Origin of the sequence: Bacillus sp. SRB3LM (assembly GCF_015712745.1) — a bacterium.
Lineage (GTDB): Bacteria > Bacillota > Bacilli > Bacillales > Bacillaceae_G > Bacillus_A > Bacillus_A thuringiensis_K.
Window position 1 is genome coordinate 1 of sequence record NZ_VWVQ01000024.1, and the last position, 56259, is coordinate 56259.

Consider the following 56259-nt stretch of genomic DNA (forward strand, 5'->3'; position numbering starts at 1 on the left):
GCCATAAAAAAATCCCCTCCAGATAAAACAGTATTGAGTCCATCATATCAGATGGACTCTTTTTTTACTGTCTACCTATAGGGGATAATACCAAATTTGCTACTCTTTTTTTAGTATTGTCGCTGTTCCTTCCACGACAATATCATCTGATTGATTATATATGTTTGTTTGCAACGTAATGATTTTTTTATCGTCACGCTTCTTAATAACCTCTGCCACAACGCGAAGTGTATCACCGATTTTGACAGGGGCACGGAATGAAACATTTTGGGATAAATAAATCGTATTTTTGCCTGGGAGTTTCGTTCCAAGGATGGTAGAAATAAAACTCGAGACGAGCATTCCGTGAGCAATACGTTCTTTAAACATTGTCGTTTTTGCAAAAGAATCTAAAATGTGAATAGGATTCACATCTCCAGTCAATTTTGCAAAATTGATAACATCTTCATCTGTAATTGTTTTTGTAAGGGATGCTTGATCACCGACTTGAATCTCATCATAGCGAAGCTCCGGAACAGTTTGTGCTTCTTGAAATGGATTCATTTTGTCCTCCTTCTTTTCCATATCGAAAAATGTTAGCCATCTTGATGTAGTAGGAGGAAGAAAGAGTTTTGTTTGTGCTGCGGTTAGCTCCCACATTTTTCTTACTTGATGGAAGTAAATAGATTTTTTGAGTTTTCCTCGAACTTTTTTGCGAGTTCCAACTGTTTTGACTTGAACTCTTCCAAAAAACCCTCTAACTGTTTTTGAGCCTCTTCACGTTGTAATTGTTGTTGCTCAATAAATTGTTTTGTTGTTTCTTCAAATTGACCGCTTGTTTGTGTAAGAATTGACAAAGAAGTTTTTGTAGGAGAAACGGTAAGCTGATGCATATGAGCAGAAAGTTCCTTCCACTTGTCTTGCCATTCGTTAATTTGATCATTTAAGGAGTTTCCAGTTAATTGTTTCACGTAATCTGTATATTGGTTATTGAACTGAGCAGTGAGTTGTTGCAGTTCTTTTTCTAGTTCATCTACTCCTGATGTTAATTTATGCAAAGCGTCTTGTTGTTGTTTTAATGTTTCTAAAGTAAGTTGCTCTAACTGTTTTCCAGCTGAAGAGAAAAGGGAAAGTGATTGAGACCAGTTTTTCCAAAATGCATCGACTAATTCGTATGGTTTAGTTTCCATTGTTTGACCCCCAAATGTTTTTTTGCATATTGTGAACGCAGATTACTCTGCTGTACCACCAGGTGAAGATGAAGAATCCTTTTCATCCTTTTCTGGAGAAGTAGAAAATGGAAAGAATGCATTGGTGTATAACGTGAAAAACGTTCGCAACATATTTTGATAATGTTCAAAAGAAGTCGCACATGTTGTTAAATATTGCTCTCCATATTCAGTTAAAGAATAAATTCTTTTTGCCGGCCCTCCATCGCTTGTATCCCAAGTAGAAGAAATAAGGTTTTCTTTTTCTAATTTGCGTAGTGTTCTATAAACATTACCTTGGTCAACAGAAGAAAAGCCGATATCCATTAGCATTTGAATAAGTTTGTAACCATGAAGACTCCAGTCTTTTAGACAGAGAAGTAAGAAGGGAACTAAGAAGTTTTTTGGCATGGAGTTTGGTTGTTTCGCTTGGTTGCTCTCCAAACTTTCGCGTTGTTCTGGTTCATTTTGTAGCATGATTGTGCATCACCTCATGAATCAGTTAGATGGAATTTTTTGCTTATAAGTGCAATTTACACCTATCTGTTTTTAAAGTCAACACATTTGTTAGAAAATAGAAAAAATAAAATATAGACTTGAAGTTTTATTCAGAATATTAGAAAATAGTGAATAGGTTGAATTGTTTCAAAAACGAAAAAGGGAGTGTAGGTAAAGTGATTGATCAAAAATTCGATCCACTACAAGCATGGAAAAATGCTTATGAACAAACCGAAACATTTTGGGGAAAAGCGCTCAATGAAACAATTAAAACAGAAGAATATTCTGCTTGGATGGGCAGCGTTCTAGATTTGAATTTGTTTTATCAAAAAGCATTAAATGATACGACAAAAAACTATTTAGAACAAGTAAATGTGCCGACGAAAGAAGATATCGCAAGAGTGGCTACGCTTGTTATTAACTTAGAAAATAAAGTAGATAACATTGAGGAGTTTCTAGAAGAGAAAGTAGATTCTTTAGGACAAGCTCCTACATTAAAGCGTGATGTGACGAAAGTAAAACAAGATATTCGTACGCTTGAAACAAAAGTAGATCAAATTGTAGAATTGCTAGAAAAGCAAAATGCAGTACTAGCTAAACTACAAGTACCTGTAAAAGAAGAGGTAAAGCCTGCGAATAAACCAGAAAATAAAAAATGATAAAAACGCTTGTTTATAACAGGTAAAAGAGAGAGGGAGAATCTCTTTTCACGTATAAACAGCGAAACATAATTATATATGGACTCTATAGTATGAGTACCAAAATGATTCATAACAATCGTTCACAAATTCATTTAAGGGGGAAAAGAAATGGTTCAATTAAATGGAAAAGTAGCAATCGTAACAGGTGGAGCAAAAGGAATTGGAAAAGCAATTACAGTAGCATTAGCACAAGAGGGAGCGAAAGTAGTTATTAACTATAATAGCAGTAAAGAAGCAGCTGAAAATTTAGTAAATGAATTAGGAAAAGACGGGCATGACGTTTATGCAGTGCAAGCGGATGTTTCTAAAGTAGAAGATGCAAACCGACTTGTAGAAGAAGCTGTGAATCATTTTGGTAAAGTTGATATTCTTGTTAATAATGCTGGTATTACAAGAGATCGTACATTCAAAAAGTTAAATCGTGAAGATTGGGAGCGCGTAATTGACGTGAATTTAAGCAGCGTATTTAATACGACAAGCGCGGTTCTTCCATACATAACGGAAGCGGAAGAAGGAAGAATTATTAGCATTTCTTCTATTATTGGTCAAGCAGGTGGATTTGGCCAAACAAACTACTCAGCAGCAAAAGCGGGTATGTTAGGATTTACAAAATCATTAGCGTTAGAACTTGCAAAAACAAATGTCACTGTAAACGCTATTTGCCCAGGATTTATTGATACTGAAATGGTAGCAGAAGTACCAGAAGAAGTACGTCAAAAAATTGTTGCAAAAATCCCGAAAAAACGTTTTGGTCAAGCTGATGAAATTGCAAAAGGTGTAGTATACCTATGCCGTGATGGTGCGTATATCACAGGTCAACAATTAAACATTAACGGCGGATTATATATGTAATGAAGTAAGAAAAAAGTGCATATCCATAGCAGGAATGCACTTCTTTTTTTAAGAAGAAAATCGACCAAAAAGGAGATAAAAAAATGACTACATTCGCAACAGAATGGGAAAAGCAATTAGAGCTATACCCAGAAGAGTACCGAAAAGCGTACCGCCGAGTGAAAAGGGCGAGTGAAATTTTATTACGTGAACCAGAGCCGCAAGTAGGATTAACGCCGAAAGAGGTTATTTGGACGAAGAATAAGACGAAGCTTTATCGCTACATTCCAAAACAAGAAAAAACACAAAGAGTTCCAATTCTATTAATATATGCTCTTATTAATAAACCATATATTATGGATTTAACTCCTGGAAATAGTTTAGTGGAATATCTAGTGGATCGTGGTTTTGATGTGTATATGCTTGATTGGGGCACATTTGGTTTAGAAGATAGTCATTTGAAATTTGATGATTTCGTGTTTGATTATATTGCAAAAGCAGTAAAAAAAGTAATGCGAACTGCAAAATCGGACGAGATTTCTTTACTTGGTTATTGCATGGGTGGAACGCTAACTTCTATTTATGCAGCACTTCATCCGCACATGCCAATTCGTAATTTGATTTTCATGACAAGTCCTTTTGATTTCTCTGAAACAGGATTGTATGGTCCTTTATTAGATGAGAAATATTTCAATTTAGATAAAGCCGTTGATACATTTGGAAATATTCCGCCAGAAATGATTGATTTCGGAAACAAAATGTTAAAGCCAATTACGAACTTTGTTGGTCCATATGTTGCTTTAGTAGATCGTTCAGAGAATGAGCGCTTCGTCGAAAGCTGGAGATTGGTTCAAAAGTGGGTTGGTGATGGTATTCCGTTCCCAGGTGAATCATACAGACAGTGGATTCGTGATTTTTATCAAAATAATAAATTGGTTAAGGGTGAACTCGTTATTCGCGGACAAAAGGTAGACCTTGCAAATATTAAGGCGAATGTCTTAAATATTTCCGGGAAACGTGATCATATCGCTTTGCCATGTCAAGTAGAAGCATTACTAGATCATATTTCTAGCACAGATAAACAATATGTATGTTTACCAACAGGGCATATGTCTATCGTTTACGGTGGAACAGCTGTAAAACAAACATATCCGACGATTGGAAATTGGCTTGAAGAGCGTTCTAATTAAAAATAAAAAAATCCAACTAGCCTATGTTAGTTGGATTTTTTTATGAAAAATAACAAAACATAGAAAGGAGAAATTTATATTTTAGGAGTATAATTATGAAACTTATGACGGGTAAGTTGTTTTGGAATACAGGAGTTTCTGTACCTTGTTATCCACTGTTAGAAAATGATATGATATGTGATGTGCTCGTAGTCGGAAGTGGCGAAGCCGGTGCTCATATAGCGTATTCTTTAGCGAAAATCGGTATGAGTGTAATGCTTATTGAAAAAAGAGAAATAGCATGTGGTAGTACATTTGCAAATGTAGGTTTATTACAGTTTCTTCATGATAAATCGTTAACCTCACTTATCCATACATTTGGTGAAGAAAAAGGGGTACGAGCATATAAACTGTGTTACGAAGCGTTACGAACAATGGAGAAAGTGGTACCTACTCTCGATATTGATCCCTATTTTATGCCAAGAAGTAGTTTATATTATGCAAGTAAAAGTGAGGATGTCTCATTTTTACAAGAGGAGTACAATACGTTGCAGAATTATGGATTTCCTGTTGAGTATTTTACAGAATCTGATATTAAGGAACGTTATCCTTTTATAAAACAAGCGGCATTGTATACACACGGTGATGCTGAGGTGAATCCGTATTTACTAGCGCATAGTCTTTTGCATAAAGCAAACCAAATGGGAGCTAATATATATGAACATACAGAGGCAATACATATAAAAAAACGGCAAAATGATTTAATTTGTTACACGAAAACAGGAAATCAAATTGTAGCAAAGAATATTATTATGGCGACGGGCTATGAAGCGCTTTTTGGGAAGAAAGAAAAAAATACAACAGTAGAGGCATCTTATGCAGTTGTGACAAATGAAATAGATCAGTTTGATGGCTGGCATGAGCGATCGTTAATTTGGGAAACAGCACGTCCCTACTTATATTTTCGGACGTTTCAAAACCGCATTATGGTAGGCGGATTAGATGAAGCGATGCAAATTCAACCGATTGGTGATACGAAACTATTGCGTAAGCGTGATATCCTTATTAACATTGTAAGAGAGATGTTCCCACAGTATAAGAATATACAAGCAGAGTATTATTGGGCAGCAGCATTTGGTAGTAGTCATGATGGTCTACCTATTTTAAAAGAAGATAAGAAGATACATAATTTATTTTACGCATTATTGCACGGAGGTAATGGAACTGTGTATGGAATGGTATTTGCCAAATTATTTGAGCAGTTATTTACAAATAAAGAAAGTAAAGATTTTTCTTTATTTAATCGATAGAAAAAAGGTAGCGAAGTGATGGAATGAGAGATATAAAAAAGTTTTTACAAAAATTACGTCCTGTACAACTCATCGTTTTGTTTTATTTATTAGCGGTAGTTGTATCGGTGATATTGCTTAGTTTACCGTTTGTTACGAAGCCTGGTGTGAAATGGACATTTATAGATTCGCTTTTTACATCGGTTAGTGCGGTAAGTGTTACGGGACTGTCTGTTATTACGATTTCAGATACGTTTACTACAGCAGGAATTATTGTTTTAGCCCTTATTCTACAATTAGGCGGCTTAGGAATTATGGCGCTTGGTACATTTGTTTGGATCATTACGGGAAAAAAGATTGGTTTGCAAAGAAGAAGATTAATTATGGCAGATCATAATCAAGGAAATTTATCGGGTCTTGTAGAATTGATGCGTTCTATTTTAATTGTAATTATTTCGATAGAACTTATTGGAGCAATCCTATTAGGTACAAGATTTTTACTTTACTTTCCGACTTGGCAAGAAGCTTATTTTCACGGTTTCTTTGCAGCTGTTAGTGCGACTACGAACGGCGGATTTGATTTAACAGGACAATCATTAATTCCATATAAAAAAGATTATATTGTTCAAATGATTCATATGTTACTAATTATTTTAGGCGCGATTGGTTTCCCTGTGCTAATGGAAGTAAAGCAATTTCTTAGTAAAAGGCGACAACAATTATTTCGTTTTTCATTATTTACAAAATTGACGACAACAACATTTTTTGCACTCGTTGTTGTTGGTACAATTATGATTTTTTTACTGGAGAGAAATCATTTTTTAGTAGGAAAGTCATGGCATGAAACTGTATTTTATACATTATTCCAATCTGTGACGACGCGAAGTGGTGGACTTGCTACGATGGATATACGTGAATTGTCACAACCGACGCTTTTATTTATGAGTATATTAATGTTTATAGGGGCATCTCCAAGTTCGGTTGGGGGCGGAATACGTACAACAACATTTGCTGTTAGTATATTATCGCTATACAATTTTGCGAGAGGCGGGAGAACGGTTAGAGTCTTCAAACGTCAGCTACATGAAGAGGATGTGCTGAAAGCATCTGTCGTTATGACAATGGGTATTTTATTATGTGCTACAGCATTATTTATTTTATCTATTACGGAAGATGTACCGCTTATGAGTCTAATTGTTGAAGTCTGTTCTGCTTTCGGAACGACAGGACTATCGACGGGTATTACGCCAGATTTAACAACTGTTGGTAAAATTGTACTCATTGTGCTTATGTTTATCGGTCGCGTTGGTATTTTAACATTTATACTAGCTAGTGGCGGAAGAGAACAGCCACCTCGCTATAAATATCCGAAAGAGCGGATTATTATTGGATAGTATGAAACCATTCTACCTATGTTAGGTAGAATGGTTTTTTAGTCGTTAATGCCAAATTGCGGATGCATAAAAGCATCCTTTTTATTATCTACTTCTTTTTTTAGCAACTCTTGATTTTCTTCTGAAATCCACCCAATATCATTTGTAGGATGGATCCACTCTTCTCCAGCCATAATGGCAGGATCTACTTCATCACTCCAATTGTTAAGCGGACTGTTCTCGGAATTATATTTACTGTCTCCAATTACAACATCATATTGATTCAAAAAAGGTTGTTGCATCGTTTTTCCTGTTCCTTTAAAAGATGGAAAATTCATTTGATGCGGGAGCGTTTCATCTAAAATGGGTGACTGAATTTTATCTTGCTTCTTCAAAATACGAGCTCCTTTTTATAATGATTTCTTCATATGTAGTATTTCCATCTAACGCCTCTTATGTACTTGTTAACACTTGCCAGTAATAATTATTTCAGCTTGCTTCAAACTAGAGTAGAAAGTGATTTCTTGAGAGCAGGTGAATGTATTGGTAAAAAGAAAAGTGAAACAAAATGCGGCAATTAACAATAATAAAACTCCGAAAGAAAGCTTACCAGATGCAGAATTTGCATTAGAGTATGAAGGAGAAAATAGCGCGAAGTATGCAAATCGTAATTCAAAAAAAGGGAAATAAAAATGAGGCGTTTTTTACAAACGCCTCATTTTTTTGTGGGATTATAAAGGATTTTTTAATTATTTGTAAATTTAGTGTTTTTTATTAGCAGAAAAATGCGAAAAAACATAGAAGTAGCAACGTATTACACAAAAACAAACAACAAACAAAAGATTAATGTTGGTTTAATACTGCTTTTACACTAGTTGTTTATATTTGAGTTGTACATAAGATTTGTAAAAGGAGAGAGAAACAGTGAAAAAAACAATCTTTAAAGCTGTAGCGACTGGAATGGTATTTTCGTTATTAATGGGGTGTGGTGCAAAGAAGGAAGAAAGTGCTGGAGCGAAAGTGAAAGATGACAAATTATCTGGATCATTAACTGTTTACACAGCGATTGAAGAAGAGCTTGTACCAATTTATCTTGATTCCTTTAAAAAGAAATATCCTGATGTGAAATTGAACATTGTACGTGATTCAACAGGAGTTATTACTGCGAAATTGCTAGCTGAAGGAAAAAATACACAAGCAGATGTTGTATGGGGAACTGCAGCATCAAGTCTATTAGCTTTAGATAAAAAAGATATGTTAAAAGGGTACTCTCCAAAAGGAGCGGACCGCGTTCTTTCGCAATTTAAAGATGACAAACAACCTGAAAAATGGGTAGGAAATACTGCATTTATGACGGGGGTTGCTATAAATAAAGAAGAATTAAAGAAGAAAAATTTACCGATGCCAGAATCATACGAAGACTTAACGAAACCAGAATATAAAGGAACGCTTGTTATGCCACATCCGGCTTCTTCTGGAACAGGATTTTTAACAGTTTCTGCATGGCTACAAATTATGGGTGAAGATAAAGGCTGGGATTACATGAAGAAACTTCATGATAATATGGCAACTTATACGCATTCAGGCTCAAAACCAGCGAAATTAGCAGGTGCAGGTGAATATCCAGTTGGCGTATCGATGGTTTATAGTGCTTTAAAGGAGAAACAAAAAGGTGCACCAGTTGAAGTTGTATTGCCGAAAGAAGGATTAGGTTGGGAAGTAGAAGCGAACGCACTTATTAAAAAAGATAATGCAAAAAATGAAAAATTAGCGCAAGCATTTTTAGATTGGGCAATTACTGATGATGTAATGAAGTTATACTTCGAGAAAAATGGATTTGCAACAATTAAAAATGATTATAAACTTCCAGATGGATTCCCGAAAGATGTGACGGAAAAATTATATAAAAAGAATGACTTTAAGTGGGCAGCAGAAAATCGCGACAAAATTTTAGAAAAATGGGAAAAAGAGTTTGGCCAAAAAGCAGAACCGAAAAAGTAAGTGAGTGGGAGAGAGAAAAAATGAGCGAATATTTATCAATTCAACACATTCAAAAACAGTTTGATGCATTTACAGCGTTAAAGGATATTTCTTTTACTGTGAAAAAAAATGAGTTTGTATGTTTATTAGGCCCAAGTGGCTGTGGGAAAACAACATTGCTTCGAATTTTAGCAGGGCTAGAAGAGGCGACAACAGGTAGTATAGCTGTGAATGGAAAAGATATTACAGCATTACCTCCTGGAAAGAGGAATTTCGGAATGGTGTTTCAATCATATGCATTATTTCCGAATTTAACAGCACTTGAAAACATTGAATACGGCTTAAAGACAAAAAAGTATGGAAAAGCAGAAGTAAAAGAGAAGGCGCTATCGGCGTTAGAACTAGTTGATTTACTGAATGTAAAAGATAAATATCCTGCTCAAATGTCTGGTGGACAACAGCAGCGAGTAGCACTTGGACGTGCGCTCGCTCTGTCTCCGGATATTTTGTTACTCGATGAGCCGTTATCTGCTTTAGATGCAAAAGTGCGAGAAAAGTTGCGTAGAGAAATGCGTGATTTGCAAGAAAAAGTAGGAGTAACAACTATTATGGTCACGCATGATCAAGAAGAGGCATTAACGATGGCTGATAAAATTGTTGTAATGAATCATGCGGAAATTATGCAGATTGGAACACCAGAGGAGATTTATCAAAGACCAGCCAATCCGTTTGTGGCAGATTTTATTGGTTCTATTAATTTCTTTTCGAAAAATAATGAAGAACATGCAATTCGTCCTGAACATGTAACAATTGTACAAAAGGACGGTATTAAAACGGTTGTGGAAAGCATGGAATTCCGAGGATCTGTATATCGGACAGAAGTGCGAGTCGTAGAAGAAAAAACACATCTTTATAACGAGAAAATTGTAGTGGATATATTGGTATCAGAAGTGGAAAAAACCGCTATTAGAAAAGGAAAGTCGATTCAAATCTCTTTCTCAGAAAATCATATGTTGTCATATGGAAAGAAGGTCATTGTATAGATGGAGATGTTAGAAAACTATAAGGTAGAAAGTACGAAAAAAAAGATTAAGAGAAGTATAGGGAAAGAGGAATGGATCCAAAGGTTCGTAATTATCGGTATGATTCTTTCTTTCCTTATCATACTTGTATTACCGCTATTACAACTATTTACACAAGCTTTTTATAATAAAGATGGAGTTTTCATTGGTTTAGCGAATTTCAGTAAATATTTCACAACACCAACTTTAGTTCAGTCTTTACAAAATACAGTATGGATTTCGGGCGCAACAACAATTATTTCAGTTGCAATCGCATTCGTTTACGCATATGCAATTGCCCGTACGAATGTTTTTGGAAAGCGTGTATTTCAGTATGTAGCGTTATTACCATTGTTCGCACCAACGATGATGCACGGTATAGCACTTACATATTTATTTGGTAATCAAGGGCTAGTAACGAAAGGAATGTTTGGTTTATTTGAAGGTATACAAATCCCTTTATATGGCCCAGTAGGAATTGTAATAGCTGAAGTTATGTATACATTTCCGCAAGCCTTTCTTATATTGCTAATTGCCTTCCAAGGATCTGATTATCGTTTATATGAAGCTTCTAATATGTTAGGGGCGAGTAAAACAAAGCAATTTTTCACGGTTACTTTACCTAGTGTAAAGTACGGATTAATTAGTGCAATGTTTGTTGTGTTTACACTTAGTTTTACTGATTTTGGGGCACCAAAAATTGTTGGTGGTCAATATAATGTGCTTGCTACTGACGTATATAAGCAAGTAATTGGACAGCAAAATATGCCGATGGGTGCAACTGTCGGAATGATTTTATTAATCCCAGCTATATTCGCATTTGTAGTTGATCGTATTACGCAAAGAAAGCAGGCAAATTTCTTATCTTCAAAAGCAGTACCATACAGAATAATAGCTAATAAGAAAAGAGATGTCATCTCATTCATATATTGTAGTGTGATTACACTTATGATCATTCTATTATTTGTTGCAGTTGGTATTGCTGCAAGTGTGAAAGTATGGCCATATAATATGAGTTTTACATTTGAGCATTTTAATTTTTCGAGTTTAACAGGAGATGGACTTGAAGCATTTAAAAATAGCGTAATTGTTTCAGCAGTTACAGCAGTTATTGGGGCGATTTTCACATTTGTATTCGCATATGCAATTGAGAAAATAGACCAGCTACAATTTTTCAGAAAAACAGGTTACTTTTTCTCTATCGTTCCTTTAGCGATACCAGGTTTAGTACTCGGATTAGGATATGTCTTTTTCTTTAGTCAACCAACGATTCAAATTCTGGGACTATCAGTAACGAATCCGTTTCATTCTTTATACGGAACAATTGCTGTGTTAGTACTAGTAAATATCATTCATTTTTATTCTGTAACATTTGTCACGGCAACGACTGCCTTAAAGAAATTAGACCGAGAGTTTGAGCTTGTTTCGCAGTCGATGGGTATTCCGTTTTATAAAACATTCTTCCGAGTAACAGTACCAATGTGTTTACCAGCAATTTTAGAAATGGTAATGTACTACTTCGTAAATTCAATGGTAACTGTATCGGCAGTTGTATTCCTATATGCAGCTGATTTTAAACTAGCTGCCGTATCAATCGTAAATATGGATGATGCAGGAAATGTAGCGCCAGCAGCTGCAATGAGTGTACTTATTGTTGTTACAAATATTGTAGTGAGAGTTGTATATGAACGGGGAACGAAAGCACTTCGTAACCGAACTTCACAATGGCAAAAAAGATAAGTAAGAAAGGTGATGGACAGAATGAAAATTGAAGCAGTTATTTTTGATTGGGCAGGTACGACGGTTGATTACGGATGTTTTGCACCACTAGAAGTATTCATGAAGATTTTTCAAAAACGCGGCGTTGAAATTACAGCAGAAGAAGCACGTAAGCCAATGGGATTATTAAAAATAGATCATGTAAGGGCACTAACAGAAATGCCTCGTATTGCTGATGAGTGGAAGCGTGTCTTCGGTCAATTACCAACAGAAGCAGACATTCATGAGATGTATGAAGAGTTTGAAGAAATTCTCTTTTCTATTTTACCAAGTTATGCTACGCCGATTGATGGGGTAAAAGAAGTAATCGCTTCTTTACGTGAGAGAGGCATTAAAATCGGTTCAACAACGGGCTATACGAGAGAAATGATGGAAATTGTAGCAAAGGAAGCAGCGTTACAAGGATATAAACCTGATTTTCTTGTTACGCCAGATGATGTTCCAGCAGGCCGTCCATATCCATGGATGTGCTATAAAAATGCAATGGAACTTGGTGTGTATCCGATGAACCATATGATAAAAGTAGGGGACACAGTATCAGATATGAAAGAAGGTAGAAATGCTGGAATGTGGACAGTTGGTGTAATTCTTGGAAGTAGTGAGCTCGGTTTAACGGAAGAGGAAGTGGAGAGTATGGATTCGATAGAGCTTCGTGAAAAAATTGAAATAGTTCGTAATCGGTTTGTTGAAAATGGGGCTCATTTTACGATTGAAACGATGCAGGAGCTCGAAAACGTAATGGAACATATGGAGAAACAAGAACTTATTATTTCATAAAAGGGGCACGGGATCATGAATGAAAATCACTACTTATTATTAACACCAGGACCATTAACGACAACAAAATCAGTAAAAGAAGTTATGCTATACGATTGGTGTACGTGGGATGATGAATATAATACGATGGTGCAAGAAGTAAGAGCTAAACTTGTATCGTTAGCGACGAAGGAGGAAGAGAAATATACAACAGTGTTAATGCAAGGAAGCGGTACGTTTTCAGTTGAAGCAGTAATTGGTTCTGTTATTCCGGGAAATGGGAAGCTCCTCGTTTGTACAAATGGTGCGTACGGTAAGCGCATTGTTCAAATGGCAGAGATGTTACAGATTGATGTAGTGATCAGTCAAACAGAAGAGTGGGAACCTACTAATATTGTAGAAGTAGAAAAGTTATTGCAAGAAGATAAAGAGATTACACATATTGCAGTTGTTCATTGTGAAACGACGACAGGAATTATAAATCCAATTGTAGATGTATGTAAATTAGGACAACAGTATGGAAAGGTTACAATTGTTGATGCGATGAGTAGTTTCGGCGGGATTGAAATAGACATTGCTGATTTACAAATTGATTTTTTAATTAGTAGTGCGAATAAGTGTATTCAAGGGGTTCCTGGATTCGGATTTGTAATCGCAAAACGTGATGAATTATTGAAGTGTAAAGGGCAAGGACGCTCTTTATCTCTTGATTTATATGATCAATGGGAAACGATGGAAAAACAAAATGGGAAATGGCGTTTTACTTCACCTACACATGTTGTACATGCTTTTTATCAAGCACTACTTGAACTAGAAAAAGAGGGAGGAGTAAGAGCGCGTTACAATCGATATTACAACAATCAAAAACTACTAGTAAATAGAATGGGAGAAATCGGATTTAAGCCACTAGTAGATGAGGAATATCAATCTCCTATTATTACATCTTTCATTTATCCAAAAGAGGGGTTTGAGTTTCAACAGTTATATAACGAATTAAAGCGTTATGGATTTGTTATTTACCCTGGAAAAATTTCGAAAGTAGATACGTTTCGCATTGGAAATATCGGTGATGTACATGAAGAAGATATTAATCGCTTAGTTGATAGTATTGCTAAAGGAGCTGTTATTGGGTGAAAGTATTTTGCTTAGGTGGAGCAGGTAAAATTTGTCGCGAAGCTATTTTGGATTTAGTTCAATTTTCATCTTTTGAGACGATTACTGTAGCTGATTTTAACGAGGTAGAGGGCCGTAAAGTAGTAGAATGGCTCAACGACCCTCGTGTTGATTTTGTAAAAGTAGATGTAACGAATCACGAGGATACGGTTGCAAAAATGATTGGTTATGACATTGTAATGGACGGTACGACGATAAAACTAAACGGATTGTCGACTCGCTGTATTGCAGAAGCAGGCTGTCACGGTGTGAACTTAAATGGATTTGGTGAAGAAAATGAATCGCATGCTATATTTGTTCAAAATGAAAAAACATGTTTACCTGGATTTGGCATGACGCCAGGTGTAACGCAAATGATGGCAATGCATGCAGCAAATCAACTGGATACTGTAGAGTCCGTCCGTGTAAGTCACGGTTCGTATCGTCCGATTGCTTTTTCTGCTTCAATTACAGAGACAACGACATATGAATATGATCCACATTTACCATCGCGTATAGTGTATGAAGATGGTGAATTTAAGCAAGTACTTCCGTTTGCGCGTCCGAGAGAAATAGAATTGCCAGCGCCTTATGGTAAGGCAACGCAGTATATCATTCCGCATTCTGAAACGATTACGTTAGCAAAGGCACTAGAAAATAAAGGTGTCAAACTGATAGAGACGAGAGGAACTTGGCCAAAGCAAAATATGCAACTTGTACGTGCTTTATATGATTACGGCATATTGCGTAATGATCAGATTGAAATAAACGGGAAAGAAATAGGTATTATGGATTGTATTTCGCAGTATTTATTACAATCGAAAGAAGGACAAGAAACAGAGCTTTATGGATATGCACTTCATGTAGAAGTAATAGGTATGAAAAATAATGAGAAGCAAAGACATGTGTTATATCATACACACCCGTTATCTGATGGTTCTGTTGTAGGATGGGAAAAATTAAGAGCGTATACGAGAAACGTCGGTATTCCATTTGGGATTGCTGCAGAGTTAATTGCAAATGGAAATGTAAATAGGGTGGGTGTTGTTACGCCTGAAGAAGCCTTTGAAAATCCACAATTGATTTTTGATGAGCTAGCAAAGCGTGGTATTCATATTCATGAAGAAGTTGCTACTTACAAAGAAAATTATAACTTTGTATAAGTAAGGAAGTTTATGAGGGAGATATAAATGGGGTGAAGCTATGTCTGTAGTAGGAGAAGAAAGAAAGCGAACCATTCTTGAAAAGGTAGAATTTAAAGGAAAAGTAAAGGTTTCAGAATTAGCGAGAGAATTTGCTGTATCAACAGAAACGATTCGTCGATATTTAGAAGAATTAGATCGTGAAAAGAAGCTGAAAAAAGTGTATGGTGGAGCTGTTCAACTTCCAGGCGCTGGAGTAGAGGCACCAATGTTAGAACGAGAGATGCTGCATATAGAAGAGAAGAAGAGAATTGGGTATAAAGCAGCAACGTTTGTGGAAGATGGAGATGTGATTGCAATTGATGACGGAAGTACACCACTTCAAATGGTGCCATATCTTGTACATCGTAAAAATTTAACGATTGTAACAAGTTCATTTCCAGTAGCGACACAATTAATTTCTTCTATTAATAAAAAGATGTTTCACGGTGAAGTTTTATTTATTGGTGGGAAAGTATCTCCAAAGCATTCACGCGTATCAGGATCTATTTCGCAGCAAGTCATCCAGCAATTCCATTTTCATAAAGCATTTGTTTCGATTGATGGATTATTACCTAGTTTTGGAGTTTCTAGTTTTGAATTGGAAAAGGCGAAACTGTCAGAGGCGATGATGAAATTAGCTGAGAAAACATATATTTTATGTGATCATACGAAGGTAGGCGTGAAAGGGAATTATCGTATAGCAGCAATTTCGCGTATTCAACACGTAATTTGTGATAAAAAAATGCCATATAGCTTTGAAGAAGAACTTATGAAGCATAATATTCAGTGGACAGTTTGTTAAATACAGTGAAAGCACATAAACACCCGCCTAATTTTTAGGAAGGAGTTTTATTGTCTGCAAATCGTAAAATAAAAGATTTGCATTTATGCAAAAAGTGGACACATTTTCTCACCTCTTTCATATAATTTACCAATACAAAAAAAGTTGGTCGAAGGAAAGAAGGGAGAACATGTCAGAACGAATATATAATAAACTTGTATTGTACGCGAATATTTTGCAAAAAATCGGTGTCATCAATGAGAAGGAAAAAAGTGAAATTCTTCATACGATAGGTAAAAAATCCCTTTGAATAAAGGGGTTTTTTTATTTTTATCTTTAAAAATATAAATTTAATGTAATATTCTCATTGACAATGATAATGATATTCATTATCATTTATTTGTGAGTAATTGATAAGTATTATCAATTAAGAAAATTATATATGATAGGGGATATTATTTTGAAAAAAAATTATATGAAGGCGCTAGTAGTAGCGACAACATTAGCAATTCCATTTGCTACGTACTCTACTCCAGCATTAGCGGCATTAAAAGTTGAAGCAAATCAATCGGTAGCAGCAGCGAGTGATCGCACGTATGATACTGAGATTAAAATATATAAGGACCAAAAAGACGAGCCATCTATGGTTTCTCAATATATAAAAGATCCTAAAGTAACGATTGCAGCTGGCAAAAAAGTTGTCACTGTAACAATGCAAGATAGCGATTATTTTCAATATCTTAGAATAGAAGATAGAAACCAGCCAGGTGTATTTCATGATGTGAAAGTTTTGTCAGAAGATAAGAGGAAGAATGGAACGAAAGTAGTTCAATTTGAAATTGGCGAGTTTGAGAAGAAGAACAATATGCAAATGCATATACTTATTCCGGCTATTGGATATGATCACAAATATCAAGTTCAATTTGAAATTAAAGATCCAACTGTAGGTAACAAAGAAACAGAGAAACCAGATGATAACTCTAATTCAGGCAATACGGAAACGGATAATCCAGTTGATAATCAAAATATGATAACAGATAACAAATTAAGAGAGCTTGTTAATAAAAAAGTATTTAATAGAAAAGATTTAAATACACCAATTACGAAAGATGAGTTATTACAAGTAAAGGATTTGTTTTTAAATACAAATGAGATACTTGATTATAGTGCATTAAAATATATGCCAAATTTAAAATCTTTAACAGTTGCGAATGCGAAGATAAAAGATCCGTCGTTCTTTGCGAACTTAAAGCAATTAAATCATTTAGCTTTGCGTGGTAATGAATTTGCAGATGTAACGCCACTTGTTAAGATGGATAATTTAGAATCCCTTGATTTAAGTAATAATAAAATTACAAACGTTGCACCACTAACTGAAATGAAAAATGTAAAAAGTTTATATCTATCAGGCAACCAAATAGAAGATGTAACAGCATTAGCGAAAATGGAACAACTAGATTACTTGAATTTAGCAAATAATAAAATTAAGAACGTTGCTCCATTAAGCGCTTTGAAAAATGTAACATACTTAACTTTAGCAGGTAATCAAATTGAAGATATTAAACCGTTATATTCATTACCTTTAAAAGACTTAGTATTAACGCGTAATAATGTTAAAGATTTATCGGGTATTGATGAAATGAAGCAATTAAATAAATTATTTGTCGGGAAAAATCAAATTAAAGATGTGACACCACTTACTAAAATGACTCAGCTTACAGAATTAGATTTACCTAATAATGAATTAAAAGATATTACTCCATTATCAAGTTTAGTAAACTTACAAAAGCTTGATTTAGAAGCGAATTATATTTCAGACTTATCACCAGTTAGCAATTTGAAAAAATTAATATTTCTAAGTTTTGTTGCAAATGAAATCCGTGATGTCCGACCAGTTATAGAACTAAGTAAGACGGCTTATATTAATGTCCAAAATCAAAAAGTATTTTTAGAGGAAACAGAAGTAAATAAAGAAGTAAAAGTACCTGTATATGAAAAAGATGGTGAGGTTTCTACGAAAATCCGTCTGAAGAGCGATAATGGTACGTATAGTAATGGTGTAGTGAAATGGAGTACACCAGGTGAGAAAGTATATGAATTTGGTGTGAAAGATCCATTCGCGGATACAGGAATCTTCTTTACAGGATCTGTTATTCAAAATGTAGTAGAAAGTAAAGATGGTAATACATCTAAAGAAGATGAGAAAACAGAAGTGGTAGAATTTAAAGATGTACCAAAGGGACATTGGTCAGAAGAAGCAATTAATTACTTAGCGAAAGAAAAATTATTTATAGGCTATGGAAATGGTGAATTTGGATTTGGTGATAACATTACTCGTGGACAAGTAGCACTTCTAATACAAAGGTATTTAAAATTAGGAAATAATCTAGAACCAAAAACGGCATTTACAGATACGAAAGGAAATATGTATGAAACGGCTATTGATGCAGTGGTTCAAGCTGGAATTATGACAGGCTATGGAAATGGTATGTTCCGTCCGGATGGAGTATTAACTCGATATGAAATGTCAGTAGTACTACAAAGAGTATTTCAGTTAAAAGAAAATGAAAATAGTACAGAGAATTTTCAAGATATACCAAATGACCATTGGGCGAAAGGGTATGTGAAAGCTTTAGTAGATAATAAAATATCAAAAGGTGACGGGGAAGGGAATTTTTTAGGAGATAATTTCGTAACACGTGAACAATATGCGCAATTTTTATATAATGCAATAAAGAAATAAAAAATGAGGAGAATGCGCTATTCTTTAATTAAAGAATAGCGCATTTTTTATGTACAAAATGAAATAGGAAATAGATAGGAGTATAGACATATGAATAGCCTATTTTAAAGAAGAACGACGAAACTATATTGACAAAAAAGCGTTCTCATGTGATAATTCAATTAAATTTTTAGAATAATCAAAAAATACTCCTTTTACATAGAAAGGATTCGAACCTTATATGAATATTATGCCGGGGGTGACGAAATGTTATTTTTTCTGAAGAAATGGAATGAATTAAAAGATGTGAAATCTGAATTGGCACTTCGTGATTGGTTTTATGGTACCAAAATTAGCTTATCGCTATGTACGTCAAAAGAGCCGTTAACATTTTTAGTAAACGTTGAGGGAAGAGATAAAGGGCTATTTTCGGAAGAAGATTTTATTGTCGTAAATTGCATGTGCGAGTCAGTATTTGAAAATGAAGAAAAACCAGCTGCAGAGTCATTTATGCATGCGGATATTTATAAAAAAAGTAGTGCAGGATGTATTTTACAAGTGCAGACTGTAGATAGTCATTTAATATCAGAGTTATATGGGGAAGAAGGAGAAGTAACGTTCGATAAACGCAGTGTGGAGCGTGTTTTCGGAAAAGAAGGTATAACAGAAATGACAATTCCAATTGTAGAAGATGAAAAAAAATTCGCTGATTTATTAGAAAGCAATGTTCCGAATTTCATTGAAGGTGGAGGGGTAGTTCTTGTTCATAATTATGGCATGATTGTGTGGGGAAAAACGCCAGAAGAAGCGAAAAAATGGTTAGAGGGTATAGAATATTTAATGAACTATCATGTAAAGTTATTAATGATTAAGGGTGCAAGGAGCTCTGTTATATAAAAATGGATGTGACATGGCTACAAGTTAATAATAAATGAAAGCGTTTTAAAAATAATTTCACTCATAAAATATAGGTCTCCTTATTATATATAGATTACATGTTGACATGTAAGGAGGAACATATTTTGCGAGTTAAATATCATTTTCTGCCAAAACAGCAAGTAACATTTTGCAAGATAAATGATTCTGGTGAAGAGGCACTGCAAATGATGAACGAAACGGGATTTCGAGCCATCCCAGTATTAGCAGAAGATGAGAAGAAATTCACGGGGATTATTTATAAAGTAGATTTATTAGAAAAAAAATGCAATAGCGGATTAGAGCATGTAAGTGCAGGAGATATGCTCGCTGATTCTAATGCATTTATTTTTGAAAAGGATTCCTTCTTCAGAGCTTTTTATGTAATTCGTCGGCTTCCGTTTTTAGCCGTGCTAAATGATTATAATGAATTTGTTGGTATGTTAACGCATTCGAATATATTTGATGTTATTGAAGATTCATTTGGTATGCGAACAGGTGGTTATATATTAACAATTGCAACACAAGATTGTAAAGGAACGATTAAAGAGCTTGGTACATTGTTAAAAGCATATAATATTGGTGGCCTATTTACGCTAGATAACGGTGATCAATATATCCGCCGCGTTATTGTAAATATATCAGATGAGTTAGATGAAACAAAATTAAAGCAATTAATCGGAAAAATAGAGAAAAAAGGATTCAGAGTGAGTCACGTAGATTATATTTAAGTTAAAAAGAAAAGTACCTATCTGTTATATATAGATAGGTACTTTTTTGTCCCGCTATTTGTGGGCAGTAAAATCCATGTCTCAAAATTTGGTGAAAGCAAAGAAGTTAGGTGGGCGGGTGTTGCCCGTAAAAGCCCGATTGGTGAGGGCTAATTAAAGTTTCACTTTATGTGAGTAATGAACTTTATTTTGAAACAGGAGGCGGGGATAATGCTAGATCAGATAAGAAAATAAAGTCTGCATGCTCACGAATTTTAGGGATAGAAGTTTCAATAACGCGTGATGTAATTTCACCTGGAGGACCCACATGCCCGATAGCTACCATAATAGGTTTTTCTTGAATTTTTTTGATGAGTAATTGGGCTTGTTTTGAAATATGCCTTGCTGTATACACATCATCAAAAAATAGTTGGTTTTCAATAATAGGAACTCCTAATTCTTTTCCGATTTTTGGGACGACACTATTAGGGTTAGTTTTACTATCTAAGTAAAATAAACCGTGTTTTTTACAAGCAGCAAGTATAAGGCGAACAATTCTTTCATCCGCTGTTACTTTTGAGCCCATATGATTGTTCATTCCAACTGCATGCGGTACTTCTTGAATCGCTTGTTCAAGTCGGTTGTTTATTTCTTCATCACTTAAATCAGTTGTAATTGCTTTCGGCCCAAGCCATTCTTTTTTGCCTTTTATAGGTTCCATTGGCATATGTATAATAACTTCATGGCCTTTCTTATGGGCAGCTATTGCATCTTCTTTTGTGGAAGGAAGAAAAGGCATAACAGCAACAGTGAGTGGAATGGGAAGTGATAACATTTGATTAGTCCCCTTCATATTATTACCGAAATCATCAATGACAATAGCAACTTTATTCGTATGAGCATTTGCTTGAATAGGAAATAAGAAGGACGGTAAAAACAAAACAATGATGAATAATGCAATCGTATATTTTCGCATATAAATATTTCCTTTCTATTGTTATCCCGCTATTTGTGGTAGTAAGACTCCCACCTCAACATTGGGCTGGATAGGTGGGAGATTCACTGCCTACCCGATTGGTGAATGCTAATAATCAGTGGGGGCTGAACAAAAAACACTGATTAAAGTTTCACTTTATCAATCATCATTATGTTTTGCTTTTTTATATAAATTAAACAAAAAATGTCGAAGAAAAGTAGGTGGAAAATTAAGAATCCCCGGTTTACGTAGAATTTATAAAAAAACAAGATGAAAAAAATGTCTATTATTGCGAATGTATTTACAAAGATAGAATAATTTGTAATAATTCTCAAAGTGAGGGTAAAGATTTGTAAATTACAGGGAGAAAATGTTAAAATTTCTGATTCTTCAAATTTGCATATGATTAAGTAGTTAAAAAAGTCAATGGAGAAGTGAAGTTAAGAGCATGGAAGTATAATAAGGGGGATATGGATGTTTACTGTAAAAAGGAAGTACACATTAGAAAAGCTTTCACGTGATATTCATATGAAACGTGAAGAAATGATTCAACTAGGATTAACAAGTGGGTTAAATAGTAGGGAGACAATTCAAGTTAGTCAAGAATTGGACAAGCTTATTTTACAATATCAATGTTATAAAGACAAACAAACACCGAAATGGTTTTCAATTATAAAAATACCTATTTTCCAAATCGGGTATGAAGGAAAATCAAATAATTTTTGGCGAATGCTTGTGGCTGGTTTTATGAAATAAGTATAATTACCCTTATAGGATAAGGATAATTATACTATGTGTAACGGAATTTCGATATGAACTGTCGTTCCTTCGTTTTCTGTACTGTCAATAAAAATATGCCCATTATACATCTCTACAATTCGTTTACATATGACAAGTCCAAGACCTGTTCCAGTATCTTTATTAGTAAAGAACGGATGAAAGAGGTGTTTTTGAATATGTTGCGGAATCCCTTTTCCAGTATCTGTAATCTGCAATTGTGCGTGTGTTTCATTGTTTTTTACTACAATGGTTAGTGTATCACTAGAAGTCATGGCCTCAATTGCATTTTTTGTAATGTTTAAAACCACTTGTTTCATATGGTCTTTCGAACAACGGATATGAACAGGATGGTCTGGCAAATGTAAATGGAATACAATGTTATGTAAATTCGCCTCAGATTGAATAATTAATGCTATCTCATTTAGAATTGTTCTTACATCATATGTTTGTTCGATGATGGCGGTTGGCTTTCCGAGAATAAGAAATTCACTTACAATTTCATTGATTCGCTCTATTTCTTGTTCAATTACGGAAAAGTAGAACTGATCTTGCTCATCTTTATATTTCTCTTTTAATAGAGCGACGAGTCCTTTAATTCCAGTAAGAGGATTACGGATTTCGTGTGCTGTACTCGCTGCAAAAGTTCCAACTAATTCAATTTTCTGTAGTTCATTTTGTTGTCTTTCAAGTTTTGTTTGACGTTTTAACAACATGTATTGAACAAGTAAAAATAAAATAGACATTAAAAATAAAGTAGCGATACACTCTATTGTAACCCACTGGTATAAGGTTTTTTGATGAATAGGTAATGGAGAAACAGAGACCTTCCAATTTAATCTTTGGAGTGGGGTAGTAAGCATATTAGAATGCGTATCACTTGTGTCGTTATTATCATCGGTTAGAAAAACTACATCATGTTTATCAGTTACCTCAAAATGGTATTGTGGTTTAATGGCATTTAAAGAAGATGAAATGTAATCAAAGCGTAAACTAGCTAATAATAATCCTGAGAGCTCCTTCTGTTTATTAAATATGGGAGCAGCAATCATAATAGCTTTATGTCCAAGAACGCGATCAGTAATGACTGATGATACAGTGGTTTTTTTAGTTTGGAGCACGTCTTGAATATATTTACGGTCTGAAACATCTATAGGCTTTGATTCATCTTTAGATGCGATTGTAATGACTCCTTCTGGTGTAGCGTAATATAGACCAGAAAAGCGTGCATCGTTTCCATCTGTATCATGTACAATTTGTTTAATGCCATTTATATTACCAGTCTCGGTGCCTACAACTTTTGCAAGCATGTCTAAAGCAGAAATTGCTTCACCAAGATGATGATCCAAATAATCTCTATATAAAAAGAGAACTGTATGAGCGGATAATTTGTTTTCCTGTTTCATTTTATATGTATGATACGAATAAAATGTAGCACCAATCCCTATTGTCGGTAGGATAACAAGCAATATATATATAATTATGCTTTGGAATTTGACTTTCAAATGTGGTACTCCTTCTTTTTTTATTATCATTATATATAAACTATGTTAAAATTGTCATGTTTTTATTCAAGAATGATTCTTAATATATTAGGGGAGAGGAAATGAATGAGTGAATGTTCATTCGGAATTCACATGAAGTATGAAGTGGCATTTTCTTTTTATTGCTGAGAATTTAAGTGAAGGGTTGAAAGTTGTATGACATCAAATAATGAACGAGAAGATATTTCTCAATCTTTAAAAGTATTTATTGCATTATCTCGTGTGCATCGTTCTGTTATGGATACTACAAATAAATCTATACAAAGTAACGGGTTAAATCCAACTGAATTTGCTGTATTAGAACTGCTATATCATAAAGGCGGTCAACCACTTCAGCAAATTGGTGAGCGCATTTTAATAGCTAGTGGCAGCATTACATATGTTGTAGATAAGCTGGAGAAAAAGGGATTAGTAAAGAGAATCCCATGTCCGAATGACAGACGTGTTATTTACGCGCAATTAACTGAGTCTGGCGAGACCTTTATTGCTTCTATTTTTCCGGGGCATGAGAAAGTTATACATCAGTCTTTTGAAATGTTAACGAAAGATGAAAAAGATGAATTACTTGATTTATTAAAAAAAATTGGGAAGTATGAAAAATAATATGTTCCAAAGGAGCTTTGGATAAGTAAATCCAAGGCTTTTTTATTTGCAATGAACTCAGGGCAGTCACTGCCGAATTTTGTTGAAAATTAAGAGGGAATTCGAGAATACGTATTGAATTATAATAAAGGTATGTAATGGAGAGGAGGCTCGTTCATGTCATTTAAAGACTATGAATATAAACGCCCAAATATTGAAGAGTTAAAAGAGAAATTTACTGTTGCTTTAGAGAAGTTTGATAACGCAAAAACTGTAGAAGAACAAAAACAAGTCATTCATTCAATTAATGAAATTCGCAACGATTTCGGTACAATGGGAAACCTTTGTTACATTCGCCATTCTGTTGATACGACGGATACTTTTTATAAGGAGGAGCAGGATTTCTTTGATGAATTCTCTCCAGTTGTACAAGGATATGGTACAAAATATTATAAGGCACTCATTAATTCTCCATTTCGTGAAGAATTAGAGGCGTATTATGGAAAACAATTATTTGCTCTAGCAGAATGTGATTTAAATACATATTCAGATGAAGTCGTGAAAGATTTACAATTAGAAAATAAATTATCATCGCAATATACACAGTTATTAGCATCTGCAAAAATTGACTTTGCTGGAGAAGAAAGAACGTTATCGCAACTGATTCCGTTTATGCAAGGAAAAGAAAGAAGCGAACGTAAAGCAGCAAGTGAAGCATACTACGGATTTTTAGCTGGAAATGAGGAAGAACTAGATCGTATTTATGATGAGCTTGTTAAAGTGAGAACGAAAATCGCAAAATCTTTAGGTTTCAAAAACTTTGTTGAACTTGGATATGCAAGAATGTACCGTACAGATTATAATGCGGAGATGGTGGCTAATTACCGTCAGCAAGTGCTGGATTATATCGTTCCCGTTACAACGGAATTAAGAAAGCGACAACAAGCACGTATCGGTGTAGAGAAGTTAGCTTATTACGACGAAAACTATGAGTTTGCTACAGGTAACCCAACTCCAAAAGGAGATGCGGATTGGATTGTTGATCATGGAAAGACAATGTATAAAGAGTTATCGGCTGAAACAGATGAATTTTTCAATTTCATGCTAGATAATGATTTATTAGATTTAGTTGCGAAAAAAGGAAAAGCTGGTGGCGGATATTGTACATATATTGAGAATTATAAAGCGCCATTTATTTTCTCAAACTTCAATGGAACATCTGGTGACATTGATGTATTAACACATGAAGCGGGTCATGCTTTTCAAGTATATGAAAGTCGTAAATTTGAAATTCCAGAATATAATTGGCCAACATATGAGGCATGTGAAATTCACTCTATGAGTATGGAATTCTTTACATGGCCATGGATGAAGCTATTCTTTGAAGAAGATGCAGATAAATATTACTTCTCTCACTTAAGTTCAGCACTTCTGTTTTTACCTTATGGTGTATCTGTTGATGAATATCAACATTATGTATATGAAAATCCTGAAGCATCACCTGAAGAGCGTAAGACAGCATGGCGTAACATAGAGAAGAAATATTTACCACATCGTGATTATGAGGATAATGATTATTTAGAGCGCGGTGGTTTTTGGCAACGTCAAGGGCATATTTATAGCTCACCGTTCTATTATATTGATTACACGCTTGCTCAAATTTGTGCGCTACAATTTTGGAAACGTGCAAGAGATAATAGACAAGAGGCGTGGGAAGATTATGTGAATCTGTGCCAACAAGGTGGAAGTAAATCGTTCTTAGAATTAGTAGAAGTTGCAAATTTAACATCACCATTTGCCGAAGGCTGTGTGAAAAGTGTTATTACAGAAATTGAAGCATGGTTACATGCGATTGACGACACAAAATTGTAAAAAACATGCACTTTTTTTCACATGTTTAACATCGACATAATGGGAAAATGATGAGATAATAAAAGAAAATTCAGAATACTAAAGGGGTGTTTCTAATAAGGAGCACCTCTTTTGACCAACAAAAGGGGGGAACAAGTATGCTTCAATCTAATATGGATGTAAGTTTAGAAAGTTTAGTAAACTCATTACAGTCTACTCGAAGCACGCTATTATCAGAAATTGAAATGTTAAATGACACCGAAGTGAATGTAAAGCCACGCCGTGATAAATGGAGTATTATTCAAATTTTACACCACTTGCATTTAGTTGAACAATCTGTCACGTCTGCCCTTGTATATGCTTTACAAAAAAATGAAAGAAACATGACTCCATTTAAAGACCTCCAACTTACGCTTGATCGCACACATAAACGAGAAGCTCCTCAGCAAATGCAACCAACAGAAACTTTAATGAAAAAACAGCAAGGAATTCAATTGCTAGAACATTCACGACAAGAACTATTACACGCACTTCATAGTGTTATAGATGAAAAAGATCTATTTGAAAATGGATTAAAGCATCCTGTTTTTAATGATCTGAATTTGTATCAATGGGTTCAATTTCTTGATTTGCATGAACAAAGACATCTTACGCAGTTAAAAGAGGCGAAACATGCAATTTTGCAGCGCTAAAGTGGAAGAAGTGGGAAACCACTTCTTTTTTGATACGTGCATAGTTTTCTTTCTTATTTTGGAATACTACATGGAGAAAGAAAAGAAGGAGTTGAAAAAACATGTCTAAGAAGAAGCGAGAAGAAGAGCGCGCCTGGAAAGCACGTAAAGAAAATCAACAACCACACGGAAAAGTGAAAGCTTTTGCTGAATTAGTTGAAGGAACAGAAAAAACGTGATGAGTATTTCATCACGTTTTTTGTATGAGTGGAAACGTTAATAAAAAGGTTGTACCGATTCCTTTTTCACTTATAATATCAATTTTTCCATTCATAGCTTGAACAACACTGAATACGACCATCATTCCAAGTCCAGTGCCTTTTTCTTTCGTTGAATAAAAAGGAGAGCCAAGACGTTTTACTTGTTCCGAATCCATACCGACTCCTGTATCTTTTATATATAACTGAATATGCTTATGATCAGGAACTAATGTGAAATAAAGATCACCGCCTTTTGGCATAGCCTCAATGCAATTTTTTAAAATATTTAATAAACATTGATTTAGTTTTTGCTTTTCTCCAGCGATAAAAAAAGAAGTGCTTTGCTTTATATAATGAGTACGTACATTTGTTAAATTAGCAAGCGGTGTAATTAACGACAATGCATGTAGTAATTCTTCTTCTAACTGTAATGTTTGCTCTTTTTCAATGCTAGGTTTGGCAAAGGTTAAATAATCTGTAAGAACATGATTTGCTTGTTCGATGCCGTTAATGGCAATGTCAATATATAATTTTCGTTCCTGCTCAGTGCATGTATCTGATTGTAACAGTTGTAAAAACCCTTTCGTTGAAGTTAATGGATTGCGAATTTCATGAGAGATAGATGCTGCCATTTCACCAATTAAATGAAACTTTTCAGCATTTATAAGTTCGTTTTGGAGACGAACTTGAGTTTGTAATATGTGTAGTAAATATAAAATTAGGATTGTACCAAGCATTGAACATAACTCATACACAATAATATGCGGTATATAATCAGTCTTATTTGTAACCTTGGAAAGGAAGAAGGGTATCCAACTAAATCCGTATGTGAGACTGTAGATAATAGCAAGTGTTATTTTTATACGATTAGAAGTTCGATTGAAAAATTTATATGTTAATAGTAGAACAATAAATAGAAGAACAGAACCGATAAGAGATGGGAAAACACCTACCCCACCTAATAATAAGCGATATATGTTTAATACAACTAAGATAGAACCACCAGCAATAGGCCCTCCCGTTAATGTACCGACAATTAATACAATATGGCGCATATCAAATTGAAAACCATTATTTATTTTTGCTGCAAATGTAATACAGAGTACGGTAGCGAGGCAACAGAGTACAATAAATATAGCTGAATTTAATTTAGGAGAGCGTTTCCCTTTTTGATTCCAAAATAAATGATATACGAGCATTGTAATCAGGATGAATAATATATTTAAAAAGAGATAAATAATAAAGGATTTCAGTGGGATGCCCCCTCTCTTCTTATATTAAATTAATCATACTATAAAATGAAAGAAATGAAATGAAAAATAACCGAAAAATCAGAAATTTTTACGCTAGTATACAATATGTTACAATAAGCTGTGTCAATGAAAGAAGAAATTCCGTGCACCGCGCGGGAGAGGTTCGCGAACTCCCTCTATAAAAAACTATGGAAACAACAATATCCTTAGGTATTGTTTTGTTTTTTTATTGTGACAGTTCAAGAACGTTCTTTCTTCTTATTTATAGTAGAGAAGGAGAATGAGTGTAATGAAAAAAGAAAAAGCAGTTGTTGTTTTTAGTGGAGGACAAGATAGTACAACATGTTTATTTTGGGCAATAGAGCAGTTTGCAGAGGTAGAAGCTGTAACGTTTAATTACAATCAACGTCATAAGCTAGAAATTGATTGTGCAGCGGAAATTGCGAAAGAGCTAGGAATAAAGCATACGGTACTAGATATGAGTCTATTAAATCAACTTGCTCCAAATGCGTTAACGAGAACGGATATGGAGATTACACATGAAGAAGGTGAATTGCCATCGACATTTGTAGATGGACGAAATTTACTCTTCTTATCATTTGCTGCTGTATTAGCAAAACAAGTGGGAGCACGTCATATTGTAACGGGTGTATGTGAAACTGATTTCAGCGGTTATCCAGACTGCCGTGACGTGTTTGTGAAATCGTTAAATGTTACATTAAATTTATCTATGGATTATCCGTTTGTCATTCACACGCCACTTATGTGGATTGATAAAGCTGAAACATGGAAATTATCAGATGAACTTGGAGCATTTGAGTTTGTTCGAGAAAAAACATTAACATGTTATAACGGAATCATTGGTGATGGTTGCGGTGAATGTCCAGCATGTCAACTTCGTAAAGCAGGATTAGATACGTATCTGCAAGAACGCGAAGGAGCGAACAACTAATGGATAACTTTTTTGGATTTCGCATCGTAGAGAATTTGCAAAAAATGGACAAGGATATTCAGCGTAAACAACTCAAATATCATAATAAAAGAGTAATGGTCAGTAAGGAATTTACATTTGATGCAGCGCACCATTTACACTGTTATGAAGGGAAATGTAAAAACTTACATGGTCACACATATAAAGTTGTATTTGGAATTAGTGGATATGTAAATGAAATAGGTCTTGCAATTGACTTTGGAGATATAAAAGAAATTTGGAAAAATGAAATAGAAATTCATTTAGATCATCGTTATTTAAACGAAACGTTACCAGCAATGAATACGACTGCTGAAAATATGGTCGTTTGGATTTATGAAAAGATGGCAGAAGCACTAACAAAAGAGAATCGTGTGAACGAATATAAGGGAGCTCGCGTTGAATTCGTTCGTCTATTTGAGACACCGACTAGTTATGCGGAAGTAAGACGGGAGTGGATGCTCGATGAGTAAAATCCCTGTCTTAGAAATATTCGGTCCGACTATTCAAGGTGAAGGAATGGTTGTAGGGCAAAAGACAATGTTTATCCGTACAGCTGGTTGTGATTATAGCTGCGCTTGGTGTGATTCTGCTTTTACGTGGGATGGATCAGCTAAAGATCAAATTAGACAGATGACAGCAGAAGATATTTGGAGTGAGCTTGTTGCAATTGGAGGAGAAAATTTTTCTCATGTTACGATTTCAGGTGGAAATCCGGCATTACTGAAAAATATTGAGTTTCTTCTTTCTATATTAAAAGAAAATGGAATGCGAACGGCAATTGAAACACAAGGGAGTAAGTGGCAAGATTGGTTACTTGAAATTGATGAGGTAACAATTTCGCCAAAACCACCAAGTTCGACGATGAAAACAGATTTTCAGAAGTTAGATGCTATGATTCAGAAACTAGCAGGAAAAGATATTAGTTTAAAAGTAGTAGTATTCGATGATTATGATTTTGAATATGCAGTTAAGATGCACGAACGTTATCCAAAGGTACCATTTTTCTTGCAAGTAGGAAACGATGATACAAAAACAGTGGATGATGCGATGCTTATTAAAAAATTATTAGATAAGTATGAGTGGCTGATTGATAAAGCTGTAAATTGTAAAGAGATGAATGATGCAAAAGTATTGCCTCAGCTTCATGCGTTAGTATGGGGAAATAAACGCGGTGTATAATGAGAAGGGATGTTTAAAAATGGCAGGAAGATTAGATGAAGATTTAAAAGATGTAACATTATTAGGAAATCAAAATACAAAATATTTATTTGAATATAGCCCAGAAATATTAGAGGTATTTGATAATAATCATCCAAACCGTGATTATTTTGTAAAATTCAATTGTCCTGAATTTACAAGTTTATGCCCGAAAACAGGACAACCAGATTTTGCAACAATTTATATTAGCTATATTCCAGAGCAAAAAATGGTAGAGAGTAAATCTTTAAAGTTGTATTTATTTAGTTTCCGCAATCATGGTGATTTCCACGAAGATTGCATGAACGTTATTATGAACGACTTAATTAAATTAATGGATCCACGTTACATTGAGGTATGGGGGAAATTCACACCACGTGGTGGCATTTCAATTGATCCATACTGCAACTACGGTCGCCCAGGGACGAAGTATGAACAAATGGCTGACTACCGCATGATGAACCACGATCTATATCCGGAAACAATTGATAATCGTTAATAGAAAGAAAGGGCCTGTATACTATACAGGCCCTTTCTTTCTATTATATTATGCATTTTGATTAATGACAGTATAGTTTTTATGACTTACAACTGTAAGAGGTTCCATATCTAGTTCTCTAAAATTCTTCATAATTGTTATATCAACAATAACAGAGTTTTGATTTACTTTTTGAACACGGCCTTGCATTCCACCTTTAAATTCGATGATATCTCCAGTTTCTGCGATCTGCATAAGCAACTCTCCTTGTTACAGTTTTCCCAAAAAAAGAATAAATTTGGGTTTTTTTATTTCCTCCTATTTTGAACCATATTTCCTACTTTGTAAATGTTTCCAAAGTAAAAAATCGAAAAATATTCACTTTTTGTAAGAAAATATGTAAAAAATCCATGTTATTTGAAAAAAATAGCGAAAATGCGGGAATCTTTATATCGAGGTATAATGAAAAAGTAGAATAACCTACTGAAGTGGGAGAAATTAGAGGCGGTAAAATGATGTTTGAATTTGTGGGGAGTGTTATAGCTTTAATTTTATTTTTATTTTCTTATATGCATTTAAAAAAGATTCGTCAATATGATACGAGTACATATTTTGATGGGATGGATGGTATCCATGCTTCGATAACACATGATAGTGGTGGGGAGATGTAAAGGTATATAACTTTATTTTCTTGCGTGGTATGATGTTTAGAACTAGTGCATAATAAAGTTCGTAAGTGATGAATGGAGAGTGAAGAGAATGAAGATTTCTTTTATTCGTCATGGTTGTTTAGGTCGTATAAGAGAACCGATGACAATTACTTCATTTCACGAATGGATGAAACAGTATGATTCCGAGTCAATGATACAAAAAGCTAAAATGCCGATAGAAACAATAGAGGCAATTGAAGCAGCGAAATTTGTCTTAACAAGTGATCAAAGGCGTGCTGTACAATCAGCAGCTGAATTAACGGATTCTTTATCTTTTATGCAAAATTCTCTTTTTAGAGAAGCTGAAGTTCCTTCATGCTTTTTTGCTCCGAAGTGGTTGAAATGCAAAATTAAGGTATGGATGTTCATTGGACGAACATTATGGATACTTGGCTACCATAAAGGTGTTGAGTCCTATAAGGAAGTAAGAGAGAGGGCAAGGCAAGCGGCTTACCTGTTACATCGTTATGCTCTCGTACATGGAAGTATTGCTCTTGTAGGTCATAATTATTTTAATTCGATGATTGGAGCGGAGCTGAGGGCAATGGGATGGTCTGGTTCTCCTATTTTGCATAGAAAGCCATGGGGATGTACAACATATACGTTTCACGAGGCGATGGATGGAAATATATTAAATACGAATTTAACATAAAAGCACACGATTTATATAAATCGTGTGCTTTCTTTTTAAGATATAGAAATTTTGACGTTTAATGGTTTTACGAGATGAGCATAAGGTTCGCCTACTAGCATAACAATTTCATCTTTTTTATAACCTAACTTTTCGTATAATGAATAGGCGCGTGTGTTTTCTAAATTAACAAGTAAAGCGATTTTTTCATGCCCTTTTTCAGTTGCATAGATTTCGGCAGCTTCAATTAATTTAGAACCGATACCTTTTCCGCCGTGTGCACTTGAAACTGATAATGTATCAATGTAATACTCATCAAGCTCAGCTTCTTTTTCTAACGTAATTGATTCATCATTATGTAATTCTCTTAAGTGATGTACAATTGGTGCATCAAGCTGTGTTGCTTCACTACCGTGATAAGCGACAATAACTCCAACTGCACCCCCGTCTTGCTCATATACAAAACAGTTTTCATAGCTCAGTCGATTTTTCTTTTTTGAGAACCATGTTTCAAGTCCTAGTAATACTTCTGTCTCAACTGTGCTACCTGTGATTTTTTCAGCAATTTCGTGCAGAGCGTTATACAATAAAGGTGCTACCAGTTTCGCATCTGTCTTTTTTGCTTTCCGAATCATAGTATCCCTCCTAGTTCTATTCATATATTGTAGCATAGCGGTGTGAAACTTTGCATAATTGAATGTCGAAATGTTTGATATAGAGAAGTAGCTATGTTAGTATATGATATTTAGTGGACATATACTAAAGAGATATCTTTTGAAAAATAATGAAAATGAAATGAAGGTATAGCATCTGGATAATTTTACAGTTGTTGACCTATAGAATATAAGATAAAATAAAATATTGCATAGAGGTGAAATACATGGATAAAGAATTAGCAAATACAATTTTGGATCAGCTGAAAAATGGTGAAATAAAGGAGTATGTTGTTACGAAAGATGTATTTTATACGTTCAGAGAAGTTTTAGTAAATCGAGAAGACTTTAAACATTTCATTGGTAACGCACAGCGAGGCGGGCAAGTGATTTATACATATTCAGAAACGCCACGTTCATAAAGGGGAATTTTGATCAGCAGGGCATCTCTCACTGATTAGTAGCCTTCACCAATCGGACGTTTAATGCGGGATAAATAAAAGATAAAGGAGAGGGGAATTATGGGCGATTTTAAACAAGGCATTTTACCACATTGGGATTATATGTGGAAAGATAGAGCCGGCAATCGATTTATGGGAATGGTTATGTATCCAGAGAAAAGAAAATGTTCAGCAAAAATGCTTCAGAAAATAAAAAGAGCATATGAAGAAGCAGTAGAAATTAAAGTAACTGTACAAGTTCAACATACATATCAGTACGTAGAAGGAATGATTGTATACTTTGATGAAGAGGCTCCTGTATGTACAATGATTGATAAAGATGAAAATCCGCATCATATATTTGTAAAAGATATTTTGCGCATTGAGCAATCTGAATAAACTTTTCATAAATAAATTGAAGTTCCATAATAATAATCTTTTTCTATAATAGTTATCTTTTAGTATGTAACGAGAAACGAAAGTATATGTATAATATATTTAATAAGGTAAATTTGATAAATGTAATCTTTTTTTAGAGCAGATTATAGTTTCATATCTGTTCTTTTTTGCGTGATGCTGGAGAAATATATTTCTTCAGCATCTACCGTTTTATGACAAAATATATTGTTAACTTTTTTAAAAATAAGGTTAAATTCGTTGACAACTTTTTTGAAAAGCACTTTATTGACATGAGTTTTAGAATGTTGTTTCATAGTCATTGTATTGAAAAAAAACGGCTATCATGTCGAAAAGTAAAAGTTAAAAAAAGAAAGAATTTATACATATATCTTGTGTCTTATTTTGAAACGTAATACAATATATAGAGAAATCAAGAACAACATATAGAGAATATAGATTTGAGAGGGAGGGTCGGAAATGTTAGTTGCATATGATTCTATGACAGGAAACGTGAAGCGTTTCATTCACAAATTAAATATGCCGGCCGTTCAAATTGATGAAGATCTAGTAATAGATGAAGACTTTATTCTTATTACGTATACAACAGGTTTTGGCAATGTACCAGAACGTGTTTTAGACTTTTTAGAGCGCAATAATGAAAAATTAAAAGGCGTATCTGCAAGCGGCAATCGTAACTGGGGAGACATGTTCGGTGCAAGTGCTGACAAGATTTCTACTAAATATGAAGTGCCTATTGTATCAAAATTTGAGTTATCTGGAACAAATAACGATGTAGAATATTTTAAGGAAAGGGTGCGGGAGATTGCGACACATTGAACTGAATAATGAAATCACGCAAATGCAGGACGGTTTTTATCAGCTTCATAAAGATAAAGAGGCATTAGAAGTCTTTATGGAAGAAGCTAGAGAGAATACCGTTCCTTTTAATAGCGTGGCAGAGCGAATGGAGTATATGAAAGAACATGATTACTATTACAACGTTCTGGACGAGTATAGCTTGGAGGAAGTAGAGGAAGTATATAACATCGCTTATGGTGAAAACTTCGAGTTCCAATCTTATATGGCAGCATCTAAGTTCTACAAAGATTATGCGTTAAAAACGAATGATCAAAAACAATACTTAGAAAGCTATGAAGATCGTGTAGCAATTGTTTCATTATACTTAGGACGCGGTGATGTTTCGAAAGCAAGACAATTCGCAAGCATGATTGTAAAACAAAACTACCAACCAGCGACACCAACCTTTTTAAATGCGGGAAGAAGCAGAAGAGGAGAAATGGTGTCTTGTTTCTTGTTAGAGATGGACGATAGTTTAAATTCAATCGGCTTTAACATTAATACTGCGATGCAATTATCAAAAATCGGCGGGGGAGTAGCTTTAAACTTATCTAAGCTACGCGCACGTGGTGAGCAAATTAAAGGTATCGACAACGCTGCAAGTGGTGTAGTACCTGTTATGAAATTGCTTGAAGATTCGTTTTCATATGCGAATCAGCTTGGCCAACGAAAAGGTGCCGGTGCAGTATATTTAAACATTTTCCATTGGGATATTATTGAATTCCTTGATACAAAAAAAATAAATGCCGATGAGAAGAGCCGTATTCAGTCTCTATCAATCGGAATTATCGTTCCAAGTAAGTTCTTTGAGCTTGCTGAGAAAAACGAACCTTTCCATGTTTTCGCGCCTTATACGGTTTATAAAGAATATGGCAAGCATTTAGATGATATTGACATTGATGAAATGTACGATGAATTAATGAGCAATCCGAAAGTGAAGAAGAAGCCACTAGATATTAGTGCACGTGATATGCTTATTAAAATTGCCATGATTCAGCTTGAGTCTGGTTACCCATACTTAATGTTTAAATCAAATGCAAATAATCAACATCCATTGAAGGATATTGGAACTGTGAAGATGTCGAACTTATGTACAGAAATCTTCCAGCTTCAAGAAACTTCAGAAATAAATGATTACGGTACAGATGACATTATCCGTCGTGATATTAACTGTAACTTAGGATCGTTAAATATCGTAAACGTAATGGAAAATAAAGAAATTCGTGAAGCAGTTCATGCGGGAATGGAAGCTTTAACAGCTGTTTCTGATATGACGATTATTCCGAATGCACCAACTGTGAAAAAAGCGAATGACGAGCTTCATTCAGTTGGACTTGGAGCAATGAACTTACACGGATATTTAGCAAAAAATAAAATCGCTTATGAAAGTGCAGAAGCGAAAGAATTCGCTCGTACATTCTTTATGATGTTAAATTACTATTCTATTGAGAAAAGTATGGAAATCGCTACAGAAAAAGGCGAGACATTTAAAGACTTCGATAAATCTGATTATGCGAATGGCACATACTTTGAAAAGTATGAAACGACAGATTACAGCCCAGTAACTGAAAAAGTTCAGCAACTATTTGAAGGAATTCATATTCCAACAAAAGAAGATTGGACAAGTTTAAAAGAGCAAGTGCAAAAGAATGGTTTATACAACTCATATCGTCTTGCCATTGCTCCAACACAATCAATCAGTTACGTTCAAAATGCAACTTCAAGCGTAATGCCGATCGTAAGTCAAATCGAATCAAGAACATATGCGAACGCGACAACATATTATCCAATGCCGTATTTATCAAAAGATACGTTCTGGTACTATAAATCTTCTTACGATATGAATCAGTTTAAATTAATTGATTTAATCGCAGAAATTCAAGAACATATTGACCAAGGAATTAGTACAATTCTTTACGTTAATAGTGATATTTCAACACGTGAATTAGCACGTTACTACATCTATGCACATAAAAAAGGCTTAAAGAGTCTGTATTATACGAGAACACGTAAATTAAGCGTGGAAGAGTGTGTGGCTTGTACCGTTTAATATAAAAAGTGAGACATGATGAGCAGGGTTTTCTGAACCCTGCTCATGCTTAGTTATCATATTTAGAGAAGGGGCGATTTAATGCGTGCGGTAAACTGGAACAAAAAAGAAGATGATTTTAGTTTAATGTTTTGGAAGCAAAACATCGCTCAGTTTTGGACAGAAGAAGAAATTGCGGTTTCGTCTGACAAAAATACTTGGGTGCAATTATCGAAAGAAGAGCAAATTGCTTATAAGCGTGTATTAGGTGGTTTAACACTTTTAGATACGAAACAAGGTGGCGAAGGAATGCCACTTGTACTTGTTCATCTTGAAAATTTACAAGCGAAAAGTGTATTAGCTTTCATGGGAGCTATGGAAGAAGTACATGCGAAAAGTTATAGTCACATTTTCACAACGTTAGCTACAGAAGAAGAGATTGATGATATTTTTGACTGGGTAGACAATCATCCGTTACTTGAGAAAAAAGCTGGTATTATTACTGGTTACTATCGTCGTTTATTAAAGCCTGAAGTAACAAAAAAAGAGTTATACATGGCAATGGTAGCAAGTGTGTTCTTAGAAAGTTACTTATTCTATAGCGGATTCTTCTATCCACTTTACTTAGCTGGTCAAGGAAAACTAACAGCAAGTGGTGAGATTATCAACTTGATAATTCGTGATGAGTCAATTCACGGCGTATTCGTCGGTATTTTAGCACAACAAATCTTCGCAGAACTTTCTGCAGAAGAGCAACAAGAAGTGCAAAAAGAAACACAAGAGTTATTAATGGAACTATATGAAATTGAAATGGCCTATACAGAAGAAATTTACACTTCTATCGGTCTAGTAGAAGATGTAAATCGTTTCGTTCGTTACAATGCAAATAAAGGGCTTATGAACTTAGGACTTGAGCCGAAGTTTGAAGAAGAAGAAATTAACCCAATCGTTTTAAATGGTTTACGTACAGATACGAAAAACCATGATTTCTTCTCTGTAAAAGGAAATGGTTACGTAAAAGCAACGAACGTTGAAAAGTTAGCTGACGATGACTTCGTGTTTAACTTTTAATATAGGATTATAAAGAAAAACTGTCTTATTCATTGATAAGACAGTTTTTCTTTATAATTTTGTTTACATAACACTATTATTTTTGTATAGCGATTTATATTGGGAAGTTCTATTCGTTTAACGGATAGAACTTTTTTGTAATTAAATGGGTATTTACAAACCTTTTGTATCGGTGTATTATTTAACTAGTACACCGATACGGAAGGAGGGAAGAAATGAAAATAGAGTTTTCTCCAAATACACCAATTTACATTCAGGTAATGGAATACATAAAAAAAGAGATCGTAACAGGACATTTATTGCCTGGTGATAAAATTCCCTCTGTCCGTGAATTAGCGAGTGAATTACAAGTGAATCCAAATACGATTCAGCGTACATTTCAAGAGCTAGAACGGGATGGAGTTGTTGTAACACGTAGAGGAATGGGACGGTATGTAACGAATGAAGGGGAGAAAATTATGGAGCTGCGAAAAGAGATGGCGAAAGAATTACTTCATTCTTTTATAGATGGAATGGACAATTTAGGTTTTTCAGAAGAAGAAATTCTTACAATTCTTCGTTCTTCATTACATGATAAGAGGGAGGAGAGCCAATGACAAAGCTATTAAAAATAGAAAACTTATGGAAGAGATATGGATTAAAAGCAGTGATCCGTGAATTAAACATAGAGATTACGGAAGGGAAAATCGTTGGGCTTGTTGGAGATAACGGGAGCGGGAAAACGACGTTATTGAAAATGATTGCAGGCTTGCAATATCCTTCTGAAGGTAGGATTACAATAGATGGTAAAAAGGTAGGGTTACAGTCGAAAGAAATCGTTTCATTTATGTCCGATAAGCCAGTCTTTGATGATTGGATGACTGTAAAAGATGCTTTATTTTTTTACCGAGATTTTTATAAAGACTTCGATATTCAAAAAGCAGTAGATACGATTGCAGAATTTAAAATACCGTTAGAAGAAAAAATTACAGCATTGTCAAAAGGTATGGTTGAGAAGCTGCAGATTATTTTAACGTTTTCTCGAGAAGCGAAGCTATATGTACTGGATGAGCCATTGGGCGGGATTGATCTTGTTTCTAGAGAACATGTACTTGAGCTAATACTTAAATTTTATCGTGAAGATTGTACGCTACTTATATCGACTCATTTAATAAGAGAAATCGAAAATATATTCGATGAAGTAATCTTTTTGAAAGATGGAGAAATAATATTGCATGAAAATGTGGAAGAACTACGATTTCAAAAGGGTAAAGCGGTACATGAGCTGTTTAAGGAGGCCTATGAGAAATGAGTCAGCTTTTTCTTTATCTGTATAATTGTAATAAGAGAAAGATAGCCATTATTTACTTTGGTTTTATTACAGTTTCATTAATTCTTTTATTTAATATGAAAGGAGTTTCAGGAGTTAGAATTTCAGGTAGGCAAGATATAATTATTATTATATTCTTTATCATACTAGGTATAAATGGATTTGCAATTCTTTTAACAGGTATATCGTCTTTTCGGAAAATGTTAAAAAACTCTATGCTACGTTATACTTCTATTTCAGCAAAAAAGTATATATGTGCAAATATTTTATTCTGTGTACTACTCTTTATGATTTTGCTAGGAATAGGAATCATTTTTCTATACTATTTTTCTTTAAATATTTACAATGGAAAAACTAATTTAGGTATTCAGCAAGCAATACACAGTTTATATAATTATGGAATATTACATCATATGTTATCTATTTTCTTATGGGGACTAGATTTTCTTAATATGCTAGTTTCTATTTATTTTATTATAGTAATTGTAAAGCTATTAAATGTGAAATCATCGATGAATAAAGTTGCTTGTTTAGTTTTATTCGTCATTTTTACCGCATTTAATGGAGGAATAACGTATATTTTTCAGCAAATAGAAAAGTATGTGTTTGCTATAAATAATATTGGATTTATAGATCAAAATGGTTTTTTAAATACATCATTTTATTCTGGTACAGAGGTTACAATTTTAAATCTATTTTTTAATTGTTTATTAACAATTATATTACTAGTAGTTACAGGTAACATAATCGATAAAAAACTAGAAGTCTAAAGGAGGAATCAGCATTGGGAAACGTAGTAGTAAAGTTAGAGAATGTTCGAAAAAAGATTGGTGGAACGGAAATTATTCGTGGTTTATCATTTGAGGTTCGTGAAGGAGAAGTATACGGATTCCTTGGGCCGAACGGTAGCGGTAAGACGACGACGATCCGTATGATGACAGGTCTTATTTCAATGACAGAGGGCGATATTACAATTTGTGGACATAGTATTCGCTCGGAGCGTGAAAAGGCGCTAGAGCAAATTGGAGCGATTGTAGAAAATCCTGAACTATATGATTATATGACAGGAATGCAAAACTTAAAGCATTTTGCGAACATGGCCATTACACCAATTAGTAAAGAGCGCATTGCTGAGATTATAAAGCTTGTTGAATTAGAGCATGCGATTCATAAAAAGGTGAAAACATATTCACTTGGTATGAAACAACGTTTAGGAATTGCACAAGCATTACTTCATCAGCCGAAAATCTTAATTTTAGATGAGCCGACAAATGGATTAGATCCAGCTGGTATTCGCCAAATTCGTGATTATTTACAACGTTTAGCGAAAGAAGAGAATATTGCTGTAATCGTATCAAGTCACTTATTGAGTGAAATTGAATTAATGTGTGATCGCGTCGTTATTATTAAACAAGGTGAGTTTGTTCAAGAGTACAACTTACATGAAAAAGTGAAACATGATGAGGCAGTCGTTGTAGCGTTTGAAGTAGATGAAGTTCAGAAAGCGAATGAAATCATTAAAGGCAAAGCAAAAGGGAATGTAATTGTAGCATCTGTAACAAAAGACAACATTCCGCAACTTGTAAAAAAACTTGTTCATGCTGATGTGCTTGTATACGGAGTTACTGTTCAAAATAAAACGTTAGAGGATGAGTTCTTAGCGATTACTGGGGGAGTGAAAGCGTAATGTTTAAATTAATTCAAAATGAATTTTTAAAGTTGCATGCGAAAAAAGGTATGTATATTTTAATAGGTGTAATTGCTTTATTGGAGATTTTAGGAACAGTAGTATTGGCGAAATGGGGCGACGCTGGTAGCTTAAGTGGATCTTACTTAGATTTTGCGAGTTCAAATATCGGCTTAATTATGATATTCACAACGATCTTTGGAATTACAATAGCTTCTCGTACAATTACAGATGAATTCCAAAAAGGAACGATTAAGCAATTATTAATTCGTCCAAGAAAACGAATGACAATTTTATTTTCTAAATATATTACAGTATTATTAACGATGTTATTTATCGTATTTGCTAGTACGTTAATTGCTTTGATTATTGGTGTAATTGTAATGGACGGTAGTAAAACTGAATTAACGTTAGGAATTGTTTTAAAAACAATATTATATCAGCTGCTATCACCATTTTTCTTTGCAACACTTGCATTTTTCTTAGCAAATGTGTTTAGAAAGTCTGTATTACCAATAATTATTACGATGTTTCTATTATTCTTACAAGGTACAATTAACATGGTATTAATGATGTTTGCAAAAGGTGTAGCGAAGTTTGTAGTATTCAGCCATTTGGATTTAAGAGCTTACGACAGCAATAAATTAATTAGTGGGGGAGTAGAACCTACATTTACAACTTCATTATTACTTATAGCTGCATACTTTGTTGTATTACTTGTAGCATCAAGTGCATTATTCCAAAAACGTGACGTATTATAATAAAAGAAATCCCCGCTTGTAAAAACGGGGATTTTTATTACATAAAATTCACTTAGATTGAAACTTGAAGAACAGCGATATGGTATTTTAAGAGATATGCTGTTTGAAATAATTTGAGAAAAATAGGAAGAGTTTCAACTATATTCATATTATAATTTAGTTATCCTGCTATTTATAGGGAAAGGATTGCCTATAAAGTACTGATTAAAGTTTTATTGTATTTTTACTATCTTTGGGGGTGTTTTATATGCACTATGCATTTTCACGTATAAGGCTACGTAGCTTTTTTGGATGGATGATTATAGGGGTGCTCCTTATAATGATCCCATTAGGTCTAGCAAATGTTTCTGAGAATACGATGGAGGTTATTTCACAAATAACTGTATTTTTTGTATTTCCGTTACTTTGGCTATACGTAAAAACAAATAAAAATAATGTTGTATTCAACAGTTTTTTTGATAAGCCAGGACGTTTACCTTGGGGATTAATTGTATTAGCAACGATAATGGGGATGATTTTTTCAGTTGGCATATCTCAGATTCAATTTTACATATTAGCACATACGTTACCGAATTTCTTAGTTACTATGCTAGAAGACGGAAATGTTATTAATACGAGTAACGTATATATGACGATATTTACTTTCATTTCAGCATGTGTGTTAGCACCTATTATGGAAGAGGTTATTTTTAGGGGATTTTTCTTACAGCGAATGGCTTATAAATGGGGAATTAAAAAAGCTGTAATTATATCTTCAATTATTTTTGGCCTAGGACATTTTGATGTTATTGGTGCGTTCATGTTTGGTATGGTTATGTGTCTTTTATACATAAAGACAAAAAATATATGGACGAATATAGCTGTGCACGCTCTAAATAATTTGATTGCAACAAGTATACAATTTTTCAGTGGAGAAGAAAGTGGTACAATCTCAATTACTGAATTACAAGCGCAAAGTAATTTATGGATTGGTATCGGTCTTACGCTTGTCGGATTACTTTGGTTAATTCCTTATATTAGGAAACAATGGCGTACAGTAAAAGAAGTTGGCGTGCCAACAGTACGTTTTATAAATGAGCAAAAAGTAGTGAATGCATCACAAGAGAATGAAGTGTATAGTCAAGTGATCGTAACCGATAGATTGATGGCCATAGAGTTACCAGATGAGGCTGTAAATAAGCTTAGGTTAGAAGAAAATGATTATGTAACAGTATCTGTAGAAGAAGATAAAATCGTTATAAAGAAAGCACATAGTAGATAATTAAAAAGTAGCTCCTAAGGAGCTACTTTTTAATTTGTAATAATTTCCACTCGGAAATTATTACCGTTCTTTACATATTTAATATCTGTAACAGTGCGGACCGTCTTTAAAATCTCCACTTTTTCACCAATTCGCGGGATGGTTGGAACATTGTCCCAAATACCAAGCAAGTCATCTAATTGTGCCGTTTTTTCATAAAACCAGATTTTCAATGTAAAGCCCCTTTCTCGAACTTTATGTATTTTAATACATAATATATTATTTTTATTCTTATTGTAAGGGGTTTTTTTATATTTTATGAATAAAAATAAATTAATCTTCTGGGAAGATATGTTCAATATCAGGAGTAAGAGATACTTCTGATAATACGATATGAGAAACGGTCGTTGCATATGAAGAAACATCATTGATAAATTCTTCAAGTTCAACGAGTGAAGGAACAGAAATTTTTACAATGTAGCATAAGCTTCCTGTTACTCGGTAACAAAAACTTGCAGATGGATAAGACTGAATAAATTGTTGCATACGTGTTGTATCACCATTTTTTAAAGTAATTTCTAAAATACAATCTAAAACGAGTCCAGCCTTTTTATAATCAATATCGATTGTGTATTTTTGAATAACACCTTCGCTTTCGAGCTTACGAACACGTTCTGAAGTAGACGGAGCAGATAAGTTTACTCGTTTCGCCAATTCACGCATCGAAAGGCGACTATCATTATATAATTCATTTAAAATTTTTCGATCAACACGGTCTAATTGCATTTGTAAATATACCTCCAGTAAAATAATGATTTTTGTAAAGGAAAAATATAAATTAAGATTCATATGAAATGTAAAGTGAACGTTATTTATTTTACAATAAAACAGAAGGAAATAGGAGGGGAAATGATGGAGAGAATTTCATTATCAAATGTAGGAGATACAAAGTTTCAAAAGTTATTAGGGCATAATTCGGATATATTACATTCGTGGAGTACGTTAGAAGATACACTGTACAATAAAGGAACTCTTTCAGCAGAGTTGAAGGAGCAAGTGAGAAGAACATTAGCGTATGGGAATGAATGTCCGTACTGTATGGCAAAGGGAAGACCTGATGATGTGCAAAAGGCAGAGGAGATTGGCGTAGCCGTTACTTTTGCGCATACATTTGTTCATGACCGAAAAGCAATAGATGATACTATGTTTCACGTATTAAAACAATATTGGACAGAAAAAGAAATTGTAGAGCTTTGCGCCTATGTTTGCTTTATTACTGCGTCACAACAACTTGGTTTTCTATTTCAATTACAGCCAAATTAAGGGGAAATGATGACAAATCAAATAGCACTTATCATAATCGATGTACAAAAGGCGTTTCAATTACCAGATTGGGGCGAGAGAAATAATATTTTTGCTGAAGAAAACATGAGAATTTTATTAGAAGAATGGAGAAAAAGGAAACGACCAGTTTTTCATATTCAACATGTAAATAAAGAAAATGCTCAGTCAATGTTTTATGAGAGAGCGGAAACGGTAAACTTTAAAGAAGAAGTGCAACCACTACTTGGTGAAGTGGTTATTCAGAAATTCGTTAACAGCGCGTTCATTGGGACAAATTTAGAAGAGCAATTAAGAAAGAACAAATGTAATGCAGTAGTGGTTGTAGGATTAACGACAAATCATTGCGTGGAAACTACGACACGAATGGCAGGGAATTTAGGATTTACAACGTATTTAGTGAGTGATGCAACGGCTACTTTTAACCGTAAAGGTTTAGATGGTAAGGAGTATAGTGCAGAAGATATTCACAATATGACACTTGTAAATTTACATGAAGAGTTTGCTACGATTGTGACGACAAAAGAAGTATTAAAATTATTTTAAGAAAATAATTGCGAATTATGTAGAAAAAAATAAGAATATTTCGTATAATCTAAGTACAATCATTTTGAAAATAGGGGTGGCATCATATGGAGCAAATTTCAGTAAAGAAATTAGAAGAGGTACTTGTTGTAGCAGGTGATGATAAACAGAAGCAAAAGGAATTTTATGAATTGCTCTTATCTACTGAGTTTTATGTTGCTGGTTCACTAGAAGCAGAGGACGGGGCAACAGAAGGAATACTTCGTTTGCGTCATTTCCAAGGAGAAGATAGATGGATCGTTCCGTTCTTTACACAAATGGAATTTGTAAAAGATGTGTTGCCAGAAGGAACGCCCCTTATTAAGATACGTGGGAAAGAGTTATTTGGTAGCATTGAGAAAGATGCTACAGCTGTATTAAATGTTGGCACTGATATAAGTAAAACATTTATTCCAGAAGAAATTGCAGATATCGCATCTGGACGAATTTTTAACTATTATAAATAAAAGGAAAAGCGTAATCGCTTTTCCTTTTTAATTTGAACACGGGGTGGCTACGCCGGAAGCAATAGAGAGTGTTTTATTATGTGTACTTATTGTAGCTGTAGCTCCAAGAGGAATCCCAATGTTTGGACTTATATGTCCAATTGGTAAACCGAATAGGACCGGTATATGATATGGTGCGAAATATTCATATAATATTGCTTGCAATGATTGAGATGGCTTTGAAGGAGTGCAGTCGTGACAACTTGTAAAAATAACGCCCCTGCATTCATTAAACTTTCCAGATAAAAGTAGCTGATTTAACATACGGTCAATGCGGTACGGTTCTTCACCAATGTCTTCAAGTAATAAAAGTGTATTGTCCGTATTTATCTCGTAGGGCGAGCCAATTATACTTGTTAACACAGCTAAATTTCCTCCAACTAACGTACCTGTAACTGTACTGTGAGAGCTAGGTACGATACATTCTGATGCAGATAAAATGGTTGAATACGGATGGAATAGCTGATTGAAAGAGGATAAAGATAGGGAATCAATACCTTTTCCTAGTTCTTCAATCATCGGACCATGAAATGTTATAAGCTTTGCATAACGTGAAACAGCAGTATGTAAAGCTGTAATATCGCTATATCCCCAAAAGATTTTAGGGTTTTGCCGAATGATTTCATATTGAATGTGAGGGAGGAGACGAGCACTTCCGTAACCACCTCGTGCACAGAAAACGGCCTTCACTTCATTATTTGTAAATGCTTCATGTATATCGTCAAGCCGAACTTGATCACTTCCGGCTAAAAATCCATATTTCTCGTAAACGCTCTTCCCGATTATTACGGATAACCCCATCTCTTGTAATACATTCACACCTTTTAATACATTTTCGATTGTAGGTGGACCAGATGGTGCAATGATCATTACTGTATCACCTTGTTTTAATGCATTTGGATAAATCATTAAGCTCAGCCTCCTTCTCTTTCAATATATTCGCTTCATATGAAGTTCAACCCTTGCAAAAGCAGGGGAAAGCTTATCAAATAAAGAAGATATAAGGGAAATAGGAGGGAAAATGATGTTTACAAGTCGAGTAACAGACATATTAAAAATTGAGTATCCCGTTGTTCAAGCCGGTATGGCAGGCGCGATTACGACGCCAGAACTTGTTGCAGCAGTAAGTAATAGCGGAGGATTAGGGACGCTTGGAGCGGGCTATATGAGCCCAGAACAAATTCGTGAAGCGATTTATAGAATAAGAGAACTAACAGATAAGCCTTTCGGTGTTAATTTACTTGTAACGAAAGAGATACAAATAGAAGAAGAGAAGGTAAATGAGGCGAAAGTATTACTAAGCGGAGTGAATAGAGAATTAGGTATAGAAGTAGAAGGAACGTTAAAGCTTCCAAAAAGCTATAAGGAACAATTACAAGTGCTATTAGATGAAAAAGTACCGGTCGTTAGCTTTGCATTTCAAACGTTAGAAAAAGAAGAAATAAATGATTTAAAAAGAAGTGGAATAAAAGTCATCGGAACAGCTACCCATGTGAAGGAAGCGAAAGTACTTGCTGAGCTAGGAGTAGATATTATTATTGGGCAAGGTAGCGAAGCAGGAGGGCATAGAGGAACGTTTATTGGGAAAGAACGAGATGCTATGATTGGTACGTTTGCGTTAATACCTCAGTTAGTAGGGGCTGTTCCGCATACCCCAATTGTCGCAGCAGGTGGTGTAATGAACGGACAAGGGCTTGTTGCGGCATTGGCACTAGGAGCAGAAGGTGTTCAAATGGGATCAGCCTTTTTAACAAGTGAAGAGAGTATTACGCACGATGTGTATAAAGAAGCGGTTTTACATAGTACAGATACGAGCACAACTGTAACTCGTGCGTTTTCCGGGAAATATGCACGCGGTATTCGGAATGAATTTATAGAGAGACATGAAGGAAAAGAAGAAGGGCTTCCTATGTATCCAGTGCAAAACGTATTAACTTCTAAAATACGCAAAGAGGCAGCGAAGCAAAATAAGGAAGGATATATGTCGCTTTGGGCAGGACAGGCAGCATCATTAGCTCGAATCGAATCAGCTCAGCATGTAGTGGAGCGAGTTATGAAAGAAGCAGAGAATGCAATCGAACAATTACAAAATATATACAAAAAGACCACTTGAGTAATTCAAGCGGTCTTTTCATTAGTTTGCTTTATAAAACTGTTGGATGGCTTCGTCGATGTAAACCCAGCCTTTCCAACCTAAGTGCATATGATCTTTTAAGAAGTATTTATCGTATTCATGATTTGAGAAGTCGGCAATTGGATACCCAGCTTTTTCAATTTGCTCATGAACTTTCTTATAGTATGCTTCGCGGCGTTCTTTTGGGAAGCCAGCGTAGTCGTACCAAGGACCTTTGACAGGAACAGAAATGAAGAGTGGTTTTGCACCAGATTGTTTTAATAAATCAAGTACAATTTGTAAATCTTCATATTCTGGCGATTGGTCATAAGCATCATTTTTTAAGTAACCTTCACGTTGTTTTAATTTTTTCTTAATTTTGCTATTGAAGTAACCATCTTCGATACCATATTCATTAGATCCAGATTCTGCTGCACCTGTTTGATCTGCATGTTTACGAGCCTCTTCCCAGTTCATTTGTTTTAATGAAGGGTCAAGCTTCTCTTTGTGCGGTTTAATATTAAACATAGCTGTAAATAAATCTTTACGATCTAAAATGTTACGGTAAATATAAGCGAAAGGTTTAGCAGCAAGTGCTTTTACTTTATACTTCGTATCATCATAAGCGATACCTTCAAGCGAAATTTTTAATAAAGTTTCTTTTTTTACAATCTCAAAGTTTAATAAACGCTTTGCAATTTGTTTTTTCATTTCAGGTTTTAAATCATTGTTGAAAATGAAGTGGTAACCTTGTTGTTTTGAAAAGTTAGGTGCAAAGTGCGTTTCGTCAATACCTTGTGGTACAAACCATTGCGGAGAAAGAACGAATACCATTTTCTTATCTTTCAATTGATCCATTGTAGATGCGAAGTTTAACACATGTACAAGGTCTTGTGTTCCGCCGCGTCCAAGAAGGAATGGCGTAAATCCTTCAGGCTTTACTTTAAAATAATTAGATGGATGGAAAGCATCCATACGTGCGAATTCCGATGAACCGTACATCGGAAGATATTTTGGATCTGCTAACATCTTTTGCTGTAAAATCATACTTTGAATTTTTTCTTCTTTTAAAGAAGTAGCAGCTTGTTCTACTTTTTCATCACTTAAAAGTGGAAGTAGGAAGCGCGTTGGAATAAGTAAGAATACAGCAAAAAGGGCCAATGCTAAAAGCATCGGACCAAATTTTGCTTTGTTCATCGGATTTCTTCCAACTTCTTAATAACCATGTTTGGTGTAGCCCACTCGTCACGGTCAAAATCAGAAATAGAAACTTCAATATCTAAACGCTCTTGGAATTCAACTAATAAAGATACTACAGCGAAAGAATCAAGGATACCTTCTTCAAATAATTGAACATCTAAGTTTTCTTTCACAATATCGTTTTCACATACTTCTTCTAAAATATCTAAGACTTGCTCTTTGAATTCTGCCATTTTTAAAATCTCCTTTATATCCGAAATTATTATATGTGCAACTTCTTAATGGAATAAGAAGGGTGCATTAAAAGTATCTGTTAAGGTGTCCAGAGAAGATTAGGAAACCGAAACATACAACGTGGAACGTAATTACAATCGCAAGGATGCGTGTAAATTTATTGTTTGGCCAAAACTTATGCTTTTTGTTTTTTCGTTCGAAAATATCGAATAAAATAAACAGTGCGGCATGGTATAGACCATAAATAATATACTGCGCAACAGCGCTTCCTTGGATATGCCAAATTCCCATAATGAAGAAGTTTAAAAATGCACCGATATACGAAATTGTGTAACGGTTCTTAATTAACTTTTTCTTCGTTGCAAAAAAGACGAAACGCATGTAAATAAAATCACGGAACCAGAATGATAAACTCATGTGCCAGCGGTTCCAGAAGTCTTTAATATTACGACTAAGGAATGGCTTATTGAAGTTTTCTGGCGTTTTAATTCCCATCATATAACTTACACCAATTACAAAAGAGCTATAACCAGCAAAATCAAAGAATAGATATAAGCTATAGCTATACATGTAAATCATATTTGAAAATATTGTATCGTGTTGAGCGAATGCTGGGTCCATACAATATTGCTTTATTAAGTAAGCAATAATAAATTTATACAAGAAACCTTGGAAAATACGATTTAGTCCTGTATATAGTAAATTTTGATATTCTTCAGCGCTAGGTGGCTTTTGAATATCTTTTTGGAATCTTCGGTAACGATCGATAGGTCCTGTTGAAATCGCAGGGAAGAATAAAACGAATTCCCAGAAGTTAAAGAAAGAAAGCTCTTTAATTAAACCATCACGAACTTCAAATACCATCTGAACTGCTCTGAATGTTACGTAAGATATACCTAGAAAAACAACAAGTTTTAACTCAGGTAAAAACGATGCAAACGGTGCGATTTTTGCCAAAATAAGAGGCAAAATCGATAAAATAACAGCTATGCAAAATGTGAATGTACTATTATTTTGTTTTCTTAAAAGTAAATAGCCTTTAATTAGGGCATATTGCCAAATAATAAATGCGGCTAACATAATCGCTTGCTTCGGTTTATCTGAGAAGATAATAGCAATCATGACTAATGTTAATACTGCATTATATTTACGCAACATTTTACCTTTTAATCCAGCTATGATAGTAGGTATTAATAAAATGCCCACTATAGCGAAAAAATAAAATGATCCATATGCGGTCATGCTGTAACCTCACTCAATAATTTTTTGCGATCTACCTTTCCATTTGGTGTCATTGGAATAGAAGATTGATACATGAATTTACGTGGAATCATGTAGTTTGGTAATCGCTCATTGAGTTCTTTTTTGATTGCAGATGTTAATTTGAATTCTTTTTCAAATGAATGTTCTCCAGGAACAACAACCGCTAATAAATAATCGTATTTTTCACCTTTTTTAATTGGAACGATAACTGCACCTTCTACGTAAGAACACGCACGAAGGTGATGCTCAATTTCTTCTAATTCCATTCGATAACCATGCAGCTTAATTTGGAAATCAAGACGACCATTATAGAATAGAAGACCATTTTCAACATAGCCAGCATCGCCTGTTTTATAGGCGCGCTCACCGTCAATCATAGTAAATGCTTTTTCTGTTAATTCAGGGCTTCCTAAATATCCAACGCTTACGCTTGGACCGACAATTACGATTTCACCTTTTTCACCATCAGGTGCAATCGTTCCATCTTCTTTCATAATAAGAAGGCGGCAGTCTGATTTACAGTAGCCAACTGGAAGTGATTTGTATTGATCAAGCACTTCTTCTGTAACGTGAATACCTGTTACAGCGACAGTAGCTTCTGTTGGACCGTAAGTATTCATAATTGTTGCTTTTGGGAAACGCTCAATTAATTTTCTAGCCACTTCATTTGGTAACACTTCACCGCAGAATAAGAATGTTTTCATGTTCGGTAGCATACTCTCAGAGAAAGATGCTTCCATTAAACACATTTCAGCGAAAGAAGGTGTGGAAGTCCATACTTGAATATCCGATTGCTCTAAAGAAGCAAACAAGTCTTTTGGACGCGCAATCATATCTTTATCGATTGCCCAAAGTGTACCACCTGTTACTAATGATGGGTAAATATCCATTACAGATAAATCGAATGAGAAAGGTGCTTGATTTAAGAATACTTGCCCTGTTTGTAAGTTGAAATCTTCTACAGCCCATTTTGTAAAGCTAACAAGGCAGTTATAAGTAATCTGAACCCCTTTCGGATTACCTGTGCTTCCTGATGTGTAAATAATGTAGAAGTTCTCATCACCTTTTACCGCATGTTCAGGATTTGGAGTGTTCCCTTTATGAGTAAAGAAAATATCTTTTAAGTTGTCTTCACTTACGATGCGAACTGGTAAATCAGTTACAGTTACTGCTGTTGCCGATAAAAGTAATTTCGCACCAGAATTTTCAGCAATACGTTGTACACGATCAGCTGGGATAGATAAATCTACAGGGATGTAAGCATGTCCAGCTTTTACACATCCTAAAAAGTTAATAATCATTTCAGGTTGCATATGGCCATACACCATAATTGGTGAACGATCGTCTGGATACTCAGAAGAAATCCAATGTGCTAACGCATCAGAATCTTCCTTTAATTGTTTGTACGTAATTTTCGCATCTCGCCAAACAAAAGCGGTTTGATCAGGCGTTTCTGCAGCCCACTTTTCAATTTGTTCTAATAACTTCATAACGTTCCCACCCTAGAATTCATTGTAAATAAATGTACTTGTGTTTGTATCATGGAATCCATACAACCAAAGTAATGCAAATAAAATTGCAAGATAATAAACCGTCTTTGCAACCCATTGTGTGAGTGGTCGAGACCATATCTCTTTTAATCTTTCCATGTCTTTCCCTCTCTTAATGAAATAATAGCTCTTTGTAGGTATCATGTCCTACATTATTGTGAAAAAAACAAAATCCCACATTTTAGGTAAAAATAAGTCAAAAGGCTCTTTTTTGATATTAGCACTAAATACTAAAAAAGAAAATCCCTAACTTAGCAATTATATTACATTCAGCATGAATTTGTAATGGGTTTGACATGTAAATAGAAAGGAGATTGTGTGAATACATAAAAGTGGACTATAAGAATACGTAAAAATACAGTATTTGTTTTTATTAATCATTCAAGATGGAGTAAACTTTTAAATTTCTAGTTATTTTGAAAAGGAGGAAATTATCATGAATAGAGTGTGGAAGAATCTAATTTCGGAAGAAAATATCGTGAAATGGAGAAGGCACTTCCATAAGTATCCGGAATTATCATTTCATGAAAAAGAAACTTCACAATTTATATATGATACATTATGCTCATTTTCTTCTTTTGAAGTAACGAGACCGACGAAGTATAGTGTACTAGCAATTAAAAGAGGTGTGAAGCAAGGGAAAGTAATTGCGATTCGAGCTGATATAGATGCTTTGCCAATTCAAGAGGAGACAAGTAAATCTTATACATCTGTGAATAAAGGAATGATGCATGCATGTGGGCACGATGCTCACGCAGCTATTTTATTAAGCACAGCAGAGGTGCTATCAAATATAAAGGAAGATTTTGCAGGTGAGATTCGTCTATTCTTTCAGCACGCAGAAGAGGTGTATCCCGGTGGGGGACAAGAAATGGTTGAGGCAGGTGTAATGGACGGTGTTGATTATGTAATAGGTTTACATGTTATGTCTGGATTAGAAAGCGGAAAGATAGGAATTGCGTATGGGCCGATGATGGCGGCACCAGACGTATTTACAGTTGAAATTCAAGGCAAAGGAGGACATGCGGCGCGGCCAGAAGAAACGATAGACCCTATTGCTATCGGAGCACAGATTATTACAAATTTACAACATATCGTATCAAGAAATACGAGTGCTTTTATGCAAAGGGTTATTTCAGTTACACAATTTCATGGGGGAACGGCTGACAATATTATTCCTAGTACAGCAACTTTAATGGGAACCGTTCGTTCATTTAATCAAGCATTGAGGGGGGAAGCAGAAGGGAAAATCGAGAAAATTGTGAAAGGAATTACAGAAGCACATGGAGGATCGTATACATATACGTATCGATATGGATATGATCCGGTTATTAATGATGAATATATTACGAAAATAGTAGAAGAAAGTGCACTACATTTGTTTGGGAATGAGCGTGTTGTGAAGCTTGAACCTTCTATGGGTGGGGAAGATTTTTCAGCATATTTAAGAAAAGCACCCGGTTGTTTCATTAAATTAGGAACAGGTAATGAAAATATATATACTTGTTATCCACATCATCATCCGAAATTTGACGTGGATGAATCAGCATTAATTTGTGGAGTGGAGCTATTTTTAGAGACGACTATAAGATTACTAAAATCATAGAAAAACAAAAAAAGGCAACTGCACTCTATTGCAGTTGCTTTTATTTCTTTCCGTCAGAGAGGGCTGAGAAAGAACTATGCTCATTCATAGTATATGAATAGCTAACGGACAAGCTTGTACATTTTAATCATTTTTTTAAAAATAGTTGTTGACATTGATAATCAATGTCAATTAATCTAAATGTAGTTGAAATTGATAATTATTATCAATGGGATGGATGCGACATGTTAATGAGAAAAAATTTTCACCTTCTGCGGAGGGGATTAAAAGATAAAAATAAAGATGTTGATCAGCATATGGAATGGCAAAGAAATGTAATTCGGTCTGAATATGTAGATGAGAAGAAGAGCATTCAAACAGAAAAAGAGATACAAAGTAAAGGGAGAGGTTCAGTTGAGTAAGTTAGTAATGATTTTTGCAAGTATGAGTGGAAATACAGAGGAAATGGCTGACCATATTGCCGGCGTAATTCGTGAAACAGAAAATGAAATTGAAGTTATTGATATTATGGATTCACCAGAAGCTTCTATATTAGAACAGTATGATGGAATTATTTTAGGTGCATACACTTGGGGAGATGGTGATCTTCCTGATGATTTCTTAGATTTTTATGATGCAATGGATTCTATTGATTTAACTGGGAAAAAAGCAGCAGTATTCGGATCGTGTGATTCGGCTTATCCGAAATACGGAGTGGCAGTTGACATTTTAATAGAAAAGCTACAAGAGCGCGGGGCAGCAGTTGTGTTAGAAGGACTAAAAGTAGAATTAACGCCAGAAGATGAAGATGTAGAAAAATGTTTACAGTTTGGAGCTGAATTTGTAAAACACCTTTCTTAATGGCAGAAGGGAGATGAAGAGCAAGTGCATGAGAAAATCTCAATCAAAACGATGACAGATTATCATTTGTATGATTTTATGCGTTGTCCGCATAAATTTTATTTTCGTCATATAAAAAGAAGAGAACCTTCTTCATTTGAATGGCAACAAATAGCACAAATGATTGTCAATCAAATTATTAACGAGTATTACACGCTACCTGCGGGTCAACAAACGAAAATTGTACTTTTAATATTAATAGAAAAGTATTGGAAAAAAGTAAGGATTACTATGTTTGCTTCGAAGACGGAGTACTATATTGTATTAGCGAAGCTAACGGATCACTTATTACAGTTTGTTGAAAAGGATGATAGTCAGACACCACCATTGTTTTTATACGAGAAGTTTCAAACATATATGGAAGAGTTAGGTGTCCACATGTCATTGACATTTGAAGTTGGTGAGTGGAGTGCTGAGTCGTTTGTAATTAAAAAGTATGTTGTCGATGCAGATGAGGAAATGCTTGCTCTTTGTCAGAAGCTAATGACAGTATTCAGTTATAAAGCTTTCGGCGTTCTTCCAGGAAAAATTGAAGTTATTAATTTAATAGAAGGAACTAAGTATGAGTACATTCCGAAACAGGAAGATATTATATCTGGAATGGCTGATTTATCTAGAATGAAAGAAATGTTGCAACAACCGGAGCATTATACAGAGCGTCATTTTCGTTCTGAGTGTATAAGTTGTGCGTTTCGTAGTGAATGTCAAGGCGAAGAAGTAAAGAAAGAAGCGAAACAGAAGAAAAATATAGTTCATTAAAGGATGCAACTTTGCATCCTTTTTTGTTATTGACATGAAAAGCTTTTCATCATTTACGGTATATTTGTAGCAGACTTTAATAAAGTGAAACTTTAATCAGTGGGGGGGGCCATCACCCACTGATTATCAGTCCTCACTAATCAGGCTACCCACAAATAGCGGGATAAAGGGAGGAATAATCAATGAAAGATGAAACAAAAGTATTTCAATGGTTAAAAGAACAAAATGCTCCTTTTGAAATTCAACTGCAAATTTTACAGGCATTTCAATTGTATAAAGTTATTGTTGAAATGGATAAAAAGTTAATGATGTATGAGGAGAGAGTATATAGGGAGAGAATGTAATCTCATCCCTGTAATATCGTTTTTAGCTGTTCTGTACCTGTAATGAATTCGAGTTCATTCTCTGACTCAAAGTTATAAATAATATTATGTAGTAAAGGACTGTATTGATAAAAGATAGTAATGCGATGAATGAGTAATGGGTCATGATGAGAAATAAGTGTACTGTACTGTTCATATACAGATGTAGTAAACTCATGTCCGAAATCATAATATAGTCCTGCGAAATCAAAAGCAGGATCGCCAATTTGCGCATCACCAAAATCGATAACACCTGAAATGCTTTTGTTCTGCTTGTTAAATAAAATGTGATGATGTGTAAAATCAGCGTGAATGATTGTGTTTTGAAAAGTGGACGTATCTAAACATGCAAAGAAATTTTCAAATAAGCGATTTAAGGCTAGTTTCTGTAATGAAGTAAGGTTAGTAGTGAGATATTGGTTTAATTTTGTTTGTAGCTCTTTCCAGTAGGTACATGTTTTTTCAATAGAGAAACATAGCGTTGTAACTTGGTGTGAAGGAATACTATGTAGTACCGCAAGGAAAGTAGCTAATTGTGTAATAATTGCTTGAAGCTCCGTATCCTCCAGTTTGGCAACGGTTTCTGTTTTTAATGGTTCACCATGAATGAGAGTATAGTAACTACAAAGAGGAACCTCATCAGATTCATTTTTATAAATTAGCTGATATTGTGGAACTTCGATTTCTTGTAGTGATTGAGTGAGAATTGTGCATAGTTCTTTTTCTAGTGGAATTCGCATTGCATATTCCTGTTTTCGCGGGAAACGAAACAGTAGCTCATCATTTACTATAACTGCTACATTATCCCATCCTTCTTCATTTTGTTTATATGAATGTATAGAAAGATTAGGCAAAGCTTCTTTTATATAATGTTTGTAAGAGTCCATAATTGTTCCTCGTTTCTGAGTTAAGTTATTCTACTTTATGATATCAGAATTTTCTTTCTATATGTTAAAATATAGCTATCATTATGAAGAAGGGCGGGAGTATTACGAAAAAAAGACTGTTAATCATTTCTCTATGTATCGCTTTTGTATTGTTTTGGTCATATAAAGAGGAGGTTTTTGCTACCTTTAAACCGATTGATCAGTACGAATTAAATAAGGAGTTAAAGAACAAAAGTATAGAAAATTTAACTCATAATGAAATGAAAAAGGTAGGAGAGTATTTTGTGACCGAGCAACTATCAGTATTTGAGTTTACTAATAAAGAAGATGTAAAACGAAAAGGTGAAGAAATATTTTTAAATAGAGGGTATGAACAATTAATGGGAAATTATGATCCAAATCGTTTTCAAGATTTAGAGTATAAATTTACAAACGAGGAGATACGTGAAGAGACAGATGAGAGTTTTCTCTATCAAGCTGTAGCGTATGTTGTGGGTACTGAAAATGGTAAGAGAAGCGAAATGAAATTGAATTATGAAGTGAAAATTGTAAAGGTT

General features: G+C 34.5%; 66 protein-coding genes and 1 riboswitch (1 of these 67 only partly in view). Of the genes, 48 read left to right on the forward strand and 18 right to left on the reverse strand.

Features of this window, described 5'->3' with window-relative positions:
- Positions 1 to 99: 99 nt before the first annotated feature.
- From F3I02_RS16185 to phaQ, 3 genes are all read right to left on the reverse strand, one after another.
- Positions 100 to 543, reverse strand: coding sequence for a MaoC family dehydratase (locus tag F3I02_RS16185; protein WP_001067916.1), 444 nt, complete (start codon positions 541 to 543; stop codon positions 100 to 102).
- 101 nt (positions 544 to 644) lie between these two features.
- Positions 645 to 1169, reverse strand: coding sequence for a polyhydroxyalkanoic acid inclusion protein PhaP (phaP, locus tag F3I02_RS16190; protein WP_000448594.1), 525 nt, complete (start codon positions 1167 to 1169; stop codon positions 645 to 647).
- A gap of 42 nt (positions 1170 to 1211) precedes the next feature.
- The gene (phaQ, locus tag F3I02_RS16195) at positions 1212 to 1664 is read right to left on the reverse strand and encodes a poly-beta-hydroxybutyrate-responsive repressor (protein WP_000939955.1); all 453 of its coding nucleotides are present in this window, start codon (positions 1662 to 1664) and stop codon (positions 1212 to 1214) included.
- A 197-nt stretch (positions 1665 to 1861) separates the two neighbouring features.
- Here phaQ and phaR point away from each other — a divergent pair, with 197 nt between their 5' ends.
- The 5 genes from phaR to F3I02_RS16220 all read left to right on the forward strand — a co-directional run bounded on the left by phaR (position 1862) and on the right by F3I02_RS16220 (position 7069).
- The gene (phaR, locus tag F3I02_RS16200; protein ID WP_000566944.1) at positions 1862 to 2344 is read left to right on the forward strand and encodes a polyhydroxyalkanoic acid synthase subunit PhaR; all 483 of its coding nucleotides are present in this window, start codon (positions 1862 to 1864) and stop codon (positions 2342 to 2344) included.
- A gap of 150 nt (positions 2345 to 2494) precedes the next feature.
- Positions 2495 to 3238: an acetoacetyl-CoA reductase gene (locus F3I02_RS16205; RefSeq protein ID WP_000250407.1), complete on the forward strand. Its 744-nt coding sequence runs from the start codon at positions 2495 to 2497 to the stop codon at positions 3236 to 3238.
- A gap of 83 nt (positions 3239 to 3321) precedes the next feature.
- A complete protein-coding gene (gene phaC, locus F3I02_RS16210; RefSeq protein WP_000206336.1) occupies positions 3322 to 4407 on the forward strand; it encodes a class III poly(R)-hydroxyalkanoic acid synthase subunit PhaC in 1086 nt (361 codons plus the stop codon).
- A 95-nt stretch (positions 4408 to 4502) separates the two neighbouring features.
- Positions 4503 to 5696 (forward strand): NAD(P)/FAD-dependent oxidoreductase, encoded by a 1194-nt coding sequence (locus F3I02_RS16215; RefSeq protein ID WP_000772561.1) that lies wholly within the window; start codon positions 4503 to 4505, stop codon positions 5694 to 5696.
- A gap of 23 nt (positions 5697 to 5719) precedes the next feature.
- Complete coding sequence (locus F3I02_RS16220) at positions 5720 to 7069, forward strand: TrkH family potassium uptake protein (RefSeq protein ID WP_001204712.1); 1350 nt, start codon at positions 5720 to 5722, stop codon at positions 7067 to 7069.
- Positions 7070 to 7107: 38 nt separating this feature from the next.
- On the opposite strand, the gene F3I02_RS16225 is transcribed toward F3I02_RS16220, so the two are convergent.
- Positions 7108 to 7443, reverse strand: a complete 336-nt coding sequence (locus tag F3I02_RS16225) for a DUF3905 domain-containing protein (RefSeq protein WP_000743724.1) — start codon at positions 7441 to 7443, stop codon at positions 7108 to 7110.
- A 148-nt stretch (positions 7444 to 7591) separates the two neighbouring features.
- Between F3I02_RS16225 and F3I02_RS16230 the strand changes: the two genes are divergently transcribed.
- The 11 genes from F3I02_RS16230 to cbpA all read left to right on the forward strand — a co-directional run bounded on the left by F3I02_RS16230 (position 7592) and on the right by cbpA (position 20109).
- Positions 7592 to 7738: a hypothetical protein gene (locus tag F3I02_RS16230; protein ID WP_000240798.1), complete on the forward strand. Its 147-nt coding sequence runs from the start codon at positions 7592 to 7594 to the stop codon at positions 7736 to 7738.
- Positions 7739 to 7972: 234 nt separating this feature from the next.
- Positions 7973 to 9049 carry a putative 2-aminoethylphosphonate ABC transporter substrate-binding protein gene (locus F3I02_RS16235; RefSeq protein WP_131250307.1) on the forward strand — a complete coding sequence of 359 codons (1077 nt, stop codon included), beginning with the start codon at positions 7973 to 7975 and terminating at the stop codon, positions 9047 to 9049.
- A 20-nt stretch (positions 9050 to 9069) separates the two neighbouring features.
- The gene (locus tag F3I02_RS16240; protein WP_196478176.1) at positions 9070 to 10071 is read left to right on the forward strand and encodes a putative 2-aminoethylphosphonate ABC transporter ATP-binding protein; all 1002 of its coding nucleotides are present in this window, start codon (positions 9070 to 9072) and stop codon (positions 10069 to 10071) included.
- The gene (locus F3I02_RS16245; RefSeq protein WP_163050915.1) at positions 10072 to 11829 is read left to right on the forward strand and encodes a putative 2-aminoethylphosphonate ABC transporter permease subunit; all 1758 of its coding nucleotides are present in this window, start codon (positions 10072 to 10074) and stop codon (positions 11827 to 11829) included. It abuts the gene before it with no gap.
- Positions 11830 to 11850: 21 nt separating this feature from the next.
- The gene (gene phnX, locus F3I02_RS16250) at positions 11851 to 12645 is read left to right on the forward strand and encodes a phosphonoacetaldehyde hydrolase (RefSeq protein WP_196478177.1); all 795 of its coding nucleotides are present in this window, start codon (positions 11851 to 11853) and stop codon (positions 12643 to 12645) included.
- A gap of 15 nt (positions 12646 to 12660) precedes the next feature.
- On the forward strand, positions 12661 to 13758 hold the full coding sequence (gene phnW / locus F3I02_RS16255) for a 2-aminoethylphosphonate--pyruvate transaminase (protein ID WP_001004777.1): 1098 nt from the start codon (positions 12661 to 12663) through the stop codon (positions 13756 to 13758).
- Positions 13755 to 14939, forward strand: a complete 1185-nt coding sequence (locus F3I02_RS16260) for a saccharopine dehydrogenase family protein (protein WP_000862177.1) — start codon at positions 13755 to 13757, stop codon at positions 14937 to 14939. Before phnW ends, F3I02_RS16260 begins: the two co-directional genes overlap by 4 nt.
- A gap of 40 nt (positions 14940 to 14979) precedes the next feature.
- On the forward strand, positions 14980 to 15762 hold the full coding sequence (locus F3I02_RS16265) for a DeoR/GlpR family DNA-binding transcription regulator (protein ID WP_000117668.1): 783 nt from the start codon (positions 14980 to 14982) through the stop codon (positions 15760 to 15762).
- Positions 15763 to 16201: 439 nt separating this feature from the next.
- Entirely contained in the window at positions 16202 to 18484 is a 2283-nt protein-coding gene (locus F3I02_RS16270) for an NEAT domain-containing leucine-rich repeat protein (protein ID WP_196478178.1), read from the forward strand.
- Positions 18485 to 18730: 246 nt separating this feature from the next.
- On the forward strand, positions 18731 to 19360 hold the full coding sequence (locus F3I02_RS16275; protein ID WP_000896006.1) for a class II aldolase/adducin family protein: 630 nt from the start codon (positions 18731 to 18733) through the stop codon (positions 19358 to 19360).
- A gap of 125 nt (positions 19361 to 19485) precedes the next feature.
- Entirely contained in the window at positions 19486 to 20109 is a 624-nt protein-coding gene (gene cbpA / locus F3I02_RS16280) for a cyclic di-AMP binding protein CbpA (protein ID WP_001264205.1), read from the forward strand.
- 184 nt (positions 20110 to 20293) lie between these two features.
- On the opposite strand, the gene F3I02_RS16285 is transcribed toward cbpA, so the two are convergent.
- Entirely contained in the window at positions 20294 to 21064 is a 771-nt protein-coding gene (locus tag F3I02_RS16285) for a divergent polysaccharide deacetylase family protein (RefSeq protein WP_196478179.1), read from the reverse strand.
- 474 nt (positions 21065 to 21538) lie between these two features.
- Between F3I02_RS16285 and F3I02_RS16290 the strand changes: the two genes are divergently transcribed.
- On the forward strand, positions 21539 to 21820 hold the full coding sequence (locus F3I02_RS16290) for an aspartyl-phosphate phosphatase Spo0E family protein (RefSeq protein WP_000495534.1): 282 nt from the start codon (positions 21539 to 21541) through the stop codon (positions 21818 to 21820).
- Between the two features lie 29 nt (positions 21821 to 21849).
- Here F3I02_RS16290 and F3I02_RS16295 read toward each other — a convergent pair whose 3' ends face one another.
- A complete protein-coding gene (locus tag F3I02_RS16295) occupies positions 21850 to 23346 on the reverse strand; it encodes a DUF3149 domain-containing protein (protein WP_196478180.1) in 1497 nt (498 codons plus the stop codon).
- Between the two features lie 195 nt (positions 23347 to 23541).
- Between F3I02_RS16295 and F3I02_RS16300 the strand changes: the two genes are divergently transcribed.
- The 4 genes from F3I02_RS16300 to F3I02_RS33960 all read left to right on the forward strand — a co-directional run bounded on the left by F3I02_RS16300 (position 23542) and on the right by F3I02_RS33960 (position 26728).
- Positions 23542 to 23988, forward strand: a complete 447-nt coding sequence (locus F3I02_RS16300; RefSeq protein WP_000203347.1) for a MarR family winged helix-turn-helix transcriptional regulator — start codon at positions 23542 to 23544, stop codon at positions 23986 to 23988.
- A gap of 156 nt (positions 23989 to 24144) precedes the next feature.
- A complete protein-coding gene (locus tag F3I02_RS16305) occupies positions 24145 to 25839 on the forward strand; it encodes a M3 family oligoendopeptidase (protein ID WP_196478181.1) in 1695 nt (564 codons plus the stop codon).
- 137 nt (positions 25840 to 25976) lie between these two features.
- Positions 25977 to 26510: a DinB family protein gene (locus F3I02_RS16310; protein ID WP_000941971.1), complete on the forward strand. Its 534-nt coding sequence runs from the start codon at positions 25977 to 25979 to the stop codon at positions 26508 to 26510.
- Positions 26511 to 26611: 101 nt separating this feature from the next.
- Positions 26612 to 26728, forward strand: a complete 117-nt coding sequence (locus F3I02_RS33960; protein ID WP_000038355.1) for a DUF6254 family protein — start codon at positions 26612 to 26614, stop codon at positions 26726 to 26728.
- An 11-nt stretch (positions 26729 to 26739) separates the two neighbouring features.
- On the opposite strand, the gene kinB is transcribed toward F3I02_RS33960, so the two are convergent.
- The gene (kinB, locus tag F3I02_RS16315) at positions 26740 to 27948 is read right to left on the reverse strand and encodes a sporulation sensor histidine kinase KinB (RefSeq protein WP_002163901.1); all 1209 of its coding nucleotides are present in this window, start codon (positions 27946 to 27948) and stop codon (positions 26740 to 26742) included.
- Positions 27949 to 28154: 206 nt separating this feature from the next.
- Positions 28155 to 28198: riboswitch (PreQ1 riboswitch) on the forward strand.
- 93 nt (positions 28199 to 28291) lie between these two features.
- Between kinB and queC the strand changes: the two genes are divergently transcribed.
- From queC to queF, 4 genes are read left to right on the forward strand one after another with little or no spacing between them, the layout of a single operon-like run.
- The gene (gene queC / locus F3I02_RS16320; protein WP_000711595.1) at positions 28292 to 28954 is read left to right on the forward strand and encodes a 7-cyano-7-deazaguanine synthase QueC; all 663 of its coding nucleotides are present in this window, start codon (positions 28292 to 28294) and stop codon (positions 28952 to 28954) included.
- Positions 28954 to 29445, forward strand: coding sequence for a 6-carboxytetrahydropterin synthase QueD (gene queD / locus F3I02_RS16325; RefSeq protein WP_000368409.1), 492 nt, complete (start codon positions 28954 to 28956; stop codon positions 29443 to 29445). Before queC ends, queD begins: the two co-directional genes overlap by 1 nt.
- The gene (gene queE / locus F3I02_RS16330) at positions 29438 to 30154 is read left to right on the forward strand and encodes a 7-carboxy-7-deazaguanine synthase QueE (protein WP_000036275.1); all 717 of its coding nucleotides are present in this window, start codon (positions 29438 to 29440) and stop codon (positions 30152 to 30154) included. The genes queD and queE overlap by 8 nt, the downstream gene beginning before the upstream one ends.
- 19 nt (positions 30155 to 30173) lie before the next feature.
- Positions 30174 to 30671, forward strand: a complete 498-nt coding sequence (queF, locus tag F3I02_RS16335; RefSeq protein ID WP_002163902.1) for a preQ(1) synthase — start codon at positions 30174 to 30176, stop codon at positions 30669 to 30671.
- 48 nt (positions 30672 to 30719) lie between these two features.
- Here the strand turns inward: queF and F3I02_RS16340 are convergent, their stop codons facing one another.
- Positions 30720 to 30905, reverse strand: a complete 186-nt coding sequence (locus F3I02_RS16340) for a YkvS family protein (RefSeq protein ID WP_001165082.1) — start codon at positions 30903 to 30905, stop codon at positions 30720 to 30722.
- Between the two features lie 260 nt (positions 30906 to 31165).
- Here F3I02_RS16340 and F3I02_RS16345 point away from each other — a divergent pair, with 260 nt between their 5' ends.
- Both F3I02_RS16345 and F3I02_RS16350 read left to right on the forward strand, forming a co-directional pair.
- Complete coding sequence (locus F3I02_RS16345) at positions 31166 to 31321, forward strand: hypothetical protein (protein WP_000461432.1); 156 nt, start codon at positions 31166 to 31168, stop codon at positions 31319 to 31321.
- Positions 31322 to 31409: 88 nt separating this feature from the next.
- On the forward strand, positions 31410 to 32012 hold the full coding sequence (locus tag F3I02_RS16350) for a histidine phosphatase family protein (RefSeq protein WP_000703095.1): 603 nt from the start codon (positions 31410 to 31412) through the stop codon (positions 32010 to 32012).
- A gap of 35 nt (positions 32013 to 32047) precedes the next feature.
- On the opposite strand, the gene F3I02_RS16355 is transcribed toward F3I02_RS16350, so the two are convergent.
- A complete protein-coding gene (locus tag F3I02_RS16355; RefSeq protein WP_196478182.1) occupies positions 32048 to 32626 on the reverse strand; it encodes a GNAT family N-acetyltransferase in 579 nt (192 codons plus the stop codon).
- A 245-nt stretch (positions 32627 to 32871) separates the two neighbouring features.
- Between F3I02_RS16355 and F3I02_RS16360 the strand changes: the two genes are divergently transcribed.
- From F3I02_RS16360 to F3I02_RS16410, 11 genes are all read left to right on the forward strand, one after another.
- Positions 32872 to 33066: a hypothetical protein gene (locus F3I02_RS16360; protein WP_000356683.1), complete on the forward strand. Its 195-nt coding sequence runs from the start codon at positions 32872 to 32874 to the stop codon at positions 33064 to 33066.
- 99 nt (positions 33067 to 33165) lie between these two features.
- Positions 33166 to 33483, forward strand: a complete 318-nt coding sequence (locus F3I02_RS16365; protein ID WP_000502202.1) for a hypothetical protein — start codon at positions 33166 to 33168, stop codon at positions 33481 to 33483.
- Positions 33484 to 33960: 477 nt separating this feature from the next.
- Positions 33961 to 34320 carry a class Ib ribonucleoside-diphosphate reductase assembly flavoprotein NrdI gene (nrdI, locus tag F3I02_RS16370; protein WP_000959447.1) on the forward strand — a complete coding sequence of 120 codons (360 nt, stop codon included), beginning with the start codon at positions 33961 to 33963 and terminating at the stop codon, positions 34318 to 34320.
- Entirely contained in the window at positions 34307 to 36391 is a 2085-nt protein-coding gene (nrdE, locus tag F3I02_RS16375) for a class 1b ribonucleoside-diphosphate reductase subunit alpha (RefSeq protein ID WP_001215839.1), read from the forward strand. The genes nrdI and nrdE overlap by 14 nt, the downstream gene beginning before the upstream one ends.
- Before the next feature lie 81 nt (positions 36392 to 36472).
- On the forward strand, positions 36473 to 37441 hold the full coding sequence (nrdF, locus tag F3I02_RS16380) for a class 1b ribonucleoside-diphosphate reductase subunit beta (protein ID WP_001203025.1): 969 nt from the start codon (positions 36473 to 36475) through the stop codon (positions 37439 to 37441).
- Positions 37442 to 37656: 215 nt separating this feature from the next.
- The gene (locus F3I02_RS16385) at positions 37657 to 38037 is read left to right on the forward strand and encodes a GntR family transcriptional regulator (protein ID WP_000687512.1); all 381 of its coding nucleotides are present in this window, start codon (positions 37657 to 37659) and stop codon (positions 38035 to 38037) included.
- Positions 38034 to 38732 carry an ABC transporter ATP-binding protein gene (locus F3I02_RS16390; RefSeq protein WP_000163897.1) on the forward strand — a complete coding sequence of 233 codons (699 nt, stop codon included), beginning with the start codon at positions 38034 to 38036 and terminating at the stop codon, positions 38730 to 38732. The genes F3I02_RS16385 and F3I02_RS16390 overlap by 4 nt, the downstream gene beginning before the upstream one ends.
- Positions 38729 to 39520, forward strand: coding sequence for a hypothetical protein (locus tag F3I02_RS16395; protein WP_000080430.1), 792 nt, complete (start codon positions 38729 to 38731; stop codon positions 39518 to 39520). The genes F3I02_RS16390 and F3I02_RS16395 overlap by 4 nt, the downstream gene beginning before the upstream one ends.
- Before the next feature lie 14 nt (positions 39521 to 39534).
- The gene (locus tag F3I02_RS16400) at positions 39535 to 40437 is read left to right on the forward strand and encodes an ABC transporter ATP-binding protein (protein ID WP_000528786.1); all 903 of its coding nucleotides are present in this window, start codon (positions 39535 to 39537) and stop codon (positions 40435 to 40437) included.
- The gene (locus F3I02_RS16405) at positions 40437 to 41198 is read left to right on the forward strand and encodes an ABC transporter permease (RefSeq protein ID WP_196478183.1); all 762 of its coding nucleotides are present in this window, start codon (positions 40437 to 40439) and stop codon (positions 41196 to 41198) included. Before F3I02_RS16400 ends, F3I02_RS16405 begins: the two co-directional genes overlap by 1 nt.
- A gap of 247 nt (positions 41199 to 41445) precedes the next feature.
- A complete protein-coding gene (locus F3I02_RS16410; RefSeq protein ID WP_196478184.1) occupies positions 41446 to 42459 on the forward strand; it encodes a CPBP family glutamic-type intramembrane protease in 1014 nt (337 codons plus the stop codon).
- 29 nt (positions 42460 to 42488) lie between these two features.
- Here F3I02_RS16410 and F3I02_RS16415 read toward each other — a convergent pair whose 3' ends face one another.
- Both F3I02_RS16415 and F3I02_RS16420 read right to left on the reverse strand, forming a co-directional pair.
- The gene (locus tag F3I02_RS16415; protein WP_000707107.1) at positions 42489 to 42671 is read right to left on the reverse strand and encodes a DUF3913 family protein; all 183 of its coding nucleotides are present in this window, start codon (positions 42669 to 42671) and stop codon (positions 42489 to 42491) included.
- 100 nt (positions 42672 to 42771) lie between these two features.
- Positions 42772 to 43224: an Lrp/AsnC family transcriptional regulator gene (locus F3I02_RS16420; protein WP_001175505.1), complete on the reverse strand. Its 453-nt coding sequence runs from the start codon at positions 43222 to 43224 to the stop codon at positions 42772 to 42774.
- Between the two features lie 126 nt (positions 43225 to 43350).
- Here F3I02_RS16420 and F3I02_RS16425 point away from each other — a divergent pair, with 126 nt between their 5' ends.
- From F3I02_RS16425 to F3I02_RS16435, 3 genes are all read left to right on the forward strand, one after another.
- Positions 43351 to 43761, forward strand: a complete 411-nt coding sequence (locus F3I02_RS16425) for a carboxymuconolactone decarboxylase family protein (protein WP_000439757.1) — start codon at positions 43351 to 43353, stop codon at positions 43759 to 43761.
- 9 nt (positions 43762 to 43770) lie between these two features.
- Entirely contained in the window at positions 43771 to 44325 is a 555-nt protein-coding gene (locus F3I02_RS16430) for a cysteine hydrolase family protein (RefSeq protein WP_000184437.1), read from the forward strand.
- Positions 44326 to 44411: 86 nt separating this feature from the next.
- Entirely contained in the window at positions 44412 to 44810 is a 399-nt protein-coding gene (locus F3I02_RS16435) for an SseB family protein (protein ID WP_196478185.1), read from the forward strand.
- Positions 44811 to 44837: 27 nt separating this feature from the next.
- On the opposite strand, the gene F3I02_RS16440 is transcribed toward F3I02_RS16435, so the two are convergent.
- Positions 44838 to 45758 carry a S66 peptidase family protein gene (locus F3I02_RS16440; RefSeq protein WP_000640069.1) on the reverse strand — a complete coding sequence of 307 codons (921 nt, stop codon included), beginning with the start codon at positions 45756 to 45758 and terminating at the stop codon, positions 44838 to 44840.
- Positions 45759 to 45873: 115 nt separating this feature from the next.
- Between F3I02_RS16440 and F3I02_RS16445 the strand changes: the two genes are divergently transcribed.
- A complete protein-coding gene (locus tag F3I02_RS16445; protein WP_000495284.1) occupies positions 45874 to 46962 on the forward strand; it encodes an NAD(P)H-dependent flavin oxidoreductase in 1089 nt (362 codons plus the stop codon).
- Between the two features lie 21 nt (positions 46963 to 46983).
- On the opposite strand, the gene dltD is transcribed toward F3I02_RS16445, so the two are convergent.
- From dltD to F3I02_RS16470, 5 genes are all read right to left on the reverse strand, one after another.
- On the reverse strand, positions 46984 to 48159 hold the full coding sequence (gene dltD, locus F3I02_RS16450; RefSeq protein WP_001030268.1) for a D-alanyl-lipoteichoic acid biosynthesis protein DltD: 1176 nt from the start codon (positions 48157 to 48159) through the stop codon (positions 46984 to 46986).
- Positions 48156 to 48395 (reverse strand): D-alanine--poly(phosphoribitol) ligase subunit DltC, encoded by a 240-nt coding sequence (dltC, locus tag F3I02_RS16455; RefSeq protein ID WP_000807310.1) that lies wholly within the window; start codon positions 48393 to 48395, stop codon positions 48156 to 48158. Before dltC ends, dltD begins: the two co-directional genes overlap by 4 nt.
- A gap of 67 nt (positions 48396 to 48462) precedes the next feature.
- Positions 48463 to 49638 (reverse strand): D-alanyl-lipoteichoic acid biosynthesis protein DltB, encoded by a 1176-nt coding sequence (gene dltB / locus F3I02_RS16460; RefSeq protein ID WP_000127930.1) that lies wholly within the window; start codon positions 49636 to 49638, stop codon positions 48463 to 48465.
- Entirely contained in the window at positions 49635 to 51149 is a 1515-nt protein-coding gene (dltA, locus tag F3I02_RS16465; protein WP_000770505.1) for a D-alanine--poly(phosphoribitol) ligase subunit DltA, read from the reverse strand. The genes dltB and dltA overlap by 4 nt, the downstream gene beginning before the upstream one ends.
- A 12-nt stretch (positions 51150 to 51161) precedes the next feature.
- Positions 51162 to 51308 carry a teichoic acid D-Ala incorporation-associated protein DltX gene (locus tag F3I02_RS16470; RefSeq protein WP_000440293.1) on the reverse strand — a complete coding sequence of 49 codons (147 nt, stop codon included), beginning with the start codon at positions 51306 to 51308 and terminating at the stop codon, positions 51162 to 51164.
- A 337-nt stretch (positions 51309 to 51645) separates the two neighbouring features.
- On the opposite strand from F3I02_RS16470, the gene amaA reads away from it, so the two are divergent.
- From amaA to F3I02_RS16495, 5 genes are all read left to right on the forward strand, one after another.
- Positions 51646 to 52815: an N-acyl-aliphatic-L-amino acid amidohydrolase gene (gene amaA, locus F3I02_RS16475; protein ID WP_001082782.1), complete on the forward strand. Its 1170-nt coding sequence runs from the start codon at positions 51646 to 51648 to the stop codon at positions 52813 to 52815.
- A gap of 224 nt (positions 52816 to 53039) precedes the next feature.
- The gene (locus F3I02_RS16480) at positions 53040 to 53216 is read left to right on the forward strand and encodes a hypothetical protein (RefSeq protein WP_000929023.1); all 177 of its coding nucleotides are present in this window, start codon (positions 53040 to 53042) and stop codon (positions 53214 to 53216) included.
- Entirely contained in the window at positions 53209 to 53655 is a 447-nt protein-coding gene (locus F3I02_RS16485; RefSeq protein WP_000041153.1) for a flavodoxin, read from the forward strand. The genes F3I02_RS16480 and F3I02_RS16485 overlap by 8 nt, the downstream gene beginning before the upstream one ends.
- A 24-nt stretch (positions 53656 to 53679) precedes the next feature.
- Complete coding sequence (locus F3I02_RS16490; protein WP_196478186.1) at positions 53680 to 54453, forward strand: hypothetical protein; 774 nt, start codon at positions 53680 to 53682, stop codon at positions 54451 to 54453.
- Positions 54454 to 54635: 182 nt separating this feature from the next.
- Positions 54636 to 54797: a hypothetical protein gene (locus tag F3I02_RS16495; RefSeq protein ID WP_000651086.1), complete on the forward strand. Its 162-nt coding sequence runs from the start codon at positions 54636 to 54638 to the stop codon at positions 54795 to 54797.
- A gap of 2 nt (positions 54798 to 54799) precedes the next feature.
- Here F3I02_RS16495 and F3I02_RS16500 read toward each other — a convergent pair whose 3' ends face one another.
- Complete coding sequence (locus F3I02_RS16500) at positions 54800 to 55702, reverse strand: aminoglycoside phosphotransferase family protein (RefSeq protein WP_000378987.1); 903 nt, start codon at positions 55700 to 55702, stop codon at positions 54800 to 54802.
- A gap of 83 nt (positions 55703 to 55785) precedes the next feature.
- Here F3I02_RS16500 and F3I02_RS16505 point away from each other — a divergent pair, with 83 nt between their 5' ends.
- Positions 55786 to 56259 carry the 5' portion of a hypothetical protein gene (locus tag F3I02_RS16505; protein ID WP_000715256.1) on the forward strand. It continues 45 nt past the right edge of the window, so only the first 474 of its 519 coding nucleotides appear in the window; it begins with the start codon at positions 55786 to 55788; its stop codon lies off the right edge, out of view.

What these genes read in the sequence shown, in the direction of transcription:
- phnX (WP_196478177.1), top strand. Translation starts at nt 11,851, where the DNA reads ATGAAAATTGAAGCAGTTATTTTTGATTGGGCAGGTACGACGGTTGAT.
- phnW (WP_001004777.1), top strand. Translation starts at nt 12,661, where the DNA reads ATGAATGAAAATCACTACTTATTATTAACACCAGGACCATTAACGACA.
- F3I02_RS16245 (WP_163050915.1), top strand. Translation starts at nt 10,072, where the DNA reads ATGGAGATGTTAGAAAACTATAAGGTAGAAAGTACGAAAAAAAAGATT.
- F3I02_RS16385 (WP_000687512.1), top strand. Translation starts at nt 37,657, where the DNA reads ATGAAAATAGAGTTTTCTCCAAATACACCAATTTACATTCAGGTAATG.
- F3I02_RS16435 (WP_196478185.1), top strand. Translation starts at nt 44,412, where the DNA reads ATGGAGCAAATTTCAGTAAAGAAATTAGAAGAGGTACTTGTTGTAGCA.
- queC (WP_000711595.1), top strand. Translation starts at nt 28,292, where the DNA reads ATGAAAAAAGAAAAAGCAGTTGTTGTTTTTAGTGGAGGACAAGATAGT.
- dltC (WP_000807310.1), bottom strand. Translation starts at nt 48,395, where the DNA reads ATGGCAGAATTCAAAGAGCAAGTCTTAGATATTTTAGAAGAAGTATGT.
- F3I02_RS33960 (WP_000038355.1), top strand. Translation starts at nt 26,612, where the DNA reads ATGTCTAAGAAGAAGCGAGAAGAAGAGCGCGCCTGGAAAGCACGTAAA.
- F3I02_RS16310 (WP_000941971.1), top strand. Translation starts at nt 25,977, where the DNA reads ATGCTTCAATCTAATATGGATGTAAGTTTAGAAAGTTTAGTAAACTCA.
- F3I02_RS16300 (WP_000203347.1), top strand. Translation starts at nt 23,542, where the DNA reads ATGACATCAAATAATGAACGAGAAGATATTTCTCAATCTTTAAAAGTA.
- nrdF (WP_001203025.1), top strand. Translation starts at nt 36,473, where the DNA reads ATGCGTGCGGTAAACTGGAACAAAAAAGAAGATGATTTTAGTTTAATG.
- F3I02_RS16290 (WP_000495534.1), top strand. Translation starts at nt 21,539, where the DNA reads ATGTTTACTGTAAAAAGGAAGTACACATTAGAAAAGCTTTCACGTGAT.
- F3I02_RS16470 (WP_000440293.1), bottom strand. Translation starts at nt 51,308, where the DNA reads ATGGAAAGATTAAAAGAGATATGGTCTCGACCACTCACACAATGGGTT.
- F3I02_RS16305 (WP_196478181.1), top strand. Translation starts at nt 24,145, where the DNA reads ATGTCATTTAAAGACTATGAATATAAACGCCCAAATATTGAAGAGTTA.
- phaC (WP_000206336.1), top strand. Translation starts at nt 3,322, where the DNA reads ATGACTACATTCGCAACAGAATGGGAAAAGCAATTAGAGCTATACCCA.
- queF (WP_002163902.1), top strand. Translation starts at nt 30,174, where the DNA reads ATGGCAGGAAGATTAGATGAAGATTTAAAAGATGTAACATTATTAGGA.
- F3I02_RS16480 (WP_000929023.1), top strand. Translation starts at nt 53,040, where the DNA reads ATGTTAATGAGAAAAAATTTTCACCTTCTGCGGAGGGGATTAAAAGAT.
- F3I02_RS16355 (WP_196478182.1), bottom strand. Translation starts at nt 32,626, where the DNA reads ATGATTCGGAAAGCAAAAAAGACAGATGCGAAACTGGTAGCACCTTTA.
- F3I02_RS16395 (WP_000080430.1), top strand. Translation starts at nt 38,729, where the DNA reads ATGAGTCAGCTTTTTCTTTATCTGTATAATTGTAATAAGAGAAAGATA.
- F3I02_RS16440 (WP_000640069.1), bottom strand. Translation starts at nt 45,758, where the DNA reads ATGATTTATCCAAATGCATTAAAACAAGGTGATACAGTAATGATCATT.
- F3I02_RS16345 (WP_000461432.1), top strand. Translation starts at nt 31,166, where the DNA reads ATGTTTGAATTTGTGGGGAGTGTTATAGCTTTAATTTTATTTTTATTT.
- F3I02_RS16405 (WP_196478183.1), top strand. Translation starts at nt 40,437, where the DNA reads ATGTTTAAATTAATTCAAAATGAATTTTTAAAGTTGCATGCGAAAAAA.
- F3I02_RS16365 (WP_000502202.1), top strand. Translation starts at nt 33,166, where the DNA reads ATGGGCGATTTTAAACAAGGCATTTTACCACATTGGGATTATATGTGG.
- F3I02_RS16285 (WP_196478179.1), bottom strand. Translation starts at nt 21,064, where the DNA reads ATGCGAAAATATACGATTGCATTATTCATCATTGTTTTGTTTTTACCG.
- F3I02_RS16495 (WP_000651086.1), top strand. Translation starts at nt 54,636, where the DNA reads ATGAAAGATGAAACAAAAGTATTTCAATGGTTAAAAGAACAAAATGCT.
- F3I02_RS16420 (WP_001175505.1), bottom strand. Translation starts at nt 43,224, where the DNA reads ATGCAATTAGACCGTGTTGATCGAAAAATTTTAAATGAATTATATAAT.
- F3I02_RS16350 (WP_000703095.1), top strand. Translation starts at nt 31,410, where the DNA reads ATGAAGATTTCTTTTATTCGTCATGGTTGTTTAGGTCGTATAAGAGAA.
- F3I02_RS16240 (WP_196478176.1), top strand. Translation starts at nt 9,070, where the DNA reads ATGAGCGAATATTTATCAATTCAACACATTCAAAAACAGTTTGATGCA.
- F3I02_RS16430 (WP_000184437.1), top strand. Translation starts at nt 43,771, where the DNA reads ATGACAAATCAAATAGCACTTATCATAATCGATGTACAAAAGGCGTTT.
- F3I02_RS16265 (WP_000117668.1), top strand. Translation starts at nt 14,980, where the DNA reads ATGTCTGTAGTAGGAGAAGAAAGAAAGCGAACCATTCTTGAAAAGGTA.
- phaQ (WP_000939955.1), bottom strand. Translation starts at nt 1,664, where the DNA reads ATGCTACAAAATGAACCAGAACAACGCGAAAGTTTGGAGAGCAACCAA.
- F3I02_RS16425 (WP_000439757.1), top strand. Translation starts at nt 43,351, where the DNA reads ATGGAGAGAATTTCATTATCAAATGTAGGAGATACAAAGTTTCAAAAG.
- queD (WP_000368409.1), top strand. Translation starts at nt 28,954, where the DNA reads ATGGATAACTTTTTTGGATTTCGCATCGTAGAGAATTTGCAAAAAATG.
- F3I02_RS16445 (WP_000495284.1), top strand. Translation starts at nt 45,874, where the DNA reads ATGTTTACAAGTCGAGTAACAGACATATTAAAAATTGAGTATCCCGTT.
- queE (WP_000036275.1), top strand. Translation starts at nt 29,438, where the DNA reads ATGAGTAAAATCCCTGTCTTAGAAATATTCGGTCCGACTATTCAAGGT.
- F3I02_RS16500 (WP_000378987.1), bottom strand. Translation starts at nt 55,702, where the DNA reads ATGGACTCTTACAAACATTATATAAAAGAAGCTTTGCCTAATCTTTCT.
- F3I02_RS16410 (WP_196478184.1), top strand. Translation starts at nt 41,446, where the DNA reads ATGCACTATGCATTTTCACGTATAAGGCTACGTAGCTTTTTTGGATGG.
- F3I02_RS16185 (WP_001067916.1), bottom strand. Translation starts at nt 543, where the DNA reads ATGAATCCATTTCAAGAAGCACAAACTGTTCCGGAGCTTCGCTATGAT.
- F3I02_RS16220 (WP_001204712.1), top strand. Translation starts at nt 5,720, where the DNA reads ATGAGAGATATAAAAAAGTTTTTACAAAAATTACGTCCTGTACAACTC.
- nrdI (WP_000959447.1), top strand. Translation starts at nt 33,961, where the DNA reads ATGTTAGTTGCATATGATTCTATGACAGGAAACGTGAAGCGTTTCATT.
- F3I02_RS16390 (WP_000163897.1), top strand. Translation starts at nt 38,034, where the DNA reads ATGACAAAGCTATTAAAAATAGAAAACTTATGGAAGAGATATGGATTA.
- F3I02_RS16340 (WP_001165082.1), bottom strand. Translation starts at nt 30,905, where the DNA reads ATGCAGATCGCAGAAACTGGAGATATCATCGAATTTAAAGGTGGAATG.
- dltB (WP_000127930.1), bottom strand. Translation starts at nt 49,638, where the DNA reads ATGACCGCATATGGATCATTTTATTTTTTCGCTATAGTGGGCATTTTA.
- F3I02_RS16215 (WP_000772561.1), top strand. Translation starts at nt 4,503, where the DNA reads ATGAAACTTATGACGGGTAAGTTGTTTTGGAATACAGGAGTTTCTGTA.
- F3I02_RS16360 (WP_000356683.1), top strand. Translation starts at nt 32,872, where the DNA reads ATGGATAAAGAATTAGCAAATACAATTTTGGATCAGCTGAAAAATGGT.
- phaP (WP_000448594.1), bottom strand. Translation starts at nt 1,169, where the DNA reads ATGGAAACTAAACCATACGAATTAGTCGATGCATTTTGGAAAAACTGG.
- dltA (WP_000770505.1), bottom strand. Translation starts at nt 51,149, where the DNA reads ATGAAGTTATTAGAACAAATTGAAAAGTGGGCTGCAGAAACGCCTGAT.
- F3I02_RS16205 (WP_000250407.1), top strand. Translation starts at nt 2,495, where the DNA reads ATGGTTCAATTAAATGGAAAAGTAGCAATCGTAACAGGTGGAGCAAAA.
- F3I02_RS16275 (WP_000896006.1), top strand. Translation starts at nt 18,731, where the DNA reads ATGTTATTTTTTCTGAAGAAATGGAATGAATTAAAAGATGTGAAATCT.
- dltD (WP_001030268.1), bottom strand. Translation starts at nt 48,159, where the DNA reads ATGAACAAAGCAAAATTTGGTCCGATGCTTTTAGCATTGGCCCTTTTT.
- kinB (WP_002163901.1), bottom strand. Translation starts at nt 27,948, where the DNA reads ATGCTCGTATATCATTTATTTTGGAATCAAAAAGGGAAACGCTCTCCT.
- amaA (WP_001082782.1), top strand. Translation starts at nt 51,646, where the DNA reads ATGAATAGAGTGTGGAAGAATCTAATTTCGGAAGAAAATATCGTGAAA.